The organism is Streptomyces sp. NPDC004610, from assembly GCF_040609715.1.
Lineage (GTDB): Bacteria > Actinomycetota > Actinomycetes > Streptomycetales > Streptomycetaceae > Streptomyces.
In genome coordinates this window covers 57,672-114,940 of sequence record NZ_JBEXLA010000024.1, presented here as the reverse complement: position 1 = coordinate 114,940, position 57,269 = coordinate 57,672, and the positions used below count along the sequence as shown (strand labels likewise).

The following is a 57,269-nucleotide window of genomic DNA, read 5'->3' as shown; positions in this document are numbered from 1 at the left end:
CGAGTCCCTGATCGGAGAGTCCTCGTCCGCCTGCGGGCATGAGCTCTCCTTCGAGCGACTGCTCCATGAGGCAGTCCATGGCATCGCCGCCGCGCGCGGCGTCCGCGACACATCCCGCGCCGGTCGGTACCACAACCGCAGATTCCTCGCGATCGCCGAGGAAATGGGTCTGGACCACCCCGAGGAGCCCCATCCCAGCAGCGGATTCTCACTGGTCACGCTGAATCCCGAGGCCAAGCGCCGGTACCGCCCGACCATCGAGCGGCTCCAGCGCGCGCTGAAGGCGCACACCGTGGCGACCGCCTCCGACACCACCCGTTCCTTCCGCGGCCCGGCCGCCCGGCACGGCTCGTCCGGCGGCGGGGTGCGGGTCAAGGCGGTGTGCGACTGCGGGCGCAATGTGCGCGTGGTCCCCTCCGTCCTGGCCCAGGCGCCGATCATGTGCGGCGGCTGCGGGAAGCCGTTCCGGATCCCCGAGGTGGTGGGCGCGGGCGCGGCGGGCTAGCTCCCGGCATTTCGTGGATGCCGGGCGCCTGCCGCCGTGTACCGCACCCCCGAGGGGCGCGAGGAGTACCCGACCCGTATGGGTCGCCCCCTCCGCCCCGGCGGGGTCCCGCGCGGCCGGGGTGGGCGCGGGGTGCCGATCGGCGCCCGGCGCCCCTCAGCCATGCCCCGCCGTGGCCCGGGCCCGACCGCCGGTCGGGCCGGTCGGAGCCGTGTGGCACAATGGCTAGCTGTACTCGACAGTCGCACAGGACCCCTCTCTCCTCCGGCTGACGCGTCCATCGGGCACTCGGGTACCGCAACCCCACGCGGCAATTCTCGCCGTGCCCCATCACGTCAAATCCAGGAGAACCCACTCCCGTGGCAGTCAAGATCAAGCTGAAGCGTCTGGGCAAGATCCGTTCGCCTCACTACCGCATCGTCGTCGCCGACTCCCGCACCCGCCGTGACGGCCGTGCGATCGAGGAGATCGGCAAGTACCACCCGACGTACCACCCGTCGGTCATCGAGGTCGACGCCGACCGTGTGGCGTACTGGCTCGGTGTCGGTGCCCAGCCGACCGAGCCCGTGCTCGCCATCCTGAAGAAGACCGGCGACTGGCAGAAGTTCAAGGGCGAGCCCGCCCCGGCGCCGCTGCTGGTCGCCGAGCCCAAGTCGACCCGCCCGTCGTTCGAGGCGCTCGGCGGCGAGGACGAGGGCAAGGGTGAGGCGATCACCCAGAAGAAGAAGGCGGAGAAGAAGGACGAGGCCGCCGCCGAGTCCGAGTCGGCCGGGGCCTGAGCAGCATGCTCGAAGAGGCGCTTGAGCACCTCGTGAAGGGCATCGTCGACAACCCCGACGATGTGCAGGTCGCCTCGCGCAACCTGCGCCGCGGGCGTGTGCTGGAGGTCCGGGTCCACCCCGACGACCTCGGCAAGGTGATCGGCCGCAACGGCCGCACCGCGCGCGCTCTGCGTACCGTCGTGGGCGCCATCGGCGGACGCGGTGTCCGGGTCGACCTCGTCGACGTGGACCACATCCGCTGACGTCAGTGAGCTGACGCCGAGTTCGCTGCGTTCGCCGAAGAAACACCGGCTCGGGCCGGGGAGGGCCGTCCGGCCGTCCCCGGCCCGTAGTCGTGGAGCAGCCGGACAGACGGAACGGCCGGCGCAGCAGGAATCCAGGAACGTGACAGGAGATCCAGCACCGTGCAGCTCGTAGTCGCCCGGATCGGCCGCGCCCATGGCATCAAGGGCGAGGTCACCGTGGAGGTACGCACCGACGAACCGGAACTGCGGCTCGCGCCCGGTGCCGTACTGGCCACCGACCCGGCCGCCACCGGACCGCTGACCATCGAGACCGGCCGGGTGCACAGCGGCCGGCTGCTGCTGCGCTTCGAGGGCGTCCGCGACCGCACCGGCGCCGAGGCCCTGCGCAACACCCTGCTCATCGCCGAGATCGACCCGGAGCAGCTGCCCGAGGACGAGGACGAGTACTACGACCACCAGCTGATGGACCTGGATGTGGTCACCGCCGACGGCACCCCGGTCGGCCGGATCACCGAGATCTCCCATCTGCCGTCCCAGGACCTGTTCATCGTGGAGCGCCCGGACGGCACCGAGGTGATGATCCCGTTCGTCACGGAGATCGTCACCGAGATCGACCTGGAGGAGCAGCGGGCCGTCATCGACCCGCCGCCGGGGCTGATCGACGACCGCGCGGAGACCGCCTCCACCCGGGACGACCAGCCGGACGGCGAGCGCGACGGCGGCGACGCCTGATGCGGCTCGACGTCGTCACGATCTTCCCCGAGTACCTGGAACCGCTGAACGTCTCCCTGATGGGCAAGGCCCGCGCGCGGGGGCGCCTCGACGTCCGGGTGCACGATCTGCGGACCTGGGCCCACGACCGGCACAACACCGTCGACGACACGCCCTACGGCGGCGGTCCCGGCATGGTGATGAAGACCGGGCCCTGGGGCGACGCCCTCGACACGGTCCTCGCCGACGGCTACGAGACCGGCTCGGGCGCGCCCGCGCTGATCGTGCCCACGCCCAGCGGACGCCCCTTCACCCAGGAACTCGCCGTCGAACTCTCCGAGCGGCCCTGGCTGATCTTCACCCCGGCCCGCTACGAGGGCATCGACCGGCGTGTCGTGGACGAGTACGCGACCCGGATGCCGGTCTACGAGGTGTCCATCGGCGACTACGTCCTGGCCGGCGGGGAGGCCGCCGTACTCGTCGTCACGGAGGCCGTGGCGCGGCTGCTGCCCGGGGTGCTCGGCAACGCCGAGTCGCACCGGGACGACTCCTTCGCGCCCGGCGCCATGGCGAACCTGCTGGAAGGGCCCGTCTACACCAAGCCGCCCGAGTGGCGCGGCCGGGACATCCCCGAGGTGCTGCTCAGCGGGCACCACGGCCGGATCGCCCGCTGGCGCCGGGACGAGGCGCTGCGCCGGACCACGGCCCACCGGCCCGATCTGATCGAGCGCTGCGACCCGAAGGCGTTCGACAAGAAGGACCGCGAGATGCTCTCCATCCTGGGCTGGTCACCCGACCCGGAGGGCGAGCCCCACGGCCGATTTTGGCGCAGGACCGACGGCGTGGAAGAATAGGCGGCTGTTGTGCGCCCGTCCGGCGTGCGCCCCTGCCGCAGGGGGACACGACGCCCGCCCCGACCCGCACGGCCTCCTCAGGAAAACCCTAGTTTCCGTTGATGACCTGTGGCATCAGCGAGGAAAGCAGACGAACATGTCTCACCTGCTCGACTCCGTCGACTCCGCGTCGCTGCGCAGCGACGTCCCCGCCTTCCGTCCGGGCGACACGGTCAACGTGCACGTCCGCGTCATCGAGGGCAACCGCTCCCGTGTGCAGCAGTTCAAGGGCGTCGTGATCCGCCGCCAGGGTTCGGGCGTGCGCGAGACCTTCACGGTCCGCAAGGTCTCCTTCTCCGTCGGCGTCGAGCGCACCTTCCCGGTGCACACCCCGATCGTGGAGAAGATCGAGCTGGTCACCCGTGGTGACGTTCGCCGCGCCAAGCTGTACTACCTGCGGGATCTGCGCGGCAAGGCCGCCAAGATCAAGGAGAAGCGCGAGAACTGAGCGCGCCGAGGCGTCCACGGCCGGGCCGGATAGCATCTGGCCCCGATGGACACCGAAGCACAGCACACGGAGCGCGACCGCTCCTCCCGCCCCTCCGACTCCGGGACCACCACCCCGGACACCGAGGGACCGGAGGAACGGTCGCGTTTCGCGTTGCCCGCCCGCCGACGCCGGACCCCCGCCCCCGAGGGCCCCCTCCGCCCCGTCCACACCGGTCTGTCGTACTGGCTGCCCGGCGGCCGGATCAGCCTCACCCTGCTGATCTGCCTGGTGTTCCTGCTGCTCCTGAACACGTTCGTGGTACGGCCGTTCGAAATTCCCAGCGGATCCATGACGCAGGGATTGAGGATCGGCGACCGCGTTCTCGTAAACAAGTTGGCGTACCGTTTCGGTGCCGGGCCGGAGCGCGGGGACATCGTCGTGTTCGACGGCACGGAGTACTTCGGGGACGCGGACTACATCAAGCGCGTCGTGGGCGTGGGCGGGGACCGCGTGGTCTGCTGCGACACGGAGGGGAGGATCGAGGTGAACGGCCGGCCGGTCGACGAGTCCGGGTTCCTGCACCCCGGTGACAGCGCCTCCTCGGTGCCCTTCGACGTGGTCGTGCCCGGCGGACGGCTGTTCCTCCTCGGCGACCACCGCAGCGCCTCCAGCGACTCCCGGGACCGGCTGGGCTCGCCGGGCGGCGGCATGGTGCCCGTGGACCGGGTCATCGGCCGGGCCGACTGGATCGCCTGGCCCGCCGGCCACTGGACCCGGATCACCCGCCCCGACGCCTACGCGGGCGTACCCGCGCCGGACGGTGCCCATGGGTAACCGCGGCAAACCGCGCGGGGTGCCCAGCGGTCCCGCCGACAATCTGCTGCCCACCGGAACCCGCCGGACCGCCGCCCCGGGTGCCGGGCGGACCCGCGCGGAGCGGCGCAGGCTCCAGCGCAAGGTCAAGCGGCGCCGTCGCCGGTCGGCCATCAAGGAGATCCCGCTCCTCGCCGGGGTCGCCGTGCTGATAGCCCTGGTGCTGAAGACGTTCCTGGTGCAGGCGTTCGTGATCCCGTCCGGCTCCATGGAGCAGACCATCCAGGTCGGCGACCGGGTGCTGGTGGACAAGCTCACCCCCTGGTTCGGCTCCCGGCCGCAGCGCGGGGACGTCGTGGTGTTCAAGGACCCCGGTGGCTGGCTCCAGGAGGAGCAGGCGGCCCAGCCGGAGGACGACCCGATCGTCGTCAAGCAGGTCAAGGACCTCCTCACCTTCATCGGCCTGCTGCCCTCCGACGACGAGAAAGACCTCATCAAACGGGTCGTCGGGGTCGGCGGCGACCAGGTGCGGTGCTGTGACGCGCAGGGCCGGGTCACCGTCAACGGCCTCCCGCTGACCGAGGGCGACTATCTGTTTCCGGGGAACGCACCCTCCGAAACGCAGTTCGACATCACCGTCCCCGAGGGGCGGCTGTGGGTGATGGGCGACCACCGCTCCAACTCCGCCGACTCCCGCGCCCACCAGGACACCGACTACGGCGGCACGGTCTCCGAGGACGAGGTGGTGGGCCGTGCCATGGTCATCGCCTGGCCGTTCAACCACTGGTCGGCCCTGGAGGAACCGAAAACGTACGCATCCTTGACCGACTCCGTACCGGGGACGACCGCCGGTCCACCGCTGTCGCATAGGGTTGCCTCCTACGATCCGAAAGCAATCCAGCTCCCGACCCCTGCGGAACTCCCGCTCGTTATGGGAGTGGTGGGCCTGCGCCGCGCATGGGGCAGGCGGCGGCACAGAGTGAGGAGTTGGCGTGGGGGATGTGGCGGTTGGCGCACGGTCCGGACACGACGGCGAGGAGCACCGCGGACGTCCCGTGGAAGCGTCCGCCCAGGCCGACAGCGGCGCCGTGACCTCCGGGAATGAGGACGGCGCGGGCGCGCAGCAGCCGCCCGGCCCCGCGGGCCCGGAGGGTCCCGCAGGACCCCCGGCCGGCGACCGGGAGGCGGACGGGATGCCCCCGGCACCCCGCAAGCCCCGGTCGTTCTGGAAGGAACTGCCGATCCTGATCGGTATCGCGCTGGTGCTGGCGCTGCTGATCAAGACCTTCCTGGTGCAGGCGTTCTCGATCCCCTCCGACTCGATGCAGAACACCCTCCAGCGGGGTGACCGGGTGCTGGTGGACAAGCTCACCCCCTGGTTCGGCTCCGAGCCGGAGCGCGGCGAGGTCATCGTCTTCCACGACCCGGACAACTGGCTGGCCGGTGAGCCGACCGCCGATCCGAACGCCCTCCAGACCTTCCTCAGCTGGATCGGCCTGATGCCGTCCGCGGAGGAGAAGGACCTCATCAAGCGGGTCATCGGCGTCGGCGGCGACACCGTCTCGTGCCAGGGCACCGGCCCGGTCATGGTCAACGGCAAGGCGCTCGACGAGCCGTATGTGTACCCCGGGAACACCCCGTGCAGCATGGACGACCAGGGCGGCCAGTTCTCGGTCACGGTCCCCGACGGCTTTGTCTGGGTGATGGGCGACCACCGGCAGAACTCCCGGGACTCGCGCTACAACACCGCCGACCAGCACAAGGGCATGGTGCCGGTGGACGAGGTCGTCGGCCGGGCCATCGTCAAGGCGTGGCCCATCAACCGCTGGGGCACCCTGCCGGTTCCGGACACCTTCGACCAGCCGGGCCTCGACGACCGGACGCCCAGCGCCGCCGCCGGCCTGACGGCCGCGCCGGGCGCGCTGGCGCTGGCCGGGGTGGTGCCGGTGGTGTGGTGGCAGCGGCGCCGGCACGCTCCCGAGCCGACGCGCTGACCGCACGCCGATCGCCGCCGCGCCGACTGCGCCCGGCTCGCGCGCTGACCGGACGCTGACGCGCTGACCGTGCACCGCGCACACCGGCTGACCGGCCGCCGTCGACCCGCTGGCGCGGACACCGCGGTTTCGAGCTGTTGGACGGGGCCCTCGTGATCGTACGAGGGCCCCTTCGGTGTGCCGGGGACGGGCTGACCGGGGTCGGTACCGCCGGGTAGGGTGCGGGTCCATGGGTGGCGAGAGCACGACAGGTACGGCCCCGGGAGCGGGCGGGCGGACCGGGCAGGTGCTGTCCGGGCTGGCCGTGGCGCTGGGGCTGGTGCTGTTCCTCGGCGGGTTCGGCTGGGCGGCGGTGGTGTACCGGCCGTACACCGTGCCCACGGGGTCGATGGCACCGACGATCGGTGTCGGGGACCGGGTGCTCGCGGAGCGGGTCGACGGCGATGATGTGCGGCGGGGCGATGTCGTGGTGTTCAGGGACGACACCTGGGCGGACGCGCCGGTGCTCAAGCGGGTGGTGGCGATCGGCGGGGACACGGTGGCCTGCTGCACCGACGGAGAGCTGACCGTGAACGGGACGCGGATCGACGAACCGTATCTGCCCGGGGGCGAGGCCGCCGAGGTGGCGGACTTCCCGACCGTGACCGTGCCCGAGGGGCGGCTGTTCCTGCTCGGTGACGAACGGCACGGCTCGCTGGACTCCACGGCCCATCTGACGGACGCGGCGAGCGGCACGGTGGCCCGGGAGGCGGTGACCGCGCGGGTGGACGCCGTCGTCTGGCCCCTGGACGGGATGCTGGAGCGGCCGTCCGGGTTCGCGGAGCTGGGCGCGCTGTCGGATCCCGGGCCGCTGCGGATGATGGTCTTCCTGGCCGTGGGCGGGGCGGTGCTGGTGCTGGCGGGGGCGGCCTACGGGCCGGTGGCCAAGCGGCTGGCGGGGCGTACCGGGGCGGGGGCCGCGGGTGTCGGGTGAGACGGCTGCCGAGGACACCTACCGGGGTGGTCTGCGCCAGGTGGCGCGGGTGGTGCTGCTGGATCCGCAGGACCGGATCCTGCTGCTGCACGGCCATGAGCCGGACGATCCCGCCGACGACTGGTGGTTCACCCCGGGCGGGGGCGTGGAGGGCGACGAGACCCGGGAGCGGGCCGCGCTGCGGGAACTCGCCGAGGAGACCGGGGTCACGGAGGTCGTACTGGGGCCGGTGCTGTGGCGGCGCCGGTGCTCGTTCCCGTTCGCCGGGCGGCGCTGGGACCAGGACGAGTGGTACTACCTGGCACGGACGGAGCGGGCCGTGGCACCGGCCGGGCGCGAGGGGCTCGCCCTCACCGAGCTGGAGCGGCGCAGTGTGGCGGGGGCGAGGTGGTGGACGTGTCAGGAACTGACCCGCTCGCATGAGACGGTGTACCCGACCAGACTCGCCGGGCTGCTGCGCAGACTGCTCGACGAAGGGCCCCCGCCCAGCCCCGAGATCCTTGACACGGAAATCGTCTAGAGGCTCCCGTGACTGGCGCACAATGGTGGGATCGCACGGCTGAAGGGGAACATGCCATGAGCGCCGAGGACCTCGAAAAGTACGAGACCGAGATGGAGCTGAAGCTCTACCGGGAGTACCGCGATGTCGTCGGTCTGTTCAAATACGTGATCGAGACCGAGCGGCGTTTCTATCTCACCAATGACTACGAGATGCAGGTGCATTCGGTTCAGGGTGAGGTGTTCTTCGAGGTGTCGATGGCGGATGCCTGGGTGTGGGACATGTATCGGCCGGCCCGGTTCGTGAAGCAGGTCCGGGTGCTCACGTTCAAGGACGTGAACATCGAGGAGCTGAACAAGAGCGATCTGGAGCTGCCGGGCGGGTGAGGCGCCGATGTTCTGGCAGACCGTCCAGCCGGTGAGGCTGTCCCGTCGGTGAGGTGGATGTCCCTCGTGTGGGTGGCGGGGATATCCACAACCGGCCGGTAACACACCAAGATCCACTCGCCGGGTGGCGGTGCGTGATCGTTGGCGCCAGGAGGTGCCGACATGAACGCACGAGACGCACTCGGCAAGTACGGCGAGGATCTGGCCGCGCGGCGGCTGACCGAGGCCGGTATGACGGTCCTGGAGCGCAACTGGCGCGGTGGCAGGACCGGAGAGATCGACATCGTGGCGCGGGACGGGGACGTCCTGGTGGTCTGCGAGGTCAAGACCCGCAGGGCGGGTCCCTACGAGCATCCGATGGCGGCGGTCACCCCGGTCAAGGCCCGGCGGCTGCGCGGGCTCGCGGAGCGGTGGACCCAGGAGCACGGGGGAGCGCCGCCCGGCGGTGTCCGGATCGATCTGATCGGCGTGGTCCTGCCCGACCGGGGCGCCCCGGTGGTCGAGCACGCGCGGGGGGTGGCCTGAGATGGGCTTCGCGCGTACCTGCTCGGTGGCCCTGGTGGGGGTGGAGGGCGTCGTCGTCGAGGTCCAGGCGGACCTGGAGCCCGGCGTCGCCGCGTTCACCCTGGTGGGACTGCCCGACAAGAGCCTGACGGAGAGCCGGGACCGGGTCCGGGCGGCGGTGGTGAACTCGGGCGGCGAATGGCCGCAGAAGAAGCTCACCGTCGGACTCAGTCCGGCATCGGTGCCCAAGGCGGGATCGGGCTTCGACCTGGCCGTGGCCTGCGCGGTGCTCGGCGCCGCGGAACGCATCGACCCCCGGGTCCTCGCCGACATCGTGATGATCGGCGAACTGGGCCTCGACGGACGGGTACGGCCCGTGCGGGGCATCCTGCCCGCGGTGCTGGCCGCCGCCGACGCCGGATACGAACAGGTCGTGGTGCCCGAGTGCGCCGCCGCCGAGGCGGCCCTCGTCCCCGGGATCTCCGTGCTCGGGGTGCGGAGCCTGCGGCAGCTCATCGCCGTGCTCGCCGACGAGCCCGTGCCCGAGGAGGACCCCGACCCGCCCGGCCGCCCCGACCCGCTGCGGGCCGGGCTGCGGATGCCGGGGACGGGTGAGGCGACCGGTATGCACAGCGTCGGCGCGGCACAGCACGACGCCGGGTACGACCTGGCCGATGTGGTGGGCCAGATCTCGGCGCGCACGGCGGTGGAGGTCTCCGCGGCCGGGGGCCACCATCTCTTCCTGGAGGGCCCGCCCGGAGCGGGCAAGACCATGCTCGCCGAGCGGCTGCCAGCGATCCTGCCCCCGCTCGACCGGCAGGCATCGCTGGAGGTCACCGCGGTGCACTCGGTGGCGGGACTGCTGCCCACCGGCAAGCCCCTGGTCGACACCGCCCCCTACTGCGCCCCGCACCACTCGGCGACCATGCAGTCCCTCGTCGGCGGCGGACAGGGCGTCGCCCGGCCCGGAGCGGTGTCCCTCTCCCATCGGGGCGTGCTCTTCCTGGACGAGGCTCCCGAGTTCAGCGGGCAGGCGCTCGACGCGCTGCGGCAGCCGCTGGAGGCCGGGCATGTGGTGATCGCGCGCAGCGCCGGGGTGGTGCGCTTCCCGGCGCGGTTCCTGATGGTGCTGGCTGCCAATCCCTGCCCGTGCGGGCGGTTCTCGGTCACGGGTGACCTGTGCGACTGCCCGCCGTCCGCGATCCGCCGCTATCAGGCCCGGCTGTCGGGGCCGCTGCTCGACCGGGTCGACCTGCGCGTCGAGGTCGACCGCGTGACCCGGGCGGAGCTGGTCGACCGGGGTGCGCGGGGCGAGTCCACGGCGACCGTCGCCGACCGGGTCCGCGCAGCCCGCGAGCGGGCCACGCTCCGGCTGGCCGGCACGCCGTGGCGTACCAACAGCGACGTGCCGGGCCGCGAGCTGCGCACCCGCTGGCATGCCGCGCCGGGCGCGATGGACGAGGCCGAGCGCAGCCTGGAACGGGGTTCGCTGACGGCGCGGGGTCTCGACCGGGTGCTACGGGTCGCCTGGACCGTCGCCGACCTGGTCGGCCACGACCGCCCCACCGCGATGGATGTCGCCCTCGCGCTGCAACTGCGGACGGGTGTTCCGCGGGGGGTGCCGATGGCGATCGGGGCGTTGATGTGAAGGGGGTTGAGGTGGAGAGGGGTGACGTGGAGGGGGTTGATGTGGAGAGGCGTGATGCGGAGGGGGCTGAAGTGGAGGGGGCTGACGTGGAGGGGAAGAGTGGGGGTGCGGCCTTTGCGGGGGGTGTCGGTGGGGGCGGTTGGGGCGGTGAAGAGTCGGTGTCCGGTGTTGCCGGGGGTTCGGGTGCGGGCGTTGGCGAAGGGTCGTTCCCTGGTGTTGCCGGGGGTCCGGGTGTCGGCGTTGGTGAAGGGTCGTTCCCCGGTGTCACCGGAGGTCCGGGGGCGGGCGTCGGTGAAGGGGCGCGCGGCGGTATCGCCGAGGATCCGCCCCCTGGCCGTACCGACCGCCCCACCCGCACCGCCCCCGAGGCCGACCCCGGGCTTCTCGACCGGGTGTTTCTCACTCGCGTCGTCGAGCCCGGGGACGAGGTCGCCGGGCGGTGGGTGCGGGAGTTCGGGGTGCGGGAGGTGGCGCGGCGGCTGCGGAGCGGTAGGGCGTTGCCGGGGGTGAGCGCGCGGCGGTGGAGCGGGTTGCGGGCGCGGGCCGGGCACGCCGAGCCGGAGCGGGATCTGGCGGTGGCGCGGGCCGCCGGGGTGCGGTTCGTGAGCCCGGGGGAGGGCGAGTGGCCGGGGCAGCTGGACGATCTCGGCGACGCCCGGCCGCTGGGTCTGTGGGTGAGGGGACGGGCGAGTCTGCGGATATGGGCGCTGAAGTCCGTCGCGCTGGTCGGCGCCCGCGCCTGCACCGAGTACGGGGCGCACATGGCCGTCACCCTCGCCTCCGGGCTCGCCGAACGCGGCTGGGTCGTGGTCTCCGGCGGGGCCTACGGGGTCGACGGTGCTGCCCACCGGGGCGCGCTCGGCGCGGGCGGGGCCACCGTCGCCGTCCTCGCCTGCGGGGTCGACCGGCCCTATCCGCGAGGGCACACCGAGTTGATCACGCGGATCGCGGAACAGGGGCTGGTGGTGGGGGAGTTGCCGCCGGGCGACCATCCGACGCCGAGCCGGTTCATCCTGCGCAACCGGGTGATCGCGGCCCTCACCCGGGGCACGGTCGTGGTGGAGGCGGCGTACCGGAGCGGGTCGCTGGTGACCGCGCGGGCCGCGGGCCGGCTGGGGCGGCACGTCATGGGGGTCCCCGGCCCGGCCACCAGCGCGCTGTCCGCCGGAGTGCACGAGCTGCTGCGCGGCGGCGCGGAACTGGTGACCGATGCCGCCGAGGTCGTCGAACTGGTCGGCGACATGGGCGAGCTGGCCCCCGAGCGGCGCGGACCGGTGCTGCCGCGCGATCTGCTGGCGCCCGCCACCCGCCAGGTCCTCGCGGCGCTGCCCGCCCGCCGGGCGGCCCCGGCCGGGGAGATCGCACGCGACGCGCAGACCACGCCGGACGACACGATCGCGAGACTGTACGAACTCAAAGCGCTCGGTTTTGTCGAACGACACGGCGACGGCTGGAAGTTGACACGCCAGGCGGTGATGTCCGTCCGTGACGGTTCACACCCCGAGTGAGCGGAGGTGTTCGGCCGTCCGGGGGAAGGTGGAATTCCTTGGGAAAAGGCGCAGTTGACCGGATTTCATGATCGCGGTGAGTGATCGTCATGACCCGCTGGAGCGCCAAACGGAACGTATCTGCGCACCGCGCGGGCCCCGCCCTTCGCGCACCGCGACACTCCAGTCACGCTACGCTCACAAGGATCCGGTGCGTACCGGCCACCGACCGACATGATCCACAGCCACCCCAGGGACCCCAGGCACCCTCCGTACGAGCTTCACGGCAGAACGGCACAAGGCGACGAATGCCCCAGCACACCTCCGGGTCCGACCGGGCGGCGATCCCCCCAGCCGCCCGTGAGGGTGGCGGTACGCGACCGCCCGCGCCCTCGACGCTCGACGAGCTGTGGCGCTCGTACAAGACCACCGGTGACGAGCGGCTGCGGGAGCAGCTGATCCTGCACTACTCGCCGCTGGTGAAGTACGTGGCGGGCCGGGTGAGCGTGGGGCTGCCGCCCAATGTGGAGCAGGCGGACTTCGTGTCGTCCGGGGTGTTCGGGCTGATCGACGCGATCGAGAAGTTCGACATCGACCGGGAGATCAAGTTCGAGACGTACGCCATCACCCGGATCCGGGGCGCGATGATCGACGAGCTGCGGGCGCTGGACTGGATCCCGCGGTCCGTGCGGCAGAAGGCGCGCAATGTGGAGCGGGCGTACGCCACGCTGGAGGCGCGGCTGCGGCGCACCCCCAGTGAGGTGGAGGTCGCGGCGGAGCTGGGCATCGCGGTCGATGAACTGCACGCGGTGTTCAGCCAGTTGTCGCTGGCCAATGTGGTGGCGCTGGAGGAGCTGCTGCATGTCGGCGGCGAGGGCGGCGGCGACCGGCTGAGCCTGATGGACACCCTGGAGGACACGGCCGCCGACAACCCGGTGGAGGTGGCGGAGGACCGGGAGCTGCGGCGGTTCCTGGCGCGGGCGATCAACACCCTGCCCGAGCGGGAGAAGACGGTGGTGATGCTCTACTACTACGAGGGGCTGACCCTCGCCGAGATCGGCAATGTGCTCGGTGTCACCGAGAGCCGGGTCAGTCAGATCCACACCAAGTCCGTGTTGCAGCTGCGGGCGAAGCTGGCCGGATTCGGGCGCTGAGCCTGGCCGGGAACGGGTCGGCAGGGGCGGGGGCAGGCTTCCGGGCGGGGTGAGTGCGCCGGTCAAGCCACCGGAGGGTGGGGTGAGCCACTCCCGAACCGGGGGGTCCGTCCGTAAAGTGGATGCCGTGCCAAGGATTCGAGCGGCCTCCGTGGCCGAGCACCGGTCGATGCAACGAGCCGCCCTGCTGGACGCGGCCCGCTCCCTGCTGTCCGAGGGCGGTACGGAGGCGCTGACCTTCCCGGCCCTCGCCGAGCGGACGGGGCTGGCGCGGTCGTCCGTGTACGAGTACTTCCGGTCGCGGGCGGCGGTGGTCGAGGAACTGTGCGCGGTCGACTTCCCCGTCTGGGCGGCGGAGGTCGAGGCCGCGATGGCGGAGGCGGACGGGGCCGGGGCGAAGGTCGAGGCGTATGTCCGCAAGCAGCTGGAACTGGTGGGGGACCGGCGGCACCGCGCCGTGGTCGCCATCTCGGCGAGCGAGCTGGACGCGGGGGCCCGGGAGAAGATCCGCGCGGCCCACGGCGGCCTGATCGCGATGATCGTCGAGGCCCTGGCCACCCTGGGCCACACCGAGCCCCGCCTCGCCGCGATGCTGCTCCAGGGCGTGGTCGACGCGGCGGTCCGCCGGATCGAACTGGGCGCGGCGGAGGAACCGGACGTGATCACGGAGGCGGCGGTGGGGATGGTGTTGCGGGGGGTGGTGGGGGGCTGATTTGGTCTGGTCCGGTCTGGTCCGGTCTGGGGTGGGGTGGGGTGGGGTGATGTTGGCTGGGTCGTGCGGTGCCGGGTGCCGGTATGCCGGGTGCGGGGGCCGAGGCCCCGAGCCCCAGGTTCCGGGCGGCTGGCCCGAGCCCTGGGGCGCCTGCCCCCCCGGCCGGGTCGTGCTGGTCCCCGGGTGCCGGGGGCCGAGGCGCCCGAGCCTCAGGTTCCGGGTGCCTGGCCCGAGCCCTGGGGCGCCTGCCTTGACCCGAGGGCGCCGGGGCCCAGGCCCCCTGCCTTGAGCTCTGGGTCCCAAGCCCCGGGCCCCTTCTGGGCCCCGGCCCTCGGCCCCGCGCTCCGGGCCACAAGTCCCGGGCTTGAAGCTCCGGGTTCCAGGCCCCAAGTACCGGGACCCGGGCGCCCGGCCCCGAGCCCCAGGGTGCTGGGGTCCCTGCTCCGAGCTCTGGATCTCAAGCCCCGGGCCCCCTCGGTGCCTTCGGCCCCGCGCTCCAGGCCCCAAGTGCCGGGGTCGAAGCTGCGGGGTTCCAGGCCCCGGGCCGCTGGCTCCGGCCCCTGGCCCCCGGCTCCGAGGTCCGGCCTTGGGTCCCAAGCCTTGGGCCGCGAGCCGCGAGCCCTGAGCCCCGGGCTTGAAGCTCCAGCCTCCAAGCCTCAAGTCCCGGGCTCCAGACCCCAGGTCCCGGCTCTGGCCTCCGAGCCTTTGGCTCCGATCCAAGCACCGGGCCCTGAGCCCTGAGCCGCAGCCCCCGAGGCACCGCAGCCCCCCCCGCTCCCACCCCTCGATCCGCCTCCCCCCGCCTCCGATCCGATCCATCACCGGCCTCGAACAACCCCGCGACGCCGTGTCCGGCGGAGCCAGCCCGCGCGGCGCCGCCAAGAACCCGCGCGCCACCCCGACCGCGCCACCCATCCCGCCCCCAACCCCACATCACCCGCTCCCGGGCCACGTCCGCCCCGCACACACCCTCCCGGGCCGAGCCCGCCCCGCATCACCCGCCCCCGATACGCACCTGCCCTCGGTACGCACCCGCCCCCCGGCACCCCCCGGTACGCATCCCCCGGTACGCACCCGCCCCGCATCACCCCCTCCCAGTCCGCGCCGCAGGCGCCCAGCCCCCTCCCCCAGCCCTCTCCCCCTCCAGCCCCCGCCGCAAGCGCCCGCCCCCCTCCCAAGCCCCGCCGCAGGCGCCCGGCGCTGGATCGCCTCCTGGCACAGGCATACTCGATCCCCGGCGGGCGCACCGGCGTCGGCATGGTCCGGAGGTACGTGATGACACAGTCGGGGGCGCAGGCCCGCAGGGTGACGATCGACGATGTCGCCCGGCACGCGGGAGTGTCCCGGCAGACGGTCTCCCGCGCGCTGAACGACAAGGGCGAGATCGGGCACGCGACCAAGCAGCGCGTGCTGGACTCGGCTCAGGAACTGGGCTACCGGCCCAGCCGCTTCGCACGCGGCCTGGTGCGGCAGGACACCACCAGCATCGGACTGGTCATCCCGGATCTGCGCAACCCGTTCTTCACCGAGGTCGCCGCCGCCGCGCTGGAAGCGGCCCGCACCCGTGGCTGGCATGTCGTCGTCTACGACACCGCCGACAGCCCCGACGAGGAGCGCGGGACGCTGGAGGTGATCGGGTCGCAGGTCGACGCGGTCGTCGGGTACTTCAGCCGGCCCGAGGACGACATCGACCGGCTGGTGCGAGGGGTGCCGGTGGTGCTGATCGGGCGGGAGGCGCCCGCCGCGCGGTTCAGTTCGATCGTCGTGGACGGCAGCGCGGGCGTCGAACGGGCCGTGGGCCATCTGGTGCGCGCCGGGCACCGCCGGATCGGCATGCTCGACCACGCCGGGCGGGCCGAGCCGAGCATCCGGCACACCTGGTACGAGGCCGCGCTCGCCGCGCACGGCCTGGAACCGGGGCCGGTACGGCGGGCCGCGCAGAGCGTGGCGGGCGGGGAGCAGGCGCTGGAGGAACTGCTCGCCGGGCATCCGGACGTCACCGCCGTGTTCACCTTCAACGACATCATCGCCATCGGCGCGCTCAGGGCCGGGCGGCGACTCGGGCTGCGAATCCCGCAGGACCTCGCGGTGATCGGCTTCGACGGGCTCCAACTTGGCGCCCTGGTCGAACCCGCGCTCACCAGCGTCGCCCTTGACGCCCACCGCCTCGGCACGCTCGCCGTCGAACAGGCGGCCCGGCTGCTCACCGCGACCGGCCCGCTCGACCCGGAGTCGGAGATCGTCCGGGCGGAACTGTGCGTGCGGGACTCGGCGTAGGGGTTGGGCGAGGCCCTTTGCACTGACACCACCCCCCACCTCCCATCCCCAACCCCACCCCCCACCTCCCGTGCTGGACCCCCACCCCCCACCTATGAATCCAACCCCCCACCCTTGACACACCGCCATGGCCGGAAACAGACTCCAACGCAATTCGTGAGCGCTCACGGGAGCGCTCACGACTTTCGGAAGGGTCCCGATGACGCTGACTCGACGAAGGCTGCTGGCCGGCGCGGGCGCCCTGGGCGCCACCGCGTTCGGGGCCAGTGGCTGCGTAAGCCCGGCCACGGCCAAGCCGGGGCACATCACGCTCTGGTACACCTACAACGGCCTGTCCGACCAGGTGCTCACCACCGCCACGGAGCGCTTCGCCGCCGACCGGTTCACCCTCTCGCAGGTGAGCGGCGACCTCACCCAGCGGCTGCTGGCCGCGCTGGCCGGCAACGCCTACGTGCCCGACATCACCATGATCGGCGACAACATCTCCCGCTACTTCGCCGACAGCGACCGCTTCGTCGATCTCAACGGGCTCGGCGCGCGGGACCTCGCCGACCGCTATCTGCCCTGGAAATGGCAGGCCGGAGCCACCCCGGACGGCTTCCAGCTCGGTTTCCCCATCGACATCGGGCCCGCCGCGCTCTACTACCGCGAGGATGTCTTCGCCCAGGCCGGGCTGCCGAGCAGTCCGGAGGAGGTGGCCGCGGCGGCGTCCACCTGGGAGGCGTACTTCACCCTCGCCGACGAGCTGAAGCGGCGGCTTCCCGGGCGGTATGTCATCACCGACACCAAGATGGTGTTCACGTACTGGATGGCGCAGCAGGCGCGGAAGTACTTCGACCCCGAGAACCACTACCTCGACGACCAGTCGCATGTCCGACAGGCGTGGGACCGGTCGGTGGAGGCGTACCGGCGGCGGCTGACCGCCGGGTTCGCCGGGTCGCAGAGTGTCAACGGGCAGTCCGTGGACCGGCACGCGGCCTGGGTCGGCGGTCAGGAGGCCGGTTTCGTCAACGCCTCCTGGATCACCGGGGAGCTGAAGCAGTCCGCGCCGGACACCGCCGGGAACTGGCGGGTGTGCGCACCGCCGGGCGGACCCGGCAACCAGGGCGGTTCGTTCCTCGCGATCACCAGCGCCTGTCCCGATCCGGGGGCCGCCTTCGCCATCCTGAGCTGGCTCCAGAACCCGGCCAACCAGACCACCAACTACCTCGACATCGGGCTGTTCCCGTCCAGCCCCGAGGCGATCGAGGACCCGAGGATCACCTCCGGCGACCCGTTCTTCGGCGGGCAGTCCGCGGTCCAGGTGTTCGCCGGTATCGCCGACCAGGTGCGGTACGCGTACTTCAGCCCCTGGGACATCACCCTCAGCGACACCTACACCGATGAGCTGACCAATGTGGAGCTGGGCGGCAAGGACCCGGAGCAGGGCTGGAACGACGCCCGGACCCGGATCGAACGGCTGCTCAGGCGGCAGGGGGTGCTGTCATGACAGCGTTGTCCAAGCCGGACCCGACCGTCCCCGAGCCGGACCCGACCGTCCCCGAGCCGGACCCGGCCGTCCCCGAGCCGGACCCGGCCGTCTCCGAGCCGGACCCGGCCGTCTCCGAGCCGGACCCGGCCGTCTCCGAGCCGGACCCGGCCGTCCCCGAGCCGGACCCGGCCGTCCCCGAGCCGGACCCGGCCGTCCCCGAGCCGGACCCGGCCGTCCCCGAGCCGGACACGCCCCTCTCCGAACCAGACCCGACCATCGCCGGCCGGGGCGCCCCCGCCAAGAACGCCCCGAGCGCCACGGCCACCCCGAACGCCCCAAACACCACCACCGCCGCCGCCCGCCAACGCCGCCGCCGCTATCTACCGCAGTACCTCGCCGTCTCCCCGTTCTTCCTGCTCTTCGCCGCCTTCGGGCTCTACCCGGTGCTCTACTCGCTCTTCCTCGCCTTCCAGCGGTGGGACGGGGTCGGGCCGATGGAGTACGTGGGGGTGGAGAACTTCCGGTTTCTGCTCACCGACGACCTGTTCTGGACGTCGATCGGCAACACCTTGATCATCTGGGTGATGTCGACGGTCCCGATGACCGTCCTCGCCCTGCTGATCGCGCTCGGGCTGAACTCCTCCGTCCGCTTCAAGGGCGCCCTGCGCATCGCGTACTTCATGCCCAATGTCACCTCGATCGTGGCGATGTCCCTGGTGTTCGGGTCGGTCTTCAGCGGGCAGTTCGGCGTGCTGAACTGGTTCCTCGGGCTGTTCGGCATCGACGGGGTGCCCTGGCTGACCGACCCCTGGGCGATCCGCTGCGCCGTCGCGCTGATGATCGTCTGGCGCTGGACCGGCTACAACGCGATCATCTTCCTCGCCGGACTCCAGTCCCTGCCCGGTGAGGTGTACGAGGCGGCGAAGATCGACGGGGCCGGGCCGGTCCGGACGTTCTTCGCCATCACGCTGCCGCTGCTCCGGCCCGTACTGCTGTTCTCGCTGGTCATGTCGGCGATCGGCGGGATGCAGACCTTCGCCGAGGCACAGGTGCTGCTCGGCGACCGCGGCGGCCCCGGCTCCGCCGGGCTGACCATGGTCCTCTACTTCTACGGCACCGCCTTCGCCGACAGCGACTTCGGCTACGGCGCCGCCATCGCCTGGGGCATCTTCGTGGTCGTCGTCCTCTTCTCGATCCTCAACTGGCGCCTGGTGGGCCGGACCGAGCGCGGGCAGGTCACCCTCGAGGAGGGCGGCCGATGACCACCCGCGGACGGATCCTGACGTACGCCGCCCTGCTGACCGGCGCGCTGATCACCCTCTTCCCCTACTACTGGATGGCCGTCATGGCCTCCAACACCACCGGGGACATCTACTCCGCACCGCCCCGGCTGATCCCCGGTGACCGGCTCTTCCACAACGTGGGCGAGGTGTTCTCGCGGATCGACTTCTTCGGCTCGCTGCTGAACACCCTGATCGTGGCGATCGCGACCACCCTCGCCGTGCTGTTCTTCGACTCGCTCGCCGCGTTCACCTTCGCCAAGTACACCTTCCCCGGCAGCAAGGTGCTCTTCGGGCTGCTGCTGGCCACCTTCGTGGTGCCGACCCAGCTCGCCGCCATCCCGCAGTTCTCGCTGATGGCCGAACTGGGCTGGGTCGGCAGCCTCAAGGCGCTCATCGTGCCCGCCGCGGCCAACGCCTTCGGCATCTTCTGAATGCGCCAGTACATCAGCGCCGCCCTGCCCGACGAGATCCTGGAGGCCGCCCGGATCGACGGCTGCGGCTTCTTCCGCACCTACTGGTCCGTCGCCCTGCCGATGCTCCGCCCCGCCCTCGCCTTCCTCGGCATCTTCACCTTCGTGAACGCCTGGAACGACTTCCTGTGGCCGCTGGTCGTCCTGATCGACTCGCAGCACATCACGCTCCAGCTCGCGCTGGCGCAGCTCAACGGCCTGTACGTGACCGACTACAGCGTCGTCATGGCAGGCACCCTCGTGGCCGTCGTGCCGCTGCTGATCGTCTTCCTCTTCGGCGCCCGGCACTTCGTCCGGAACATCGCCGCGGGCGCCCTGAAGGGCTGAAGGGAATCCTGTGCCGCCGCCCCTGTTCTCCCCGTCCGGTTCCTCTCCCGCCCCCGGTGGGACACCTGTCGGCGCCGAGCCCTCGTACCTCCACGACCCCGCGCCCGGACGGGGTGCGCTGCCGCCACGCGCCGCCTTCCGCTCCGACGCCGCCGCGCTCAGCCTCAACGGCCCCTGGCGCTTCCGGCTCTCCCCGTCCGCCGCTGCGGCACCCGACGGCATCGAGCACGACTCCTACGACGACTCCGGCTGGCACCCCATGCCGGTCCCCGGCCACTGGCAGCTCAACGGCCACGGCCGCCCCGCCTACACCAACATCCGCTACCCCTTCCCCGTCACCCCGCCCGCCCCGCCCTCCGACAACCCCACCGGCGACCACCGCCTCACCTTCGACCTCCCGGACGACTGGCCCACCGGCCCCGCCGTACTGCGCTTCGACGGCATCGACTCCTGCGGCCGGATCTGGCTCAACGGCACCGAACTCGGCATCACCACGGGCAGCCGCCTGCCCTCCGAGTTCGCCGTCGGCCCGCTGCTGCGCCCACGCGGCAATGTGCTCGCCGTCCGCGTCCACCAGTGGTCCGCCGGAAGCTATCTGGAGGACCAGGACATGTGGTGGCTGTCCGGGATCTTCCGGGACGTCACCCTGCTGGCCCGCCCCGAGGGCGGCGTCCGCGACTACACCCTGCACGCCGGCTACGACCACACCACCGGCCGGGGCACCCTCCGCCTCGACGCCGACCCCGGCGTCCGGATCAGCGTCCCCGCACTCGGCATCGACGCCCTGCCCGCCGGGCAGCCTGCCGAGGTGCCCGTACAGCCCTGGAGCGCGGAGAGCCCCCGGCTCTACGACGGCGAGGTCCACACCGCCGCCGAACGCGTCCCGGTGCGCGTCGGCTTCCGTACCGTCGCCATCGAGGACGGAGTGCTCAGGGTCAACGGACGGCGGATCGTCTTCCGGGGCGTCAACCGGCACGAGTTCCACCCCGACCTCGGCCGGGCGCTGCCCCAGGCATGGGCAGTCGCCGACATCGAGCTGATGAAACGGCACAACGTCAACGCCGTCCGCACCAGCCACTACCCGCCCGACCCCGGGTTCCTCGGCCTGTGCGACCGGTACGGGCTGTGGGTGATCGACGAATGCGATCTGGAGACCCACGGCTTCTCCGAACTCGGCTGGCGCGACAACCCCAGCGACGACCCGCGCTGGGCCGCCGCCTACCTCGACCGCATGGCCCGAACCGTCGAACGCGACAAGAACCACCCCTCGGTCATCATGTGGTCGCTCGGCAACGAGGCCCACACCGGCCGCAATCTCGCCGCCACCGCCGCCTGGACCCGCCGCCGCGACCCCGGCCGCCCCCTGCACTACGAGGGCGACGCGGAGTGCGCGTACGTCGATGTGCACAGCCGGATGTACGCCCCGCACGAGGACGTCGACCGGATCGGACGCGGCGAGCTGGGCTCCCCGCGCAGCCGTCGGCTCCCCTTCATCCTCTGCGAGTTCGCCCACGCCATGGGGACCGGGCCCGGCGGCCTGGTCGAGTACCGCGAACTCTTCGAACGGCACGAGCGCTGCCAGGGCGGGTTCGTCTGGGAGTGGCTCGACCACGGCATCACCCGCCACGACGACCGGGGCCGCCCCTACTTCGCCTACGGCGGCGACTTCGGCGAACCGCTGCACGACGGCAACTTCGTCATCGACGGCATGCTCCACCCCGACCGCACCCCCTCACCCGCGCTCATCGAGTTCGCCAAGGTCTTCGAACCGGTCCGCATCACCGGCACCCGCGGCGGACTGCGCATCACCAACCTCCACGACTGCGTCCCCCTGGACCACCTCACCTTCGGCTGGACCCTGGAGGAGGAGGGCACCGCGATCGCCGAAGGCACCCTCGACGTCCCCGCGCTCGCCCCCGGCGGCAGCGCCGACCTGCCCCTGCCCCCGCTCCCGGCCACCACCGCCGAGAGCTGGCTCACCGTCCGCGCCCGGCTCACCGACGACACCCCCTGGGCGGCGGCCGGACATGTCGTCGCCTGGGGCCAGCTCCCCATCACCCCCGCCCCGCCCCCGCCCCCACCCGCCTCCGGCACCCCCGTCCGCACCGACGGCCCCGCCCTGCGCCTCGGCCCCGGCCGCTTCGACGCCCGCACCGGCCACCTCACCGCCCTCGCCCACCTCACCGCCGACGGGCCCCGCCTCGATCTGTGGCGGGCCCCCATCGACAACGACCGGGCCGCCGACGCCCCCGAGGAGCAGAGCTGGCGGGCCGCCGGACTCCACCGGCTCCAGCACCGCCTCCTCGACCTCGACACCGACGGCGCCACCCTCGTCGTCCGCACCCGCGTCGCCCCCGCCGGACTCGCCTTCGGGATGCGCGCCGACTACCACTGGAGCGCCGACGCCCACCGGCTCCGGCTGCGCCTCGACGTCGAACCCGAGGGCGACTGGCCCTGCACCCTGCCCCGGCTGGGCCTCAGAATGGCGCTGCCCGGCGCCCTCGGCACCGCCGAATGGTTCGGCCGCGGCCCCGGCGAGGCGTACGCCGACTTCCGGCAGGCCGCCCGCGTCGGCCGCTTCACCGCCACCGTCGACGCCCTCCAGACACCCAATGTCTTCCCCCAGGAGAACGGCAACCGGCTCAACGTCCGCCGGCTGCTCCTCACCGGCGCCGACGGCACCGGGCTGCGGATCGACGGCGAACCCCACTTCGCCTTCACCGCCCGCCGCTGGACCTCCGAAGACCTCGACGCCGCCCGCCACACCACCGACCTGGTCCCCTCCGACCGCCTCCACCTCAACCTCGACCTCGCCCAGCACGGCCTCGGCACCGCCGCCTGCGGCCCCGGCGTCCTGCCCCACCACCGCCTCCACCCGCACCGGGCGAGCCTCGTCCTCACCTTCACCCCCCTCCACGAGCCCCCCGACCAGCGCCTCACCCCGCTCGACCAGCCCCACCCCACGGACCACGACAGCGAGGCCCCCGCGCGATGACCGACACCCCCGACATCCGCCTCGTCCCCCAAACCCACTGGGACCGCGAGTGGTACGAGCCCTTCCAGCGGTTCCGGCTGCGCCTGGTCGACCTCCTGGACGAGGTCCTCGACCGCGCCGAGGCCGACGACCGCTTCCGCTTCACCCTCGACGGCCAGATGGCCGCCGTCGACGACTATCTGGAGGTCCGCGGCGAACACCGCGACCGGATCGCCGCACTGGTCCGCGCGGGCCGCCTCGCCGTCGGCCCCTGGCAGATCCTGCTGGACGAGTTCCTCTGCTCCGGCGAGAACATCGTCCGCAACCTGGAACTGGGCCTCAGCCGCGCCGACGCCCTCGGCGGCGCCATGGCCGTCGGCTACCTCCCCGACATGTTCGGGCACTGCGCCCAGATGCCGCAGATCCTCGCCGCCGCCGGATTCGACCACGCCTGCCTCTGGCGTGGGGTGCCCGACGGGGTGCCCGGCCACGCCTTCCGCTGGCAGGCCCCCGACGGCAGCTCGGTCCGCACCGAGTACCTCGCCGGGGGCTACGGCAACGCCGCCTATGTCTTCTCCGACCCCGGGCACTTCGCCGCGCGCATGGCCGCCCTCGGCCGCCGCCTCAAGCCGTCCTTCGGCACCGACCCCGTGCTCGCCCTGTACGGCACCGACCACTCCGCGCCGGTCGGCTCCCTGGTCGACCTGGTCGCCGGACTCGACCCCGCCGAGGCCGACGTACGGATCGTCACCCTGGACGACTACCTCCGGGGCCGCGACCCGCACGACCGGACGCTCCCGGTCATCGAGGGCGAGCTGCGCAGCCACGCCCGCGCCAACATCCTCCCCGGTGTCCTCTCCGTGCGCCCCCACCTCAAGCAGGCCATGGGCCGCGCCGAACGGCTGGTCGAGCGGTACGCCGAGCCGTTCGCCGCGCTCTTCTCGCACGAGTGGCCCGAGCGCTTCCTCGACCTCGCCTGGTGGCGGCTGATCGACGCCTCGGGGCACGACTCCGTCACCGGCTGCGGCGTCGACGAGACCGCCGTCCAGGTCCACGCCCGGATCAGCGAGGCCGAGCACCTCGGACAGGCCGTCCGCGACCGGGTCGCCGCGGGCCTGGCCCGCCGGGTCTCCCGCGAGGCCGTCCTCGTCCTCAACCCCACCCCGGCCGCCCGCGAGGACCTGATCACCGTCGATGTCGAGGTCCCCGACGACTGGGACCGGATCGGTGTCGAACTCGCCGACGGCACCCGGCTGCCCGCCCAGACCGAGCGCCGCCCCCCGCTCGTCCTGCTGACCGAGCGCCGCGCGGGCGCCGACCTCCGCGCCTTCCTCCCGCGCATCCACGGCCGGGAACTCTTCGGCGCCGAGATCACCCACTGGACCTGCGACCCCGACCGCCGCGTCCTCGAATTCACCGTCGCCCGGCACAGCGGCGACACCCCCTTCGACGTGGCCGCCGTCCGCGCCGCCGTCACCGGCGCCGACGGCGAGTGGACCGTCCGCATCCTGCGCGCCGCCCACCGCACCCTGACCTGCGCCGCCCGCGTCCCCGCGCTCGGCTGGACCTCCCTGCGGGTGGTCCCGGGAGAGGTCCCGGTCCCCGCCCCCGTCCACCGCGACGGCCGCACCCTCAGCAACGGCCTGGTCACCGTCACCGTCCGCGACGACGGCACCCTGCGGGTGGTCTCCCGCGACGGCACCGTCCTGGACGGCGTCGGCCGCATCACCGACGGCGGCGACCGCGGCGACACCTACAACTACGCCCCGCCCGCCACCGACACCCTGATCGACACCCCCCGCTCGGTCCGCGTCACCCCGCCCACCGCCGAGGGCCCGCTGCGCACCGCGCTCACCGTCGAACGCCGCTACGACTGGCCCGCCGCCGTCGACCGCGACGCCGACCGGCGCACCGCCGACACCCGCCCCGGCACCGTCCGCATGGACGTCGAACTCCGGGCCGGTGAGCCCTTCGTCCGGCTCGGCCTCACCCTCGACAACGCCTCCCTCGACCACCGGGTCCGGCTCCACGTCCCGCTGGCCCGCCCCGCCGCCACGTCCAGCGCGGAGGGGCAGTTCGCGGTCGTGGAACGCGGGCGGACCGCCGAGGGCGGCTTCAGCGAACGCCCGCTGCCGACCTTCCCGGCGCACGGCTTCGTCGCCGCGGGCGGTGCGGGCCTGCTGCTCACCCAGCCTTCCGAGTACGAACTGCTCGACCGGGAACTCGCCCTCACCGTGCTCCGCGCCACCGGCTGGCTCAGCCGGAACGTCCACCCCTACCGCGAGGAGCCCGCGGGCCCGCAGATCGCCACCCCGGCCGCCCAGCTGCCCGGCGTCACCACCGTCTCCCTCGCCGTCCTCCCGCACGCGGGCGACTGGCGGTCGGCCGGTCTGCCCGGCGCCGCGGAGCGCTTCCGCCACCCGCTGCACGCCACCCCGGGCACCGGTGACCCCTCCGCGCCGCCCGCCCGCGCGGAGGGCCTCACCGTCGAGGGCGCCACCCTCACCGCCCTGCGCCGCCGGGGCGACGACATCGAGGCCCGGTTCGTCGCCCTGGACCCGGAGCCGGGGCGCGCGCTGCTGCGGGGCCCCTTCACCGGCGCACACCGGGTCGACCTCCTGGGCCGCGACACCGGCCCGGTCCCGGGCACGCGGGCGGGGTCGGCGGAGCTGGAGCTGCGGCCGTGGGAGATCGCGACGGTCCGGTTGACGGGGGTGACCACGGTCCGGGTGTGAGCGTCCTGCGCGGGGGCTCGCCCCTGACGGGGGGCCGCTGGGGACCCCGGCCCCGTCCGCCGCTCGGCGGCGCCCCCGTCGCCCCCGGCCCACGACCGCCCCCGGCGCCGAGGGCACCGGCACCCCGTGCACCGGCAGCAGCCGTGGCCGGATTCCGCCCGTGAGACCGGCCGGCAACAGCGACAGGGGGTTCAGATAGCTGTCCGCGCGGCGCAGGCCCCAGTGCAGACAGCGGGCCGCGCAGTGGGAGGGGCCGGTGGCCTCCAGCGTGCCCAGGAGGGTACCGACGGTCACCGTGTCGCCCGCGCGGAGCGTCGCCCGGACCGGTTCGAACGTCGTCCGTAGGGGTGGGGTGCCCGTGTCCGGGAGTTCCACCGTGATCACGCCCTTGCCGCCGACCCGCCCGGCGAAGGCGACCCGGCCCGGGACCGGGGAGCGCACCGGAGTACCGGCGGGTGCCCCCAGATCGACCCCGCGGTGGCCGCCGCCGTACCGCGTCAAGGGGGGATCCCAGCCACGCAGGACCCGGGGCGGGTCGCCCACCGGCCAGTCGGCCGCGCGCGCCGGAACCGGCGGCGGCGGGCTCGCCCCGGCCGTGCCGGGCAGCACCATCAGAGTCAGGGCCAGCACCGCCAGGATCAGGGCCGGCACCTTCAGGATCAGGGGCGGCAACATCAGCGGTAGCGGCAGCGCCGGCGGTGGGGCGCCGGTCGGGCGCCGGGAGGCGGTCATGGCTCCACGCTCGCCGATCCCCGGGATCCCGGCCGGGACCTGTGCACAACTCCGGGGTTGTGGACAACGGCGTCACCCGGTGCCTCGCGGGTCCCGTACACTTCTGGTGGCGACCCGGGCCACCGGGTCGACTTCGCACGCCCCGGCACGGCGACCGGAAACGGTCCCGGTCAGCGCCCCTCGGTCCCTTGTGGCACGGCGCGTCAGTGGGCGTCAGGCGCGGAAGCCGTCCGGCATCCGCGGCACAACCGAGAAATCAAGGAGAACACGGCCATGGCCGTCGTCACGATGCGGGAGCTGCTGGAAAGCGGCGTCCACTTCGGTCACCAGACCCGCCGTTGGAACCCGAAGATGAAGCGCTTCATCTTCACGGAGCGCAACGGCATCTACATCATCGACCTGCTCCAGTCGCTGTCGTACATCGACCGCGCCTACGAGTTCGTCAAGGAGACCGTCGCCCATGGCGGCACGGTCATGTTCGTCGGTACGAAGAAGCAGGCGCAGGAGGCCATCGCCGAGCAGGCCACCCGCGTCGGCATGCCCTTCGTCAACCAGCGTTGGCTGGGCGGCATGCTCACCAACTTCTCCACCGTCTACAAGCGCCTCCAGCGCCTCAAGGAGCTGGAGCAGATCGACTTCGAGGACGTCGCCTCCTCCGGTCTGACCAAGAAGGAGCTTCTCGTGCTCTCGCGCGAGAAGGCCAAGCTGGAGAAGACCCTCGGCGGTATCCGCGAGATGTCCAAGGTGCCCAGCGCCGTCTGGATCGTGGACACCAAGAAGGAGCACATCGCGGTCGGCGAGGCCCGGAAGCTGAACATCCCGGTCGTCGCGATCCTCGACACCAACTGCGACCCCGACGAGGTCGACTACAAGATCCCGGGCAACGACGACGCGATCCGCTCCGTCACCCTGCTCACCCGGGTGATCGCCGACGCCGTCGCCGAGGGCCTCATCTCCCGTTCCGGTGTCGCCACCGGTGACAAGGGCGAGAAGGCCGCCGGTGAGCCGCTCGCCGCGTGGGAGCGTGAGCTGCTGGAGGGCGAGAAGAAGGCCGAGGAGGCCGCCCCGGCCGCCGACGCCGCGCCCGCCACCGAGGCCCCTGAGGCCACCGAGGCCGCCCCCGAGGCCGAGGCTGTCGAGGCCGCCCCGGCCGAGGCCGCCGCCGAGGAGACCCCCGCAGAGGAGGCGCCCGCCGCCGCCGAGGCCCCGGCCGCCGAGGCCACCGAGGCTCCGGCCGCGGACGCCGAGCAGGGCTGATCCCACAGCCACGTCGACGGTGGGGGCGGTGCTCATGAAGTCCGCCCCCGCCGTTCACCCGTAGGTCGGCACACCGTTCGCGGGCCCCTGCACACAGGGGACCGGTCCCCGGCACACAGGGACCCGCGACCGTGCGGACCTTCGATCTTCCAGACGTTCGAGAAGATCTCCCAGACTTCGAGAAAGACTCACAGACTCATGGCGAACTACACCGCCGCCGACGTCAAGAAGCTCCGTGAGCTGACCGGCGCCGGCATGATGGACTGCAAGAAGGCCCTCGACGAGGCCGACGGCGATGTCGACAAGGCCGTGGAGGCCCTGCGCATCAAGGGCCAGAAGGGCGTCGCCAAGCGCGAGGGCCGCTCCGCCGAGAACGGCGCCGTGGTCTCGATCATCGCCGACGACAACTCCTCCGGTGTCCTGGTCGAGCTGAAGTGCGAGACGGACTTCGTCGCCAAGGGCGAGAAGTTCCAGGCCGTCGCCCAGACCATCGCCGAGCACGTCGCCAAGACCTCCCCGGCCGACCTGGCCGCCCTGCTCGCCTCCGAGATCGAGGCCGGCAAGACCGTCCAGGCGTATGTCGACGAGGCCAACGCCAACCTCGGCGAGAAGATCGTCCTGGACCGCTTCGCGCAGTTCTCGGACGGTTTCGTCGCCGCCTACATGCACCGCACCATGCCCGACCTGCCCCCGCAGATCGGTGTCCTGGTCGAGCTGGACAAGCCGGACGCCGACACCGCCAGGGGCGTCGCCCAGCACATCGCCGCCTTCGCGCCGCAGTACCTCTCCAAGGACGACATCCCCGCCGATGTGGTGGCGAACGAGCGCCGTATCGCCGAGGAGACCACCCGCGCCGAGGGCAAGCCCGAGGCCGCGATCGCCAAGATCGTCGAGGGTCGTGTCAACGGCTTCTTCAAGGACGCCACCCTGCTCGGCCAGGCGTACGCGCTCGACCCCAAGAAGTCCGTCCAGAAGGTCCTGGACGAGGCCGGTGTCACCCTGAAGCGCTTCACGCGCATCAAGGTCGGCATCTGAGTCCGACCGCGTCCGTAACCGCGATCGACGCGCGATCCAGGGCGGAATCCCGCTAGGGTCGACCGCAGTCGTCCGCGCCACCCGCGCACTGCGTCCCGCACGCGCGCGAAGCGGACGACGGCAGATCTGACGAGGAGGCCATTGCCGCGCATGGGAGCCACCACCCCCCACCGGCAATGGCCTTCTTGGTATGTGCACCATGTGAAAGAGGCGGGATGACGATGACCACCAAGGCCCAGAAGAGCGACGACGGCAAAGTACGCGGCCGGTTTCTGCTGAAACTCTCCGGAGAGGCATTCGCCGGTGGCGGGGGCCTGGGGGTCGACCCGGACGTGGTGCACAAGATCGCCCGCGAGATCGCCGCGGTCGTCCGGGACGGCGCCCAGATCGCCGTCGTCATCGGCGGCGGCAACTTCTTCCGCGGTGCCGAACTCCAGCAGCGCGGCATGGACCGGGCCCGCTCCGACTACATGGGCATGCTGGGCACGGTGATGAACTGCCTCGCCCTCCAGGACTTCCTGGAGAAGGAGGGCATCCAGTCCCGGGTGCAGACCGCCATCACCATGGGCCAGGTCGCCGAGCCCTACATCCCGCTGCGGGCCGTGCGCCATCTGGAGAAGGGCCGGGTCGTGATCTTCGGCGCCGGTATGGGCATGCCGTACTTCTCCACCGACACCACCGCCGCCCAGCGCGCCCTGGAGATCGACGCCGAGGCCCTGCTGATGGGCAAGAACGGGGTGGACGGGGTCTACGACTCCGACCCGAAGACCAACCCGGACGCGGTCAAGTTCGACGCGCTCGGCTACGGCGAGGTCATCACCCGCGACCTCAAGGTCGCCGATGCCACCGCCGTCACCCTGTGCCGTGACAACAAGCTGCCGATCCTGGTCTTCGAGCTGCTGACCGAGGGCAATATCGCGCGGGCCGTCAAGGGTGAGAAGATCGGCACGCTGGTGGGCGACCAGGACAGCCGGGCCTGACCGGGGGACGACCCCGCCGGGCACGGACCCCGACCGGAGGATGGACAATGACCGGACGCTCGGGAACCGTGCAGGAACAAGACGCGACGCAGCCGGCCGCCCCCCACGCGCGGACGCGGCCGGGCCGACTCTCAACACGCAGGAGCAAGTGGTGATCGAAGAGACCCTCCTCGAAGCCGAGGAGAAGATGGAGAAGGCCGTCGTGGTCGCCAAGGAGGACTTCGCCGCGATCCGCACCGGCCGGGCCCACCCCGCGATGTTCAACAAGATCGTGGCCGACTACTACGGGGCACCCACCCCGATCAACCAGCTGGCCTCGTTCTCCGTGCCGGAGCCGCGGATGGCCGTCGTCACCCCGTTCGACAAGACCGCCCTGCGCAATATCGAGCAGGCGATCCGCGACTCCGACCTCGGGGTCAACCCCAGCAACGACGGCAACATCATCCGGGTGGTGTTCCCCGAGCTGACCGAAGAGCGCCGCCGCGAGTACATCAAGGTCGCCAAGGGCAAGGGCGAGGACGCCAAGGTGTCCATCCGCTCGGTGCGCCGCAAGGCCAAGGACGCCATCGACAAGCTGATCAAGGACGGCGAGGTCGGCGAGGACGAGGGCCGCCGCGCGGAGAAGGAACTCGACGACACCACCGCCAAGTACGTCGCCCAGGTGGACGAGCTCCTCAAGCACAAGGAAGCGGAGCTGCTCGAAGTCTGATGAACGACTCTTCCTGGGGGGTGCCGACCGGGGCCGGGCAGACCGGGTACTGGGGGCCCACCGAGCACGGACCTGTCCAGGGGGCTGCCCCGGCGGGTCCCGCGTACGATGCGCAGCAGGCGCAGCACACTCGCCCCATGCCCATCGTGCCCGACCTGCCCGCGTACGGCGGTGACCAGGATGAGGACCGGGGGACCGCTCGGCTGGGCGGCCCCCTGTTCCGTGACCAGACGTTCCGCGACGAGACCCCGTCGGCGCAGCCCCCTGCGGCGGTGCCGCAGAATCCGGAGCCCATGCCCGACGTCCCGCAGCCGGCGCCCACACCGCAGAAGAAGAACGCGGGCCGGGATCTGGGTGCGGCCATAGGGGTCGGGGTCGGGCTCGGTGCGGTCATCCTCGCCTCGCTGTTCTTCGTCAAGGCCGTGTTCATCGGGGTGATAGCGGTCGCCGTGGTGGTCGGGCTGTGGGAGCTGACCCGGCGCCTGGAGGAGCGCAAGGGCATCAGGGCCCCGCTGGTGCCGCTGGCGGTGGGCGGCGCGGCCATGGTCGTCGCCGGATATGTCCGGGGGGCCGAGGGCGCCTGGGTCGCGATGGCGCTGACCGCGCTCGCGGTGCTGGTCTGGCGGATGACCGAACCGCCGGAGGGCTATCTCAAGGACGTCACGGCGGGCGTCTTCGCCGCGTTCTACGTCCCGTTCCTGGCCACCTTCGTGGCGATGCTGCTGACCGCCGACGACGGCGCGCAGCGGGTGCTGACGTTTCTGCTGCTCACCGTCGTCAGCGACACCGGGGCGTATGCGATCGGCTGGCGCTTCGGCAAGCACAAGCTCGCCCCGCGGATCAGCCCCGGCAAGACCCGCGAGGGGCTGCTCGGGGCGGTCGCCTTCGCGATGGTGGCGGGCGCGCTGTGCATGGAGTTCCTGATCGACGGCGGCGCCTGGTGGCAGGGTCTGCTGCTCGGGCTCGCGGTCGCGGCCAGCGCCACCCTCGGTGACCTGGGCGAGTCCATGATCAAGCGGGACCTCGGCATCAAGGACATGGGCACGCTGCTGCCGGGCCACGGCGGGATCATGGACCGGCTGGACTCGCTGCTGCCGACGGCTCCGGTGGTGTGGCTGCTGATGGTGGTGTTCGTCGGCTCCGGCTGACGCGCGCCGACGCCCTGAGTGAACGTTTGCTCCACCCCTCCCGCTCCTCTCTATGATCGCCGCGACACGACGCGGGGCGTTCAGGGGGAACGGGAGGGGTGGAGCCGTATGTGGGCCAGACGGCGGGCCGCGCGGCAGGAGCGGCTGGAGCGGGTGGCGGCCGAGGCGGTCGAGGAGTTCGAGCACAGTCTCCGTACGACCCTGTCCTCCGCCGACGAGGCCCACCAGGGCCTGCTGGAACTGCGGGAGCAGCTCGCCCGCGAGGTGGCGGAGACCAGGGCGATGCTGGGCCGCGACGACGGGATGCCGGCGGAGCTGGTGCGGGTCAGGCTGGAGGCGGGCGACGAGGCCCTCGCCTCGCTGGACGAGGTGTCCGCGCAGTACACGGGCATCCGGGTCCAGGTGGTCGGCAAGGGCGTGGACGACCGGCACACGCTCGTCCCGCTGATGGAGGAACTGGTCGACTTCGTGGAGACCATGCCCGGGATCGGCGAACAGGTGCTCGGTGCCGCCGAGGCGGTGATCGTGCTGCGCGAGCGGCTGACGGAGACCCGGGCGGACCTGGCGCCGCTACGGGCCCGCATCCACCCCGCGCACCGGGCCGCCGCGGACGAACTGGCGGCGACCCGGGGCACCCCTGGCTGGCATGTCCGCGAGGTCGCCCTCGCGACGCTGGGCGACCGCCTCACGGCACTGGAACAGGGCCGGGTCTGGCCGGCGGAGAACGAGACGGTCACCGACCACTACCGCCGACTCGAACGCGATCTGGCGGTACTGCGGGACGAGATCGCGGAGGGGGGCGGGCGGGGGGCCGGCTGATTACCGGGGCCTCCTGGCGCCGGCTGAGCCGGGGTCTCCCGGCGTCGGCTGAGCCGGGGTCTCCTGGCTGGTCCGGGTGGTGGCGGTCTTGCGGGTTGCGGGGGGCTTCTCGGTTGGGTGGCGGGTGCTGGGTGCTGGGTACCGAGTGGCGGGTGCCGGGTGCCGGGTGCCGGGTGCCGGGTGCCGGGTGGCGCTGGCTCTGGGTCCCTTCTGGACTGTGGCCGTCTCGTGGTCTCCGGGGGCTTTTCCGGTCGGTGGTGGTCCGGTGGGTTCGGGCCCCAGCCGCCGCCGCTGGATCGAGATCGCCTGGGCCAACCCGGCGCGGATGTTCGGCCTCTACCCCAAGAAGGGCACCATCGCGCCCGGCGCCGACGCCGACCTCGTGATCTACGACCCGCACGCCGAGCAGGTGCTGTCGGTGGAGACCCAGCACCCCTCCGCGATCTGTGGCGGCCTCGGAGGCTGCGGGCATCTCCGAGCCGGTGGCGGCCCCGGAGTCTTCGGGCGCCTCTCAGCCGGTGGCGGCCCGGAATCTCGGGGCGCCTCTCAGCTGGGTGGCGGTCTCGCGGTCTCCGGGGAGCTTCCCGACAGGTGGCGGTGTCGATGTCTCTGGGCCACCGATCTCTGGCGGCGTCGCAGTCTTCGGTGAGCTTCCCGGCCTGTCCCGGTCTCGTGGTCTCCCGCCCCCCCGGATCTGTGGTGGCGTCGCGGTCTCCGGGGATCTTCCCGACCCATGGCGACCTCGCAGTCTCCGGAAACCCTCCCGCCCCCCGGCGACACCGCACTCTCCGGCCCCCCCTCCCGACCCGTGGTGACGCCGCACCTCCGGGAACCCCCTCCCAACCCCGCACCCCCCGGCGACCTCCCCGCCCCCGGGCGACGACGCCCCACCCTCCCCACACCCCCCTGACCTGCAACAATGTCGCCCGACCAAGGTTATCCACAGGTCGGCTGGCGTGGTCCGGGAGTCTGCGACACTGGTAGGGCCATGCCTAAGCCCGGAGAACTCACCTTTGTCGCGCCGCGCGGAGCCAAGAAGCCGCCGCGGCATCTCGCCGATCTCTCGCCCGCCGAGCGCAAGGAGGCGGTGGCGCAGATCGGGGAGAAGCCCTTTCGCGCCAAGCAGCTCTCGCAGCACTACTTCGCGCGGTACGCGCACGAACCCGAGCAGTGGACGGACATCCCCGCCGGGTCCCGTGACCGGCTGCGCGAGGCGTTGCTGCCGGAGCTGATGACCGTCGTCCGGCATCTGTCGACGGACGAGGGGACGACCCGCAAGACGCTGTGGCGGCTGTTCGACGGGACGCTGGTGGAGTCGGTGCTGATGCGGTACCCGGACCGGGTGACCATGTGCATCAGCTCGCAGGCCGGATGCGGGATGAACTGCCCGTTCTGCGCCACCGGACAGGCCGGGCTGGACCGGAACCTGTCGACCGCCGAGATCGTGCACCAGATCGTCGACGGAATGCGCGCGCTGCGGGACGGGGACGTGCCGGGCGGGCCCGCGCGGCTGTCCAACATCGTCTTCATGGGGATGGGGGAGCCGCTCGCCAACTACAAGCGGGTCGTCGGGGCCATCCGGGCGCTGACCGATCCGGCGCCGGACGGCGTGGGGCTGTCCCAGCGCGGGATCACCGTGTCGACGGTCGGGCTGGTGCCCGCCATCCACCGGTTCGCCGACGAGGGCTTCAAGTGCCGGCTCGCCATCTCGCTGCACGCGCCCGATGACGAACTGCGCGACACCCTGGTGCCGGTGAACACCCGCTGGAAGGTCCGCGAGGTGCTGGACGCCGGGTTCGAGTACGCGGAGCGGTCCGGGCGGCGGCTGTCCATCGAGTACGCGCTGATCCGGGACATCAACGACCAGGCGTGGCGCGGTGACCGGCTCGGGCGGCTGCTCAAGGGGCGGCCCGTGCATGTGAACCTGATCCCGCTGAACCCGACACCCGGGTCCAAGTGGACCGCGTCCCGGCCCGAGGACGAGAAGGCGTTCGTGGAGGCCATCGCCGCCCATGGGGTACCGGTGACCGTCCGGGACACCCGGGGCCAGGAGATCGACGGGGCGTGTGGTCAGCTCGCGGCCACCGAGCGGTAGAGTCAGACGTCGTACATCCGTACATATCTTCATACTCGTAATCCGGCAGGGGAGCGCCACAGCGCTGAGAGTGCGGCAGCCGTCAGGACACGGTGGGCCGCAGACCCTCTGAACCTCGCCCAGGTCATTCTGGGTAGGGAGATCGGTCGTCACTCATGCTGTTGCGCCCTGCCCGGGAACCCGTCTCGACGGTCCCGGGCAGGGCCGCGTCTCTTCCTGGTCACCCAGGAGGACAATCAGTGAGCATCAATCGTCAGATGAGCAGCAAGGTCAGAAAGATATCCGCCGTCGGGGTCGGGCTCGGGATGGTCACGCTGGCCGCCTGCGGTTCGGGGGCGTCCGACTCCGGGTCCGGGTCGGGGGGCGGGTCGAAGACCGTCACCCTGGTCAGCCATGACTCCTGGGCCGTGTCCAAGGAGGTCCTCGCCGACTTCCAGGAGCGGTCCGGGTACACGGTCAAGGTCCTGGAGGACGGGGACGCCGGTACGGCCGTCAACAAGGCGATCCTCACCAAGGACAACCCGCAGGGCGATGTCTTCTTCGGCGTCGACAACACCCTGCTCTCCCGGGCCCTGGACAACGGCCTCTTCCAGCCGTACGAGGCCAAGGGCGCCGACACCGTCGAGCCCGCCTTCCGCGCCGACGGCACCGGCCACCGGGTCACCCCCGTCGACACCGGCGACATCTGCGTCAACTACGACAAGGCGTACTTCGCCGAGCGCGATCTCGACCCGCCCCGTACCTTCGACGATCTGGTGAAGCCGGAGTACAAGGACCTGCTGGTCACCGAGAACGCGTCCACCTCCTCGCCCGGCCTCGGCTTTCTGCTCGGCACGGCCGCCAAGTACGGCGACGACGGCTGGCAGGGGTACTGGCAGAAGCTGACGGACAACGGCGTCAAGGTCGTCGACGGCTGGGAGACCGCCTACAACCAGGAGTTCTCCGGCTCGGCCGGTGGCAAGGAGGCGGGGGGCGACCGGCCGCTGGTGGTGTCCTACGCCTCCTCGCCGCCCGTTGAGGTGGTGTACGCCGACCCGCAGCCGAAGGACGCGCCCACCGGTGTCGCCGACGGCACCTGCTTCCGGCAGATCGAGTACGCGGGGCTGCTGAGCAACGCGAAGAACGCGGAGGGCGGCAAGGCGCTGCTGGACTTCCTGATCAGCAAGGAGTTCCAGCAGGACATGCCGCTGAACATGTTCGTGTACCCGGTGGTGGAGGGCGCCGCGGTGCCCGAGGTGTTCAGCACGCACGGGCCGCGGGCCGCCGACCCCGAGACCATGGACGCGGCGAAGATCGCCGACCATCGTGACGACTGGGTCAAGGCATGGACGTCGCTGGTACTGAAGTAGCCCCCACGCGGCGGGACCGGCGGGGGCTCGTGCGGCTCGCGCTGCTGGTGGTGCCCGTCGGGTTCTTCGGGATCTTCTTCGCCTACCCCGTCGCCGCGATCCTCACCCGGGGGCTGCGGAGCGACGGGGCCTGGCAGCTGGGGCGGCTCTGGGAGGTGCTGGGGGATTCGGGCGTCCGGCAGGTGCTGTGGTTCACCACCTGGCAGGCGCTCGCCTCCACCGCGCTGACCCTGCTGATCGCCCTGCCCGGCGCCTATGTCTTCGCCCGCCTCGACTTCCCCGGCAAGCAGGTGCTGCGGGCGGTGGTGACCGTGCCGTTCGTGCTGCCCACGGTGGTGGTGGGGACGGCGTTCCTGGCGCTGCTCGGGCGCGGCGGGCTGCTGGACGAGTGGTGGGGCGTACGGCTGGACACCACCGTGTGGGCGATCCTGCTGGCGCATGTCTTCTTCAACTACGCGGTCGTCGTCCGGACCGTGGGCGGGCTGTGGGCGCAGCTCGATCCCCGGCAGGAGGAGGCGGCGCGGATGCTCGGCGCGTCGCCGCTGGCCGCCTGGCGGAAGGTCACCCTTCCGGCGCTGGGACCGGCGGTGGCCGCCGCCGCGCTGATGGTCTTCCTCTTCACCTTCACCTCGTTCGGGGTGGTGCAGATCCTCGGCGGGCCCACCTTCGCCACCCTTGAGGTGGAGATCTACCGGCAGACCTCGCAGATCTTCGATCTGCCGACGGCCGCCGTGCTGACGCTCGTCCAGTTCGCGGCGGTGGGCGGGATCCTCGCCGTGCACGCCTGGACGGTGCGGCGGCGGGAGAGCGCGCTGCGGCTGGTCGACCCGGCCGGGACCGCCCGGCGTCCGCGCGGTGCCGGGCAGTGGGCGCTGCTCGCCGGGGTGCTGGGCGTCGTCGGCGCCCTGATCCTGCTGCCGCTCGGGGTGCTGGTGCGGCGCTCGCTGGCCGGGTCCGGGTTCTCCTACTACCGGGCGCTGGCCTCGGCGGAGTCCGAGGTGTTCCTCGTCCCGCCGATCGACGCGATCGGCAACTCGCTGGCGTACGCCGTCGTCGCCACCGCGCTCGCGCTGCTGGTCGGCGGGCTCGCCGCGGCGGCGCTGGCGCGGCGGGACGCGGGGCGGCTGGTGCGCGGGTTCGACGCGCTGCTGATGCTGCCGCTCGGGGTGTCCGCGGTGACCGTCGGCTTCGGGTTCCTGATCGCGCTGGATGAACCGCCGCTGGATCTGCGGGCCACCTGGATCCTGGTGCCGCTCGCCCAGGCCCTGGTCGGGGTGCCCTTCGTCGTGCGGATCATGCTGCCGGTGCTGCGGGCGGTGGACGGACGGCTGCGGGAGGCGGCGGCGGTGCTCGGGGCGTCGCCCTGGCGGGTCTGGCGGGAGGTGGATCTGCCGCTGGTGCGGCGGGCGGTGCTGGTCGCGGCCGGGTTCGCGTTCGCGGTGTCGCTGGGGGAGTACGGGGCGACGGTGTTCATCGCGCGGCCCGACAACCCGACGCTGCCGGTGGCGGTCGCCAAGCTGGTGGCCCGGCCCGGCGAGCTGAACTACGGCCAGGCGATGGCCCTTTCGACGATTCTGATGGTGGTGTGCGCGGTGGCCCTGGTGGTGCTGGAGCGGCTGCGGACCGACCGGAGCGGGGAGTTCCTGTGACGTCGACGTCGGCACCGAAGCGGGCGGCGGCGCCGCTGCTCGGCGTGGAAGGCGTGACCGTGCGGCTCGGTGGGCGGGTCGTGCTGGACGCGGTGGATCTGGCGGTCGCCGCACATGAGGTGGTGTGTGTGCTCGGGCCGAGCGGGAGCGGGAAGTCGACGCTGCTGCGGGCGGTCGCCGGGCTCCAGCCGATGGCTTCCGGACGGGTGCGGCTGGAGGGGCGCGATCAGTCGGGGGTGCCCGCGCACCGGCGGGAGATCGGGCTGATGTTCCAGGATCATCAGCTGTTCCCGCAGCGGGACGTGGGCGGCAATGTGGCGTTCGGGCCGCGGATGCGGGGCGCCTCGCGGGACGAGCAGCGGGCGCGGGTGGCCCGGTTGCTGGAGCTGGTCGGGCTGCCGGGGGCCGCCGGTCGGGCCGTCGCCGAGCTGTCCGGGGGCGAGCAGCAGCGGGTCGCGCTGGCGCGGGCGCTGGCGCCGGACCCCCGGCTGCTGATGCTGGACGAGCCGCTGGGCCAGCTCGACCGGTCCTTGCGGGAGCGGCTGGTGGTGGAGTTGCGGGAGCTGTTCGGGCGGCTGGGGACGACGGTGCTGGCCGTCACCCACGACCAGGGCGAGGCGTTCGCGCTGGCCGACCGGGTGGTGGTGATGCGGGACGGGCGGATCGCCCAGTCGGGGACGCCGCTAGAGGTGTGGCAGCGGCCCGCCGACGCCTTTGTGGCCCGCTTCCTCGGCTTCGAGAACGTGGTGGCGGGGAGCGTGAGCGGGGAGGTCGCGGCCACGCCGTGGGGGAAGCTGCCGGTGGGCGCGGGGGCGACCCAGGGGGAGCGGGATGTGCTGGTGCGGCCGGGGGGTGTGCGGCTGGTGGCCGCCGGGGACGGCGGGCTGCGGTGCGCGGTGGTGGCCCGGACCTTCCGCGGCACCCATGTCGCCGTACGGCTGCGGCCGGAGGCGGTGGACGCGCCGGTACTGGAGGCGGCGTGCGCGCTGCGAGACGCGCCTGGGGTGGGGGACGCGGTGGGGGTGGAGTTCGACCCGGCGGACGTTGTGGTGTTGGGGTGAGGTGCTTGGCGGGTGTCGTGGTGCCTGGGTGGGGCGTCGGGCGGGTGTCGTGGTGTTGGGGTGAGGTGCTTGGCGGGCGTCGGGGTGCCTGGGTGGGGCGTCGGGCGGGTGTCGTGGTGTTGGGGTGAGGTGCCTGACACGCATCGTGGTGCCTGGGTGAGACGTCGGGCGGGCGTCGTGGCGCTGGAGCGAGGCGCCCGGTCGAAATCGTGGTGCTCGGTCGGCCTGCCCGGTCATAGGGTGCCCGCATGACGCTTCTCGCCTTTGACCGGTATTGCGATGAGATCGCCCTCCAGGTGGCGCGGTTCGGGGAGTTGGTGACCGCGCCCGGCACGGATCTCACGGCCACCGTGCCGACCTGCCCCGACTGGACCGTGGAGGATCTGACCCGGCACATGGGCGAGGCCCTGCGCTGGGTGGAGGTGACCGTACGGACCCGGGCGGAGCGGGAGGTGGAGCCGGAGGAGGTGCCGGACGGGGCCGGGCCCGAGGCGCGGGGGGACGCGGCGGCGCTCGGGGCGTGGTTCGCCGAGGGCGGTGAGCTGGCCGTACGGACGCTGCGCGAGGCGGGGCCGGACGCGGTGGTGTGGGGGTGGGCCGGGGTGCACACGGCGGCGTTCTGGGCGCGGCGGATGACCCATGAGATCACCGTGCACCGGGCCGACGCGGCGCTGGCCGTGGGGGCGCCCTACGAGGTCGCCGGTGAGGTGGCGGCGGACGCGATCGACGAGTGGCTGGAGATCGTGACGTTCGTGCAGCGCACCGATCCGCATGACGCGGCCCGGGAGTTGCGCGACGCGGGCCCGGACGGGGCGCGGTCGATCCATCTGCACGCCACGGACGCGCCGGGCCTGGACGCGGAGTGGCTGATCGAGCTGGGCGCGGACGGTGTCGAGTGGCGGCGCGGCCACGAGAAGGCGTCGGTGGCCGTGCGGGGCCCGCTGACGGCGGTGCTGCTGGCGTTCTACCGGCGGGAGCCGCTGGTCGGGGGCGGTGTCGAGGTGCTGGGGGAGCGGGAGGTGCTGGACTTCTGGTTGGAGCGGGCCACTTTCGGATGAGGGCGTCCCGGGAGAGGATCTTCGACCATGGGTCTGGACGCATGGCACACGGCTGACGGTATTCATCACTTCCTGGCGCGGACGGGGGAGTTCCTGCGCTCCCGCCCCGGGCTGCACACCACGGCGCTCACGGTCACCGAGAAGCTGCGGGTCGAGGGCGACGAGGGCGCCACCCTGGGCTGGCTGGAGACGGACGGCGAGGTCCGCGGAATCTACTGTCGGGTGTCCCCCGAGCGCGGCGTCAGCCTCACCCCCCTGGCCCCCGAGGACACCGAGGGCCTCGCCGAGCACCTCCTCGGCCTCGGCCGGACCCTCCCGTATGTCACCGCCGAGCGGGGCACCGCCCGTTCCTTCGCGACGGCGTGGGGGCGGCGGACCGGGGCCTCGGCGGACATCCGGGTCGAACTCGGGCTGTACCGGCTCGGCACGCTCACCCTGCCCGACCCGTTCCCCGAGGGGAGCGCCCGGCCGGCCGGGGACGCCGATCACGAGCACATCATGCAGTGGTGCCGGGAGCTGGCCGCGTACTTCGGCGAGGAGGTCACCATCGACGCCGAGACCTGGGCGAGCACCCGCTTCGGCGAGAAGACCTACACCTACTGGGAGAACCCGGACGGCGTCCCCGTCGCCATGGCCGGTGCCAATCCCCTGATCGGGGGCCAGGTCCGGATCGACCCCGTCTACACGCCGGAGCAGCTGCGCGGCCGGAGCTACGGCGGGGCCGCGACGGTGGCGGTGAGCCGGGCCGCGCTGGACGCCGGTGCCGAGGAGGTCGTGCTCTACACCAATCTGGCCAACCCGACGAGCAACGCGCTCTACCAGCGGCTCGGTTACCGGTCGATCGCCGAGTTCGCGGTGTACGACTTCGCGTAGGCGGGCGACACAGGGCGCGGCCCGTTCCCCGGTGGCTCCGGGGAACGGGCCGCGCCCGTGCAGCAACTGCGGATCAGCGGCTGTCGCTCGCTCCCCGGCGGCGGAAGCCGAAGAAGACCGCGCCACCGCCGACGACGACCAGCGCCGCGGCGATACCGGCGATCATCCCGGTGTTGGAGTCGGCGCCGGTCTCGGCGAGGTTGGACTGACCGGCGGCCGGGGACGGCGCGTTGCTCACCGACTCACCCGGCGCGGGGGCGCTGCTGCTCTCCTCGGGGGCGGACGGCGTCGGCGCGGGCGTCTCGGACTCCGCGGGCGCAGTGGACTCCGGCACCGACTCCGACGGGGTCGGCGTGGGCGTCGGGGTCGCGGTGCCGTCCGTTGTGCAGGCGGTGGACGGGGTGACCAGGTTCGGCTTGATGTCCTCGTCGACCTGGTCGCCGGCCTTGACGTGGATGCGGTACTCCGCGTTGGGCTTCCAGTCCTCCTCGAAGGTGATGGTCACGCCCTCGCGGGAGCCCTTCACCTCCTGGCTGCCGATCAGCTTCTCATCGGCGCCGTTGTTCTCCAGATAGACGGTGACCAGGGCGGGCACACCGGTCGGGTCCTTGTCGGTGACGGTGATGACACCCTTGGTGCCGTCGCAGATCGCGGCGGCGGAGAACTCACTGATGTCGCAGGCGAGTGCGGTGCCCGCGGCGCTGAGCGCGAGTGCGGCCGAGGCGGCGGCTACACCGAGGGCACGCACGGAACGCCGTGCGGTGCGGCGGGATATGGACACGTTTGTCCTTAAGGGCTCTGTAAATGCGGGGGGTTGAGGGAGCTGCCGTGAAGGCTGCGCCCCCATCAGGCTCATAGAGTTATAAGCGTCCCTTAAGGAGCGTCAATCCCCGTGTCCGTTTGATCCGGCCACTTTTCGATGTCTTTACAGAGTCCAAGGTTTGCGGAGGCGTCAGCTGCCGCCTCCCGCGCCCCGGGTGCTCAGCCCTGCACCGCCGCCGGGTCCATCCAGACGATCTCCCAGGTGTGGCCGTCGAGATCGTCGAAGGCGCGGCCGTACATGAAGCCGTGGTCCTGGGTCTCGCCGGTGGCCGTGCCGCCCGCCGCCAGGGCCTTGCCGACCAGCTCGTCGACCTTCTCGCGGCTCTCGGCGCTGAGCGCGATCAGCACCTCGCTGGTCCGGGTGGCGTCCGCGATCTCCTTCTTGGTGAAGATCCCGTACTTCTCCGGGGTGTGCAGCATCGCCACGATGGTGTCGCTGATCACCACGGACGCCGTGCTGTCGTCACTGAACTGGGCGTTGATCGCATAGCCCAGCTCGGTGAAGAACGTCTTCGACGCGGCGAGGTCGCGCACGGGCAGGTTCACGAAAATCATCTGCTGGTACATCCGGATCTCTCCCATCGGGGGGCACTGTGCCGTTCGGTGGGGTAGACCCGGGGGCGCCGGGAAACTCATCGGCCACCGGGGGGGCGGTGACCGTATCGCGGTCAGCGCAGCAGGGGCTGGGCCGCCAGTTGGGCCACCAGCAGGGTCAGCGGACCGAACAGCGCCAGCAGCGCGCCCGCGCGCAGGGCCGCCGCGCCGCGCAGGGTGGTGGCCGGGGCGCCGAGCCTGAGCAGCGCGGCGGTGGTGTCGGCGCGGGCGTGCCGGGCCTCGACGGCGGCGGTCGCCAGGGTGGCCAGCGCGCAGCCCGCCACCAGCAGCGCCCCGAGCGTGGTGAGCGGGCCGAAGACCGGCTCGTCCGCGCCCCCGGGATCGTGCAGCGCGGCCGTCGCGAACGCCGCCGACCCCACCGCGCAGACCACGCCCAGCGGGCGCCCGATCCGCCCGGACTCGGCCATCAGCACCCGCCCCGCCAGCAGCCGCAGCGCACCCGGCCGTACGGTCTGGAGCAGCCGTCCGCACAGATGGGTCAGCCCCGGTCCGGCGAGCGCCAGGCCCACCGCGGTGAGCGTCCAGCCGATCAGCACGCTGACCGGTCCCGCGCGCAGCCCGCCCGGCAGGGTGGCCGTCGCGCTGCCGGGGGCGACCCGGGTGGCGTACGCCTCCACCGCGAGGCCCGCCGCCAGCACCGCGACGCCCCAGGGCAGCCCGGTGGGGACGGGCGGCTCGGCGGCGGGGGGCGCCGCCACCGCCGCCGCGGCGCGCTCGGGGGCCGCCTCGGCCGCCTCCGTCCGCCCGGCCGTCGCTGTCCGCTCCTGCGTCCGCTCTTCCGTCCGCTCCGCTGCCCGCCGGGCCCGCCAGCGGGCGAGGGCCGCCCGGCCGACGGCGCCGCGTTCACGGGGGCGCAGCACCAGGGCGGTGACCAGGGACGCGGTGCACGGGACGACGGCGAGCAGGGTGAGGGCGGCCGGCAGCGGCAGGGGCAGTCCGGCGGCGAGGGTGTCGGCGGCGGCGCCGTCGAACGGCATACCGCTCAGGTCGCCGCGCAGATGCAGGAAGAACAGCAGCGCCAGCATCGAGCCCAGGGTGGTGGCGAGGGCGGTGGTGGTCGCCGAGATCGCCATCAGCCGGGCCGGGCCGAGCCCGATCGCGGAGAGCCCGGGACGGGGCAGGGTGCCGGGGTCCGTACGGGCCACCGCCACCGCGAACTGCACGGTCGCGGCGACCGGCACCAGGCACCAGGCCAGCCGCAGCGCCGAACCGCTCGCGTCACCGGGGTGGCCCAGGGCGTGGCCGAGGGTGCACAGCAGCAGAAAACCGGTGCCCCCGGCCGCCGCCGCGACCAGCAGCCTGCGCAACTGGACGGCGGGGCGGCCGGCCCGGCTCAGACGGACAGCGAGCACTCGGCCCGGCCCTCCTCCGACTCGTCCGGCGCGTCCGCCGTGTCCGCCGGGTCCACCCCGTCGTCCGGCGGCAGCTGGACGGTGTGCACCCGCCGCCCGTCCAGCAGCGCGACCGTGCGGTCGGCGAGCGCGGCGGTCTCGGCGTCATGGGTGGCCAGCAGCACCGTGATCCCGTGCGAGCGGGCCGCCGTGGTGAGGGTGCGCAGCACATGGGCGCGGTCGGCGCGGTGCAGGGGCGCGGTCGGTTCGTCGGCGAACAGCACCGAGGGGGCCGGGGCCAGGGCGCGGGCGATACAGGCGCGCTGCCGCTCGGCCTGCTGGAGCTGGTGGGGATAGCGGCGGGCCCGGTCGCCGATGTCGAGCCGCTCCAGCCACTCCAGGGCGGCGGTCCTGGCCCGGCGCCTGCTGGTGCCGCGCAGCATCAGCGGCAGCGCCGCGTTCTCCCAGACGGTCAGCTCCGGGACGAGGACGGGGGCCGGGTCGATCCAGCCGAACCGGTCGCGGCGCAGCCGTTCCCGGGCCAGCGGGCCCATGGTGTGCACCGGGACGCTGTTGAACCAGACCTCGCCCCGCCGGGGCCGGGCCAGTCCGGACAGACAGCGCAGCAGGGATGTCTTGCCGCTGCCGCGCGGGCCGCCGACGGCGAGGATCTCGCCCTCCCGGACGCCGAGCGAGACCCCGCTCAGCGCCGGGGAGCCGTCGTCGTGGGTGAAGTGCAGGGAGCGTGCCCACAGCACGTCGTTGTCCGGCGGGGCCTCCATGGGCGTACACCTCTGTTCGGCTGGTCTGTGAATCCCTGGTTCCCCCGTGCCGTCTCCCCCGGGCGGGGGAACGAAGGCTGGGCCGATCGGTCACTGGGCACGCTAGGGACTCGCCCTGCCGGGGCCGGACAGCACGCGGCCCCGGGCCGCCGTTTCTCACTCGAACGGACGGCACCGGGGCCGGGATGATCATCCAGACGGAAGATCACAAACCATGCGGGGCGGGGATCAGAGCTTGGTCCACGCCTCCGTCAGGGTCGCGCGCAGGATCTGCTCGATCTCGTCGAAGGTCGACTGGTCTGAGATCAGCGGCGGGGCGAGCTGGACGACCGGGTCGCCGCGGTCGTCGGCCCGGCAGTACAGGCCGTTGTCGTAGAGCGCCTTCGAGAGGAAGCCGTACAGGACGCGCTCGGTCTCCTCGTCGTTGAACGTCTCCTTGGTGGCCTTGTCCTTCACCAGCTCGATGCCGTAGAAGAAGCCGTTGCCGCGGACGTCGCCGACGATCGGGAGGTCGTGCAGCTTCTGGAGGGTGGAGAGGAAGGCGCCCTCGTTGTCCAGCACGTGCTGGGTGAGGTTCTCGCGCTCGAACAGGTCGAGGTTGGCGAGGCCGACCGCCGCGGAGACCGGGTGGCCGCCGAAGGTGTAGCCGTGCAGGAAGGTGTTGTCGCCCTGGTAGAACGGCTCGGCGACCCGGTCGGAGACGATGCAGGCGCCGATCGGGGAGTAGCCCGAGGTCATGCCCTTGGCGCAGGTGATCATGTCCGGTACGTAGTCGAACTTGTCGCAGGCGAAGATCGTGCCGAGGCGGCCGAAGGCGCAGATGACCTCGTCCGAGACCAGCAGTACGTCGTACTGGTCGCAGATCTCGCGGACCCGCTGGAAGTAGCCGGGCGGGGGCGGGAAGCAGCCGCCCGCGTTCTGCACCGGCTCCAGGAAGACCGCGGCGACCGTCTCCGGGCCCTCGAACAGGATCTCCTGCTCGATCTGGTCGGCGGCCCAGCGGCCGAACGCCTCGGGGTCGTCGCCGTGGATCGGGGCGCGGTAGATGTTGGTGTTCGGGACCTTGTGGGCGCCCGGGACCAGCGGCTCGAAGGGGGCCTTCAGCGCCGGGAGGCCGGTGATGGACAGGGCGCCCTGCGGGGTGCCGTGGTAGGCGACCGCACGCGAGATGACCTTGTACTTCGTCGGCTTGCCCTGGAGCTTGAAGTACTGCTTGGCCAGCTTCCAGGCGGTCTCGACGGCCTCGCCGCCACCGGTGGTGAAGAAGACCTTGTTGAGGTCGCCGGGCGCGTGGTGCGCGAGACGCTCGGCCAGCTCGACTGCCTTCGGGTGGGCGTAGGACCACACCGGGAAGAACGCCAGCTCCTGCGCCTGCTTGGCGGCGGCCTCGGCCAGCTCGACCCGGCCGTGACCGGCCTGGACGACGAAGAGACCGGCGAGCCCGTCGAGGTAGCGCTTGCCCTTGTCGTCGTAGATGTAGGTGCCCTCACCCCGCACGATCGTGGGGACGGGGGAGTTCTCGTACGACGACATGCGGGTGAAGTGCATCCACAGGTGGTCGTAGGCGCTCTGGCTGAGGTCCTTGGTGCTCACGGTTATCGGGTCCTCACGGGTTATCGGGTTCCCCACATATAGGTCTGCTTCTTGAGCTTCAGATAGACGAAACTCTCGGTGGAGCGCACTCCGGGCATGGCCCGGATGCGTCGGTTGATGACATCGAGCAGATGGTCGTCGTCCTCGCAGACGATCTCCACCATCAGATCGAACGAGCCCGCGGTCATCACCACGTACTCGCACTCGGACATGGCCGTCAGCGCCTCGGCCGCGGCCTCCACGTCACCCTCGACGTTGATGCCGACCATCGCCTGCCGGCGGAAGCCCACGGTGAGCGGGTCCGTGACAGCGACGATCTGCATCACACCCTGATCGAGCAGCTTCTGGACGCGCTGGCGCACCGCCGCCTCCGACAGGCCGACGGCCTTGCCGATCGCGGCGTACGGCCTGCGGCCGTCCTCCTGGAGTTGCTCGATGATGGCGAGGGAGACATCGTCCAGGGTGGGACTGCCGTTCCCGGTCCTGGACTGACTGGAGCCCCTGGGCTCTGCGCTTCGACTGGCCACGAAGCTCACTGTGCCCGAGGTCTCGACCGTTTCGCAAGAGCTGAGCGATGAATTTCGTTGTTCATGGGGCCTGAGTGTGCGGATTTCGCAGGTTCGGCGCGGCGGGGGGTGTTGAAACCGTGGGGCTACCGATTACGCTGGGTGTCTCAGGTACTGGACACCCACACGGGTACACACACTTGGAGGGCCGGAAGTGAGCACCGAGCTGCGTCGTCTGCGCAACTACATCGACGGAGAGTTCCGGGACGCCGCCGACGGACGCACCACCGAGGTGGTGAACCCGGCGACCGGCGAGGCGTACGCCACCGCGCCGCTGTCCGGGGAGTCCGACGTCGACGCCGCCATGGCCGCCGCCGCGGCGGCGTTCCCGGCGTGGCGGGACAGCACCCCGGCGGAGCGCCAGAAGGCCCTCCTGAAGATCGCCGACCTCTTCGAGGAGCGCGCCGAGGAACTCATCGCGGCCGAGGTGGAGAACACGGGCAAGCCCATCGGGCTCACCCGCACCGAGGAGATCCCGCCGATGGTCGACCAGATCCGCTTCTTCGCGGGGGCGGCCCGGATGCTGGAGGGCCGCTCGGCCGGTGAGTACATGGAGGGCCTCACCTCCATCGTCCGCCGCGAGCCGGTCGGTGTCTGCGCGCAGGTCGCGCCCTGGAACTACCCGATGATGATGGCCGTGTGGAAGTTCGCCCCGGCGCTCGCCGCGGGCAACACGGTGGTGCTGAAGCCGTCCGACACCACCCCGGCGTCGACCGTGCTGATCGCCGAGATCATCGGCTCCGTCGTCCCCAAGGGTGTCTTCAACGTCATCTGCGGCGACCGCGACACCGGGCGGCTGATGGTCGAGCACCCCACCCCGGCGATGGCCTCCATCACCGGGTCGGTACGGGCCGGCATCTCGGTCGCCGAGTCCGCCGCGAAGGATGTCAAGCGGGTCCATCTGGAGCTGGGCGGCAAGGCGCCGGTCGTCGTCTTCGAGGACGTCGACATCGCCAAGGCCGTCGAGGACATCTCCACGGCGGGCTTCTTCAACGCCGGTCAGGACTGTACGGCCGCCACGCGCGTGCTGGTCCAGGAGTCCATCCACGACGAGTTCGTCGCCGCGCTCGCGGCTGTCGCCGCGGGCACGAAGACCGGGCAGCCGGACGACGAGGACGTGCTGTACGGGCCGCTGAACAACCCGAACCAGCTCGCCCAGGTCTCCGGGTTCATCGACCGCCTCCCGGCCCACGCCAAGGTGCAGGCCGGTGGCCACCGGGTGGGTGAGACCGGGTACTTCTACGCGCCGACCGTGGTGTCGGGGCTCCAGCAGGACGACGAGATCATCCAGAACGAGGTGTTCGGGCCGGTCATCACGGTCCAGTCGTTCACGGACGAGGCGCAGGCCGTGCGGTGGGCCAACGGTGTGGAGTACGCGCTGGCGTCGTCGGTGTGGACGAAGGACCATGGGCGGGCGATGCGGATGTCCAAGGTGCTGGACTTCGGGTGCGTGTGGATCAACACGCATATTCCTCTCGTGGCGGAGATGCCCCATGGGGGGTTCAAGAAGTCGGGGTACGGCAAGGACCTTTCCGGTTACGGGTTTGATGACTACACGCGGATCAAGCATGTGATGACCTCCCTGGACTGACATTCGGTCCGGGGTGGTGAGTGGTTTTTCTTCGTGGGGGACTGCGGGCCGGTTGTGGCTGGTCGCGCAGTTCCTCCCCCAGAGGGGGTACCCCCAGCGCCCCTTTGCGGCGTCTTCGACAAGGTGTCTTTGACGGTGCCGTTTGCTTGACGTTGCGTCTGTTGTCCGGGGTTCGGGGGGCGGCGCATGCTGCGGGGATGGTGGTTATGAACTCTTTCGGGGTGTCCCGTCGGGCCTTGTTGCGTGGGCTCGGTGGGGGTGCTGTGCTCGGGGCGCTCGCGGGGTGCGGGGTGCCCGCTGCCTATGTGGCGCCGGGGGACCGGGCCGGGGCCGACCGGTCCGCGCGGGATCAGCGGCTGGTGTTCGCCAACTGGCCGCTCTACATCGACACCGACGACGAGAACACCACCCGCCGGCCCACCCTCGACGCGTTCGAGAAGCGGACCGGGATCTCCGTCGACTATGTCGAGGAGATCAACGACAACGACGAGTTCTTCGGCAAGATCAGCCCCTCGCTGATGAACCATCAGGCCACCGACCGCGATCTCATCGTCATCAGCGACTGGATGTGCGCCCGGTTCGTGCGGCTCGGCTGGGTGCAGGAGATGGACCGCGCCCGGCAGCCCAATGTCACCCGGTATCTGGATCCGCTGCTGCGCTCGCCCGCCTTCGACCCCGGCCGCAAGTACACCGTGCCCTGGCAGTCCGGGATCACCGGCATCGCCTACAACCGGCGGCGGCTCGGCCGGGAGATCCGGAACGTGTCGGATCTGTGGGCGAAGGATCTGAAGGGGCGGGTCACCCTGCTGTCCGGGCTGGACGAGGCGTTCGCGCTGCTGATGCTGGGCAACGGCGTCGACATCACCCGCTGGACCGCCCGCGACTTCCACCAGGTCTGCGACCAGGTGGACCGGCAGGTGCGCAGCGGCCAGATCCGCCGCTTCACCGGCAACGACTACATCAAGGACCTCTCCAGCGGGGATGTCCTCGCCTGCCAGGCGTACTCCGGCGATGTGATCCAGCTCCAGGCCGACGACCCCGACATCGAGTTCGTCGTCCCCGAGGAGGGCGCCGAGCTGTGGGCCGAGTCGCTGATGATCCCCAACCTCGCCGCCCACAAGGCCAACGCCGAGCGGCTGATCGACTACTACTACGAGCCCGAGGTCGCCGCGGAACTGGCCGCGTGGGTCAACTATGTGTGTCCTGTGCCCGCCGCCCGTGATGTCCTCGCCTCCTCGAAGGACGGGGAGCTGGCCGCCCTCGCCGAGGATCCGCTGATCTTCCCCGACGACGGGATGCGGGAGCGGCTGTCCATCGCGCGGGACATCACCGCCGAGGAGCGGATGGAGTTCGGCAAGCGGTGGAACGCCATCGCCGGGTTGTGAATCGGGGGCTGTGCCGTTACGAGCCCGCCGTCTGGGCCGTCGCCGTCAGCAGCAGGGCCACCAGGCGTTCCAGGCGCGGGGCGAACTCCACCGGGGTGTGCGCAAAGGCCGGGTCCTCGGCGTAGAGGCGGGCCAGGGTGTCCGGGGGGTTGGCGGTCTGCCAGAGGGAGGCCGCCAGCCCTGTCACCCCGGCGATCACATCTACGGCCCCGGGCCGGGTGACGCCCGGCAGGGCGGTGGTGAGGGTCTCGACCAGGCGGTCGACGGCCTTGAAGACGGTCACCTTGAAGGCGCGGACCTCCTGCTGCGACACCCCCCGCTCCAGATGGAGCGGGGCGTGGGCGAGCAGATCGCAGAACAGGGGGCGGTCGGCGAGGGTGCCGGCCAGGGCGGCGGCGATCTCGCGCGGGTCGGCCGGGCCGGTCAGCCGGTCTTCGACCGCGCCCGCCCAGTCCTGCCAGGACTGGGCCGTGAGCAGCAGGAACACCGCCTCGCGCGACTCGAAGTAGCGCAGTACGGCCGACTTGTGCACCCCCGCCTCGGCCGCGAGGTCGGTGAGGGTCACGGCCCGTACCCCGTCGCGGCGCCCCAGGGTGGCGGCGGCGTCCAGGATGTCCTGGCGGCGCCGCTCCTTGTGCTCGGGGCGCCGGGCCCGCTGGAACGAGGTGGTCATCCGGGTAGTTTAGCGCAACGAGGTTGCGTTGCGCGGTTCTCCCAGCCCCGGTCCCGGTCCCGGCCCCGGTCCCGGTCCCGGCCCCGGTCCCGGCCCCGGTCCCGGCCCCGGCCCCGGTCGCTCCGCCGGGTCGGTGCGGAGCCATTCCTGCGCCGGATCAGCGCGGAGCCATCCGCAGGGCGCCGTCCATGCGGATGGTCTCGCCGTTGAGGTAGTCGTGCTCGATGATCGCGAGGGCGAGTTGCGCGTACTCGTCGGGGCGGCCCAGGCGCTGCGGGAAGGGCACCCCGGCGGCGAGCGAGGCGCGGAACTCCTCGGAGATCGTGGCCAGCATCGGCGTCTCCACGATGCCGGGGGCGATGGTGCACACCCGGATGCCGTACTGGGCGAGGTCACGGGCGGCCGGCAGGGTCAGTCCGACGACCCCGCCCTTGGAGGAGGCGTAGGCGGCCTGCCCGACCTGGCCCTCGTACGCGGCGACCGAGGCGGTGTTGACGATGACGCCGCGCTGGCCGTGCTCGTCGGCCTCGGTCCGGGCGATGGCCTCACCGGCCAGTGCCAGGACGTTGAAGGTGCCGATCAGATTGACCTGGATGACCTTGGCGTACAGGGCGAGGTCGTGCACGCCCTTCTTGCCGAGGATCCGCATCGAGGGCGCGATACCGGCGCAGTTGACCGCCGTCCGCAGCGGGGCGCCGCTCCCGGCGGCCGTGGCGACGGCCTCCCGGACGGCCTCCGGGTCGGTGATGTCGGTCGTCAGATAGGTGATGCTGCCGGGGCCGGTGTCGCCCGCGTCGCCCGCCGTGAGGTCCAGGACGAAGACCTGGGCCCCCTGCTTGGCGAGGGCCGCGGCGGTCGCGGCCCCCAGCCCGGACGCTCCGCCGGTCACGATCGCGGCGGTCTGGTCGATGCGCATCAGTTCTCCTGGTTCCGGACCCGCAGGTCGCCTCGGTCGTCGTGCTTCAGTCCGCGGCCGATGATCAGCCGCTGGATCTGGTTGGTGCCTTCGAAGATCTGCATGACCTTGGCCTCGCGCATATAGCGCTCGACCGGGAAGTCACGGGTGTATCCGTAGCCTCCCAGCACCTGGACCGCGTCCGTTGTGACCTTCATCGCGTTGTCGGTGGCGACGAGTTTGGCCACCGCCGCCTCGGTGCCGAACGGCAGCCCCTGGTCCCGCAGCCGGGCCGCGGCGAGGGTGGTGGCGCGGGCGGACTGGACGGCGGCGGCCATGTCCGCGAGGACGAAGGCCAGGCCCTGGTGGTCGATGATGGCCTGCCCGAACGTCTCCCGCTCACGGGCGTAGCGCACCGCGTGGTCCAGCGCGCCCTGGGCGAGTCCGACCCCGACGGAGGCGATGCCGAGCCGCCCGGAGTCCAGTCCGGCGAACGCGATGCGCAGGCCCTGGCCCTCCGCGCCGATCCGGCGCCGGGCCGGGACCCGGACGTCCTCCAGCCGGATGGTGGCGGTGGCGGAGCCGGTGAGGCCCATCTTCCGCTCGGGCGGGTCGGCGATCAGACCGGGGGTGGCGGCCGGGACCAGGAAGCAGGAGATGCCGTGCGAACGGTCGTCGGAGGTACGGGCCATGACGGTGTAGAAGTCGGCGTGCCCGCCGTGGGTGATCCAGGCCTTGGCGCCGTTCAGCACATAGTCGCCGCCGTCGCGGACGGCCCGGGTGCGCATCGCGCCGGGGTCGGAGCCCGCGTGCGCCTCGGACAGCGCGTACGCGCCGAGCAGTTCGCCGCCCAGCATGTCCGGCAGCCACTCCTCGCGCTGCTCCTCGGTGCCGAAGGCGGCCAGCGCGTAGCAGGACAGCGCGTGCACGGAGACGCCGACCGCGACGCTGGACCACACCGACGCGATCTCCTCCAGGACCTGGAGATAGATCTCGTAGGGCTGGTCGCCGCCGCCGTACTCCTCCGGGTAGGGCAGGCTCAGCAGCCCGGCGCGGCCGAGGGTGCGGAAGACCTCGCGGGGGAACCGCTCCTCGGCCTCGGCCTCCGCGACCCGCGGCGCGAGTTCCTTCGCGGCCAGCTCACGGGTCAGCCCGATCAGGTCGACGGCTTCCGGCGTGGGGAGTGTACGGGTGGCGGGCATGAGGTCCCCCGGTCCTGGCACTGGGTCGGTTGATGATCAGCGATCACGGTCATTTGGTTACTGGTTATTGGTCACCGGTCACCGGTCGCGCGGTCATCGGCTGCCGGTAGCCGTTCATCGGTCACCGATGACCGTCGTGAGTGGCGCTCGGTGGCGGTGTGGTTCGCGTGATTATTGATACGGCTAGCGATACAACAGTATCGCCTGAGGTACGGTAATGCCATGTTTCCCAGAGACGGGTCCACGGGTCCCCTCGCCGGACTGCGCGTTCTTGAGCTGGCGGGACTCGGGCCCGCTCCCCATGCCGCGATGGTGCTGGCGGACCTCGGCGCCGATGTCGTCCGGGTGGAACGGCCCGCCGGGCGGGCACTGCGGCTCGGCCCGGACGGGGCCACCGACATCGTGCTGCGCGGCCGGCGCTCGCTCTTCGCCGATCTCAAGCGGACGGAGGACCGGGAGCAGGTGCTGGCCCTCGCCGAGCGCGCCGACGTCCTGATCGAGGGGCTGCGCCCCGGGGTCGCCGAGCGGCTCGGCGTCGGACCCGGCGACTGCTCCGCCCGCAACCCGGCCCTGGTCTACGCCCGGATCACCGGCTGGGGCCAGGACGGTCCGCTCGCCCAGGCACCCGGCCACGACCTCAACTACATCGGCCTGACCGGCGTCCTGAACGCCATGGGCCGCCCCGACGGTCCGCCGCCCCCGCCGCTCAATCTGGTCGGCGACTTCGGCGGCGGCTCCCTGCTGCTGGTCGTCGGCATCCTCGCGGCGCTCCTCGAACGCGCCCGCTCCGGCGCCGGGCAGACCGTGGACGCCGCCATGGTCGACGGCGCCGCCCTGCTCGCCCAGATGACCTTCGCCCTGCGCGGCATGGGTGTCTGGTCCGACGACCGGGGCGCCAACGTCTTCGACGGCGCCGCCCCCTACTACGACACCTACACCTGCGCCGACGGCGGTTTCGTCGCCGTGGCCGCCCTCGAACCGCACTTCTACGCCGCGCTGCTGACCGGCCTCGGCCTGGACCCGGCCGCCCTCCCGGCCCAGGAGGACCGTTCCGGCTGGCCCGCCCTGCGCGCCCGCTTCACCGGATGTTTCCTCAGCCGCACCCGCGACGACTGGGCGGCCCACTTCGCCGGTACGGACGCCTGTGTGACCCCGGTCCTCACCTTCGCCGAGGCCGCCGCCCACCCCCATATGGCGGCCCGCCGCACCCTGGTCGAGACCGGCGGCATCCTCCAGGCGGCCCCGGCCCCCCGCTTCTCCCGCACCCCGAACGCCGAGCCCGAGCCGCCGGGGGCGCGGGGGGTGCCGGATGTGGCGGAGCTGCTCAGGGAGTGGGGCGCGCGGCTCTGACGGGGGCCGGAGACCGGTTCAGGGGGCCGGAGACCGGCTCAGACGGGAGCCGGGGACCGGTTCTCAGGGGGAGACGGCGTGCACGATCAGTGACGCCAGCTCCGCGTACGCCTCCGAGTCGGTCAGCCCGGTGCGGGTGGCGATCTCGCCGCGCTGGATCTCCTGCATCGTCGCGGCGACCACCTCGCCCACGAAGGCCGCGTGCACATCGCGGAAGGCCCCCGCCGCCACACCCTCGGTGATCAGCTGCCGCAGGCGCTCCGCCGCGATCCGGGTGTTGGCCTCGTAGACCTCGCGGGCCGGTTCGAAGGCGGCCATGTCGTCCAGGAACCGCCGGGACAGCGGCTTGAGCTGCTCGGCGACCGCGTTCAGATAGACCACGACCCGCTCCGAGGGCGCCGAGGCGTCCGCCACCTGCTGCTCGATGACCTTGGTGGCCTCGCGGAAGTAGTGCTTGACCGCCTCGCGGACGAGTTCCTGCTTGCTGCCGGCCAGCTGGTACAGCGTGGTCTTGGAGCAGCGCAGCCGCTCGGTCAGCTCGTCCAGGGTGAACGAGGCGAAACCCTCCGCCGCCAGCAGCGCCACCAGCCGTTCCAGCAGATCGGTCTGGCGTGCGGTACGGCGTCTTGACGGCATGCGCTCAGCGTAACCGCTGCCCAGGGACGCGAAAGGATCCGAGAGGGCCGGGGTCGTCGCCGGGTCGACGGCGGCATGTTCCGGTGAACCGGGCGGCGGTGGTCCTCACCGGGTCCCGGTCAGCACCGGGGCGTAGAGGCCGCCGTCGCCCGCCGCGAACCCGGTGAGGAGGGCGGTCGCGGTGGCCCGGTCCCGCTCGTCGGGCTCGTCCGCGGCGAGGTCGTTCTCCAGGGCCCAGATCTCCAGCAGGACGGCGTACCCGAGGAGCACGTCGGGGCCGCCGGCCGCGTCGAGTTCGGCGGCGGCGATCCGGGCGACCGTCTCGCGCGGGGCGCCCCGGCCGTCGTCGGCGCCGGGGGCGAAGGCCGTCTTGACCAGCTCGTTGAGGTCGACCGCGAGCGGGGCGACGACGGCGAACTCGAAGTCGAGCAGGGCGGTGACCCGGCCCTCGTGCCACAGGGTGTTCGGCAGACAGAAGTCGCCGTGGTTCAGCACCTCGGGCGCACCGGGCAGCGCGGCCCAGAACCGGTCCAGCACCGGGCCGAGCCCCTGAGCCACCGGCGCGGGGAGCGCGCCCGCGCCCACCAGCCGTGCCAGCGCCGCCGTCGCCTCCGCCGGGCTCCCGGCGAAGAACGGCGAGCGGTCCCGCACGTACGGTGCCACGCTCCGCACCTCGACCCGGTGGACCTCCCGCGCGCGTTCCCACATCTGCTCGACGGCCCGGGACCGGGCGGCGAGGTCCAGCGACGGCCAGACCTCCTCCAGACTCCGGCCCGGCACCCGGCGGGTCAGCACCCACTCGTGCCCGTCCCGCACCCCCGAGTCGAGCACGGGCGGGCACCCGGCCCCGGGCGGCAGCAGCCGCAGCAGCCGTTCCTCGCGCAGCAGCTCCGCGGGCCCCGCGTGCCGGGCGACCCGGACCACCAGCTCCCCGGCGAGCCAGGTGATGTTGGTCCAACCCCGCCCGGCCTCGGCCGCCCGCGGATCGGCCCCGTGATCCCGCAGCACGGCGGCGGCGACGCGGTGGGGGAGGGGGGTGCCGGGACCTTCAGGGATGCCGGGACCTTCAGGGATGGTGGGGGTGGTGGGGGTGGTGGGGACATCGGGGGTAGCGGGAGTGCCGGGAGTACCGGGAGTACCGGGAATCTCAGGGACATCAGGGGTGTCGGAGGTACCGGGAGTACCGAAAACACCGGGAGTACTGGGAGTGCCGGGCGTATCAGGAGTATCAGCGCCGTCGGAGATCACTCCCGCACGCTAACAACGCCGCCGAGCCCCGCCCCAGCCGTTTTCCGCCCCGGCCGCCCGCTCAACGTCCCGCTCAACGCCCTGCTCGGCGCCGCCGCTTCCGTACCCGGCGACACCACCCCACCCCCCCGTCAGGCAGGCACCCGTCCCTCCGGTGCCGGATACTCCGCCCGCACCAGGTCGATCAGCGCGCGGGCCGCCGCCGACGGGCGTCGACCGGACGCCGTCACCAGCGAGGTGACGAACTGCGGCTGGGGCCGGACCGGGCGCAGCCCCACCCCGCCGCGCGAGCCCGCCGCCAGGGTCGCGGTGAGGAAGGCGAACCCGAAGCCCGCGCGGACCAGTTCGACCACCGTCGGCACATCGGCCACCTCCACCCCCACCGTCCGGCCGATCCCCGTCCGCCGGAACAGCCGGTCGACGCTGAGCCGGATGCCCCAGCCCTCGGGGAAGTCGACGAAGGGCTGTCCGTCCAGCTCGGCGAGGCCGATGTCGTCGCGGGCGGCGAAGGGGTGGTCCTCCGGGCAGGCCAGCAGCATCGGCTCGGAGGTGAGGTGATGGACGGTCAGCCCCGCCGGGTAGTCACCGGGCAGCCCCGCGAACGCCAGATCCAGGCTGCCGTCGAGGACCTGGGACACCAGCTGCGCCGAACCGCCCTGCGCCGCGCCCGGCACGATCCGTACTCGGGGGTGATCCCGGTGGTAGCGGGTCAGCAGCCCGGCGAAGTCGATCATCGTCATCGCGTGCATGATCCCGACCCGCACCGAGCCCCGTACCCCGCCCTGGACGGCGGCCACCGCGTCGCGGGCCGACTCGGCGGCCAGCAGGACCGCCCGCGCCTCCGGCAGCAGCGCCTGACCGGCGTCGGTCAGCCGCACATGGTGGGTCGAGCGGTCGAACAGCCGGCTGTCCAGCTCGCGCTCCAGCGACCGCACCGACACCGACAGCGCCGACTGCCCCAGATACAGCCGCGCCGCGGCCCGGGTGAAGCTGCGCTCCTCCGCGACCGCCACGAAGTGCTCCAGATGCCGAAGCTCCACGGTTCCCTCCGCTCCCGCACCAGCCACTGTCATGCATGACATCAATGACAGCGATACGATCTTTTCGTTGGACAGCATAACCATGCCGGAGCACTCTGAGGATGCAGGCCGTGACGACGACGCGCGGCATTCACCCCGCCACACACAAGGGCATCCCTCATGGCTTCCGTCAGCAGCGCGAGCGACACCCGCACCGCCTCCCCCGAGGATTCCGCCACCCCCTCCGCCGACCGCCGGACCGGCAGCCGGCACCACTCCTTCGGCTTCTGGGCGGCCACCGCGGCCTTCCTCGTCACCATGGGCTTCTCGGCCGTCCCCACCCCGCTGTACGTGCTCTACCAGCGGCGCGACGGCTTCTCCACCCTCACCATCACCCTCGTCTTCGCGGTCTACGCGGTCGGTGTCATCGCCAGCCTCTTCCTGGCCGGGCATCTCTCCGACCGCTTCGGCCGCAAGCGGGTCCTCGTGCCCGCGCTGCTGCTCGGCACGGCCGCCGCGCTGATCTTCCTGTTCGAGCCCGGCCTCACCGGCCTGATCGTCGCCCGGATCATCAGCGGTGTCGCCATCGGCCTGACCACCGCGACCGCCACCGCCTATCTCGCCGAACTGCATCTGCGCGCCCGCCCGGACGCCTCCCCGCACCGGGCCCAGGTCGTCGCCACCGCCGCCAACCTCGGCGGGATCGGCGTCGGCCCGCTGGTCGCCGGGTTCCTCGCCCAGTACGCCCCCGCTCCGCTGAAGCTGCCGTATCTGGTCTTCGCCGTGGCGCTGCTGCTGCTGGCCGTGCTGATCGCGGTGGCGCCCGAGACCGTCGACCGGCCCCGCCCCGCGCCCCGTTACCGGCCGCAGCGCATCGCCGTCCCGGCCTCCGCGCGCGGGCTGTTCCTCGCCGCCACCGCCACCGCGCTGGCCGCCTTCTCCGTCTTCGGTGTCTTCACCTCACTGGCCCCGAGCTTCCTGGCCGCGACCCTGCACCAGGACTCGCACGCGGTCGCCGGAGCGGTCGCCTTCGCCGCGTTCGCCGCGGGCGCCGCCGCCCAGGTCGCGCTGAGCCGCGCCGAACTGGCCACCACCTTGCGCACCGGCCCGTTCCTGTTGCTGCCCGGACTCGTCCTGCTGGTCACCGGCATGTGGCTGCCCAGCCTCGCGGTCTTCGTGATCGGCGGGGTGCTCACCGGGGCGGGCAGCGGGCTGGCCTTCCGGGGCGCGATGGGCGCCGCCGGTTCCGCCGCCCCGCCCGAGTCCCGGGCCGAGGTCCTCTCCGGCTTCTTCCTGGGCGCCTACATCGGACTGTCGGTACCGGTGGTGGGCCTGGGCCTGGTCACCCAGTTCGTTCCGGCCAGGGTGGTCATGCTGGGCTTCGTGGTCCTGGTCGCCGCCGCCACCCTGCTGTCCACCCGGACGGTCCTGTCCCATCACCGCCCCGACGGCCCGACGGGGGCCCGTACGGCTTCGGCGCACCGCCGCCCCGAGGGCACGACGGGGGCGGCCCGCACGTTCCT

At 72.3% G+C, this 57,269-nt stretch carries 52 protein-coding genes, 2 pseudogenes and 1 riboswitch (2 of these 55 cut by a window edge); of the genes and pseudogenes, 41 read left to right on the top strand and 13 right to left on the bottom strand.

What is annotated here, in order from left to right; translation table 11 throughout:
• From ABZX40_RS25650 to ABZX40_RS25535, 24 genes are all read left to right on the top strand, one after another.
• On the top strand, positions 1-505 hold the 3' portion of the coding sequence (locus tag ABZX40_RS25650; RefSeq protein WP_355742446.1) for a hypothetical protein. 95 nt of this gene lie to the left of the window's left edge; only the last 505 of its 600 coding nucleotides appear in the window; its start codon lies beyond the left edge, outside the window; it ends in the stop codon at positions 503-505.
• Positions 506-864: 359 nt separating this feature from the next.
• Positions 865-1,284, top strand: coding sequence for a 30S ribosomal protein S16 (rpsP, locus tag ABZX40_RS25645; protein ID WP_355742449.1), 420 nt, complete (start codon positions 865-867; stop codon positions 1,282-1,284).
• Between the two features lie 5 nt (positions 1,285-1,289).
• The gene (locus tag ABZX40_RS25640; protein ID WP_189926610.1) at positions 1,290-1,529 is read left to right on the top strand and encodes an RNA-binding protein; all 240 of its coding nucleotides are present in this window, start codon (positions 1,290-1,292) and stop codon (positions 1,527-1,529) included.
• A 162-nt stretch (positions 1,530-1,691) separates the two neighbouring features.
• On the top strand, positions 1,692-2,264 hold the full coding sequence (rimM, locus tag ABZX40_RS25635) for a ribosome maturation factor RimM (protein ID WP_355742452.1): 573 nt from the start codon (positions 1,692-1,694) through the stop codon (positions 2,262-2,264).
• Positions 2,264-3,097, top strand: coding sequence for a tRNA (guanosine(37)-N1)-methyltransferase TrmD (trmD, locus tag ABZX40_RS25630; RefSeq protein ID WP_355742454.1), 834 nt, complete (start codon positions 2,264-2,266; stop codon positions 3,095-3,097). Before rimM ends, trmD begins: the two co-directional genes overlap by 1 nt.
• A 136-nt stretch (positions 3,098-3,233) precedes the next feature.
• Entirely contained in the window at positions 3,234-3,584 is a 351-nt protein-coding gene (gene rplS, locus ABZX40_RS25625) for a 50S ribosomal protein L19 (RefSeq protein ID WP_128380949.1), read from the top strand.
• A 45-nt stretch (positions 3,585-3,629) separates the two neighbouring features.
• Positions 3,630-4,400, top strand: a complete 771-nt coding sequence (gene lepB, locus ABZX40_RS25620; RefSeq protein ID WP_355742456.1) for a signal peptidase I — start codon at positions 3,630-3,632, stop codon at positions 4,398-4,400.
• Entirely contained in the window at positions 4,393-5,484 is a 1,092-nt protein-coding gene (lepB, locus tag ABZX40_RS25615) for a signal peptidase I (protein ID WP_355742458.1), read from the top strand. Before lepB (ABZX40_RS25620) ends, lepB (ABZX40_RS25615) begins: the two co-directional genes overlap by 8 nt.
• Positions 5,372-6,373 (top strand): signal peptidase I, encoded by a 1,002-nt coding sequence (lepB, locus tag ABZX40_RS25610; RefSeq protein WP_355742460.1) that lies wholly within the window; start codon positions 5,372-5,374, stop codon positions 6,371-6,373. The genes lepB (ABZX40_RS25615) and lepB (ABZX40_RS25610) overlap by 113 nt, the downstream gene beginning before the upstream one ends.
• Before the next feature lie 229 nt (positions 6,374-6,602).
• Positions 6,603-7,346, top strand: coding sequence for a signal peptidase I (gene lepB, locus ABZX40_RS25605; protein WP_355742462.1), 744 nt, complete (start codon positions 6,603-6,605; stop codon positions 7,344-7,346).
• Entirely contained in the window at positions 7,336-7,866 is a 531-nt protein-coding gene (locus ABZX40_RS25600) for an NUDIX hydrolase (protein ID WP_355742465.1), read from the top strand. Before lepB (ABZX40_RS25605) ends, ABZX40_RS25600 begins: the two co-directional genes overlap by 11 nt.
• Before the next feature lie 56 nt (positions 7,867-7,922).
• Complete coding sequence (locus ABZX40_RS25595) at positions 7,923-8,231, top strand: DUF2469 domain-containing protein (protein ID WP_003965949.1); 309 nt, start codon at positions 7,923-7,925, stop codon at positions 8,229-8,231.
• A gap of 162 nt (positions 8,232-8,393) precedes the next feature.
• Positions 8,394-8,756: a YraN family protein gene (locus tag ABZX40_RS25590; RefSeq protein ID WP_355742468.1), complete on the top strand. Its 363-nt coding sequence runs from the start codon at positions 8,394-8,396 to the stop codon at positions 8,754-8,756.
• Between the two features lies 1 nt (position 8,757).
• Positions 8,758-10,383 (top strand): YifB family Mg chelatase-like AAA ATPase, encoded by a 1,626-nt coding sequence (locus ABZX40_RS25585; protein WP_355742470.1) that lies wholly within the window; start codon positions 8,758-8,760, stop codon positions 10,381-10,383.
• Between the two features lie 392 nt (positions 10,384-10,775).
• On the top strand, positions 10,776-11,891 hold the full coding sequence (gene dprA / locus ABZX40_RS25580) for a DNA-processing protein DprA (protein ID WP_355742473.1): 1,116 nt from the start codon (positions 10,776-10,778) through the stop codon (positions 11,889-11,891).
• 287 nt (positions 11,892-12,178) lie between these two features.
• On the top strand, positions 12,179-13,024 hold the full coding sequence (gene whiG, locus ABZX40_RS25575) for an RNA polymerase sigma factor WhiG (RefSeq protein WP_355742476.1): 846 nt from the start codon (positions 12,179-12,181) through the stop codon (positions 13,022-13,024).
• A gap of 151 nt (positions 13,025-13,175) precedes the next feature.
• Positions 13,176-13,736 (top strand): helix-turn-helix domain-containing protein, encoded by a 561-nt coding sequence (locus tag ABZX40_RS25570; RefSeq protein ID WP_355742698.1) that lies wholly within the window; start codon positions 13,176-13,178, stop codon positions 13,734-13,736.
• A gap of 1,275 nt (positions 13,737-15,011) precedes the next feature.
• A complete protein-coding gene (locus ABZX40_RS25565; RefSeq protein ID WP_355742479.1) occupies positions 15,012-16,013 on the top strand; it encodes a LacI family DNA-binding transcriptional regulator in 1,002 nt (333 codons plus the stop codon).
• 199 nt (positions 16,014-16,212) lie between these two features.
• Positions 16,213-17,502, top strand: a complete 1,290-nt coding sequence (locus tag ABZX40_RS25560) for an extracellular solute-binding protein (protein ID WP_355742482.1) — start codon at positions 16,213-16,215, stop codon at positions 17,500-17,502.
• Complete coding sequence (locus tag ABZX40_RS25555) at positions 17,499-18,746, top strand: ABC transporter permease subunit (RefSeq protein ID WP_355742485.1); 1,248 nt, start codon at positions 17,499-17,501, stop codon at positions 18,744-18,746. The genes ABZX40_RS25560 and ABZX40_RS25555 overlap by 4 nt, the downstream gene beginning before the upstream one ends.
• Complete coding sequence (locus tag ABZX40_RS25550; protein ID WP_355742488.1) at positions 18,743-19,198, top strand: hypothetical protein; 456 nt, start codon at positions 18,743-18,745, stop codon at positions 19,196-19,198. The genes ABZX40_RS25555 and ABZX40_RS25550 overlap by 4 nt, the downstream gene beginning before the upstream one ends.
• Positions 19,199-19,564 (top strand): carbohydrate ABC transporter permease, encoded by a 366-nt coding sequence (locus ABZX40_RS25545; protein WP_355742491.1) that lies wholly within the window; start codon positions 19,199-19,201, stop codon positions 19,562-19,564.
• 118 nt (positions 19,565-19,682) lie between these two features.
• Positions 19,683-22,559 (top strand): glycoside hydrolase family 2 TIM barrel-domain containing protein, encoded by a 2,877-nt coding sequence (locus ABZX40_RS25540; protein ID WP_355742701.1) that lies wholly within the window; start codon positions 19,683-19,685, stop codon positions 22,557-22,559.
• Entirely contained in the window at positions 22,556-25,273 is a 2,718-nt protein-coding gene (locus tag ABZX40_RS25535; protein WP_355742494.1) for an alpha-mannosidase, read from the top strand. The genes ABZX40_RS25540 and ABZX40_RS25535 overlap by 4 nt, the downstream gene beginning before the upstream one ends.
• A 246-nt stretch (positions 25,274-25,519) precedes the next feature.
• Here ABZX40_RS25535 and ABZX40_RS25530 read toward each other — a convergent pair.
• Positions 25,520-25,885: pseudogene (locus tag ABZX40_RS25530) on the bottom strand (M23 family metallopeptidase); the annotation flags it as partial.
• 393 nt (positions 25,886-26,278) lie between these two features.
• On the opposite strand from ABZX40_RS25530, the gene rpsB reads away from it, so the two are divergent.
• The 13 genes and pseudogenes from rpsB to ABZX40_RS25465 all read left to right on the top strand — a co-directional run bounded on the left by rpsB (position 26,279) and on the right by ABZX40_RS25465 (position 40,038).
• Positions 26,279-27,262 carry a 30S ribosomal protein S2 gene (gene rpsB / locus ABZX40_RS25525; protein ID WP_355742497.1) on the top strand — a complete coding sequence of 328 codons (984 nt, stop codon included), beginning with the start codon at positions 26,279-26,281 and terminating at the stop codon, positions 27,260-27,262.
• Positions 27,263-27,460: 198 nt separating this feature from the next.
• On the top strand, positions 27,461-28,297 hold the full coding sequence (gene tsf, locus ABZX40_RS25520; RefSeq protein WP_355742500.1) for a translation elongation factor Ts: 837 nt from the start codon (positions 27,461-27,463) through the stop codon (positions 28,295-28,297).
• Positions 28,298-28,518: 221 nt separating this feature from the next.
• Positions 28,519-29,277, top strand: coding sequence for a UMP kinase (gene pyrH, locus ABZX40_RS25515; RefSeq protein WP_355742704.1), 759 nt, complete (start codon positions 28,519-28,521; stop codon positions 29,275-29,277).
• 151 nt (positions 29,278-29,428) lie between these two features.
• Positions 29,429-29,986, top strand: coding sequence for a ribosome recycling factor (frr, locus tag ABZX40_RS25510; protein ID WP_064537659.1), 558 nt, complete (start codon positions 29,429-29,431; stop codon positions 29,984-29,986).
• Positions 29,986-31,134 (top strand): phosphatidate cytidylyltransferase, encoded by a 1,149-nt coding sequence (locus ABZX40_RS25505; protein WP_355742504.1) that lies wholly within the window; start codon positions 29,986-29,988, stop codon positions 31,132-31,134. Before frr ends, ABZX40_RS25505 begins: the two co-directional genes overlap by 1 nt.
• A gap of 108 nt (positions 31,135-31,242) precedes the next feature.
• Positions 31,243-31,953 (top strand): hypothetical protein, encoded by a 711-nt coding sequence (locus ABZX40_RS25500; protein ID WP_355742507.1) that lies wholly within the window; start codon positions 31,243-31,245, stop codon positions 31,951-31,953.
• A gap of 280 nt (positions 31,954-32,233) precedes the next feature.
• Positions 32,234-32,386: pseudogene (locus tag ABZX40_RS25495) on the top strand (amidohydrolase family protein); the annotation flags it as partial.
• A 555-nt stretch (positions 32,387-32,941) separates the two neighbouring features.
• Entirely contained in the window at positions 32,942-34,048 is a 1,107-nt protein-coding gene (rlmN, locus tag ABZX40_RS25490; protein WP_355742510.1) for a 23S rRNA (adenine(2503)-C(2))-methyltransferase RlmN, read from the top strand.
• 37 nt (positions 34,049-34,085) lie between these two features.
• A riboswitch (TPP riboswitch) is annotated at positions 34,086-34,206 on the top strand.
• Between the two features lie 99 nt (positions 34,207-34,305).
• On the top strand, positions 34,306-35,397 hold the full coding sequence (locus tag ABZX40_RS25485; protein ID WP_355742513.1) for a thiamine ABC transporter substrate-binding protein: 1,092 nt from the start codon (positions 34,306-34,308) through the stop codon (positions 35,395-35,397).
• Complete coding sequence (locus tag ABZX40_RS25480; protein ID WP_355742516.1) at positions 35,373-37,046, top strand: iron ABC transporter permease; 1,674 nt, start codon at positions 35,373-35,375, stop codon at positions 37,044-37,046. The genes ABZX40_RS25485 and ABZX40_RS25480 overlap by 25 nt, the downstream gene beginning before the upstream one ends.
• Complete coding sequence (locus ABZX40_RS25475; protein WP_355742519.1) at positions 37,043-38,107, top strand: ABC transporter ATP-binding protein; 1,065 nt, start codon at positions 37,043-37,045, stop codon at positions 38,105-38,107. Before ABZX40_RS25480 ends, ABZX40_RS25475 begins: the two co-directional genes overlap by 4 nt.
• A 248-nt stretch (positions 38,108-38,355) precedes the next feature.
• On the top strand, positions 38,356-39,165 hold the full coding sequence (locus ABZX40_RS25470) for a maleylpyruvate isomerase family mycothiol-dependent enzyme (protein WP_355742522.1): 810 nt from the start codon (positions 38,356-38,358) through the stop codon (positions 39,163-39,165).
• A 27-nt stretch (positions 39,166-39,192) separates the two neighbouring features.
• On the top strand, positions 39,193-40,038 hold the full coding sequence (locus tag ABZX40_RS25465; RefSeq protein WP_355742525.1) for a GNAT family N-acetyltransferase: 846 nt from the start codon (positions 39,193-39,195) through the stop codon (positions 40,036-40,038).
• A gap of 73 nt (positions 40,039-40,111) precedes the next feature.
• Here the strand turns inward: ABZX40_RS25465 and ABZX40_RS25460 are convergent, their stop codons facing one another.
• From ABZX40_RS25460 to ABZX40_RS25435, 6 genes are all read right to left on the bottom strand, one after another.
• Complete coding sequence (locus ABZX40_RS25460) at positions 40,112-40,819, bottom strand: LAETG motif-containing sortase-dependent surface protein (RefSeq protein WP_355742528.1); 708 nt, start codon at positions 40,817-40,819, stop codon at positions 40,112-40,114.
• A 200-nt stretch (positions 40,820-41,019) separates the two neighbouring features.
• Positions 41,020-41,427, bottom strand: coding sequence for a VOC family protein (locus ABZX40_RS25455; protein ID WP_355742707.1), 408 nt, complete (start codon positions 41,425-41,427; stop codon positions 41,020-41,022).
• Positions 41,428-41,528: 101 nt separating this feature from the next.
• Positions 41,529-42,827 carry a hypothetical protein gene (locus ABZX40_RS25450; protein WP_355742530.1) on the bottom strand — a complete coding sequence of 433 codons (1,299 nt, stop codon included), beginning with the start codon at positions 42,825-42,827 and terminating at the stop codon, positions 41,529-41,531.
• Complete coding sequence (locus ABZX40_RS25445) at positions 42,809-43,588, bottom strand: ATP-binding cassette domain-containing protein (RefSeq protein WP_355742533.1); 780 nt, start codon at positions 43,586-43,588, stop codon at positions 42,809-42,811. Before ABZX40_RS25445 ends, ABZX40_RS25450 begins: the two co-directional genes overlap by 19 nt.
• A gap of 228 nt (positions 43,589-43,816) precedes the next feature.
• Complete coding sequence (locus tag ABZX40_RS25440; protein ID WP_355742536.1) at positions 43,817-45,181, bottom strand: aspartate aminotransferase family protein; 1,365 nt, start codon at positions 45,179-45,181, stop codon at positions 43,817-43,819.
• A 20-nt stretch (positions 45,182-45,201) separates the two neighbouring features.
• A complete protein-coding gene (locus ABZX40_RS25435; protein WP_355742539.1) occupies positions 45,202-45,708 on the bottom strand; it encodes an Lrp/AsnC family transcriptional regulator in 507 nt (168 codons plus the stop codon).
• Positions 45,709-45,901: 193 nt separating this feature from the next.
• Between ABZX40_RS25435 and ABZX40_RS25430 the strand changes: the two genes are divergently transcribed.
• Positions 45,902-47,338 carry a gamma-aminobutyraldehyde dehydrogenase gene (locus ABZX40_RS25430; RefSeq protein ID WP_355742542.1) on the top strand — a complete coding sequence of 479 codons (1,437 nt, stop codon included), beginning with the start codon at positions 45,902-45,904 and terminating at the stop codon, positions 47,336-47,338.
• A gap of 197 nt (positions 47,339-47,535) precedes the next feature.
• Positions 47,536-48,723, top strand: a complete 1,188-nt coding sequence (locus ABZX40_RS25425; protein WP_355742545.1) for a spermidine/putrescine ABC transporter substrate-binding protein — start codon at positions 47,536-47,538, stop codon at positions 48,721-48,723.
• A gap of 16 nt (positions 48,724-48,739) precedes the next feature.
• Here the strand turns inward: ABZX40_RS25425 and ABZX40_RS25420 are convergent, their stop codons facing one another.
• The 3 genes from ABZX40_RS25420 to ABZX40_RS25410 all read right to left on the bottom strand — a co-directional run bounded on the left by ABZX40_RS25420 (position 48,740) and on the right by ABZX40_RS25410 (position 51,493).
• A complete protein-coding gene (locus tag ABZX40_RS25420; protein ID WP_355742548.1) occupies positions 48,740-49,396 on the bottom strand; it encodes a TetR family transcriptional regulator in 657 nt (218 codons plus the stop codon).
• 157 nt (positions 49,397-49,553) lie between these two features.
• Complete coding sequence (locus ABZX40_RS25415) at positions 49,554-50,312, bottom strand: SDR family NAD(P)-dependent oxidoreductase (RefSeq protein WP_355742550.1); 759 nt, start codon at positions 50,310-50,312, stop codon at positions 49,554-49,556.
• Positions 50,312-51,493 carry an acyl-CoA dehydrogenase family protein gene (locus ABZX40_RS25410; protein WP_355742553.1) on the bottom strand — a complete coding sequence of 394 codons (1,182 nt, stop codon included), beginning with the start codon at positions 51,491-51,493 and terminating at the stop codon, positions 50,312-50,314. The genes ABZX40_RS25415 and ABZX40_RS25410 overlap by 1 nt, the downstream gene beginning before the upstream one ends.
• 222 nt (positions 51,494-51,715) lie before the next feature.
• Here ABZX40_RS25410 and ABZX40_RS25405 point away from each other — a divergent pair, with 222 nt between their 5' ends.
• Positions 51,716-52,843, top strand: a complete 1,128-nt coding sequence (locus tag ABZX40_RS25405; RefSeq protein WP_355742556.1) for a CaiB/BaiF CoA-transferase family protein — start codon at positions 51,716-51,718, stop codon at positions 52,841-52,843.
• Between the two features lie 63 nt (positions 52,844-52,906).
• Here ABZX40_RS25405 and ABZX40_RS25400 read toward each other — a convergent pair whose 3' ends face one another.
• The 3 genes from ABZX40_RS25400 to ABZX40_RS25390 form a co-directional block, all read right to left on the bottom strand.
• The gene (locus ABZX40_RS25400; protein ID WP_355742559.1) at positions 52,907-53,479 is read right to left on the bottom strand and encodes a TetR/AcrR family transcriptional regulator; all 573 of its coding nucleotides are present in this window, start codon (positions 53,477-53,479) and stop codon (positions 52,907-52,909) included.
• 105 nt (positions 53,480-53,584) lie between these two features.
• On the bottom strand, positions 53,585-54,487 hold the full coding sequence (locus tag ABZX40_RS25395) for a phosphotransferase (protein ID WP_355742562.1): 903 nt from the start codon (positions 54,485-54,487) through the stop codon (positions 53,585-53,587).
• Between the two features lie 371 nt (positions 54,488-54,858).
• Positions 54,859-55,767, bottom strand: a complete 909-nt coding sequence (locus ABZX40_RS25390; protein ID WP_355742565.1) for a LysR family transcriptional regulator — start codon at positions 55,765-55,767, stop codon at positions 54,859-54,861.
• A 159-nt stretch (positions 55,768-55,926) separates the two neighbouring features.
• On the opposite strand from ABZX40_RS25390, the gene ABZX40_RS25385 reads away from it, so the two are divergent.
• On the top strand, positions 55,927-57,269 hold the 5' portion of the coding sequence (locus tag ABZX40_RS25385; RefSeq protein ID WP_355742568.1) for an MFS transporter. 310 nt of this gene lie beyond the right edge of the window; 1,343 of the gene's 1,653 nt are visible here — the first part of the coding sequence; it begins with the start codon at positions 55,927-55,929; its stop codon lies beyond the right edge, outside the window.

Excerpts from the sequence above, each read along its gene's own strand:
- ABZX40_RS25640 (WP_189926610.1), top strand. The coding sequence starts at position 1,290 with ATGCTCGAAGAGGCGCTTGAGCACCTCGTGAAGGGCATCGTCGACAAC.
- trmD (WP_355742454.1), top strand. The coding sequence starts at position 2,264 with ATGCGGCTCGACGTCGTCACGATCTTCCCCGAGTACCTGGAACCGCTG.
- rplS (WP_128380949.1), top strand. The coding sequence starts at position 3,234 with ATGTCTCACCTGCTCGACTCCGTCGACTCCGCGTCGCTGCGCAGCGAC.
- lepB (WP_355742456.1), top strand. The coding sequence starts at position 3,630 with ATGGACACCGAAGCACAGCACACGGAGCGCGACCGCTCCTCCCGCCCC.
- lepB (WP_355742458.1), top strand. The coding sequence starts at position 4,393 with ATGGGTAACCGCGGCAAACCGCGCGGGGTGCCCAGCGGTCCCGCCGAC.
- lepB (WP_355742462.1), top strand. The coding sequence starts at position 6,603 with ATGGGTGGCGAGAGCACGACAGGTACGGCCCCGGGAGCGGGCGGGCGG.
- ABZX40_RS25595 (WP_003965949.1), top strand. The coding sequence starts at position 7,923 with ATGAGCGCCGAGGACCTCGAAAAGTACGAGACCGAGATGGAGCTGAAG.
- ABZX40_RS25590 (WP_355742468.1), top strand. The coding sequence starts at position 8,394 with ATGAACGCACGAGACGCACTCGGCAAGTACGGCGAGGATCTGGCCGCG.
- ABZX40_RS25585 (WP_355742470.1), top strand. The coding sequence starts at position 8,758 with ATGGGCTTCGCGCGTACCTGCTCGGTGGCCCTGGTGGGGGTGGAGGGC.
- whiG (WP_355742476.1), top strand. The coding sequence starts at position 12,179 with ATGCCCCAGCACACCTCCGGGTCCGACCGGGCGGCGATCCCCCCAGCC.
- ABZX40_RS25565 (WP_355742479.1), top strand. The coding sequence starts at position 15,012 with ATGACACAGTCGGGGGCGCAGGCCCGCAGGGTGACGATCGACGATGTC.
- ABZX40_RS25560 (WP_355742482.1), top strand. The coding sequence starts at position 16,213 with ATGACGCTGACTCGACGAAGGCTGCTGGCCGGCGCGGGCGCCCTGGGC.
- ABZX40_RS25555 (WP_355742485.1), top strand. The coding sequence starts at position 17,499 with ATGACAGCGTTGTCCAAGCCGGACCCGACCGTCCCCGAGCCGGACCCG.
- ABZX40_RS25550 (WP_355742488.1), top strand. The coding sequence starts at position 18,743 with ATGACCACCCGCGGACGGATCCTGACGTACGCCGCCCTGCTGACCGGC.
- ABZX40_RS25545 (WP_355742491.1), top strand. The coding sequence starts at position 19,199 with ATGCGCCAGTACATCAGCGCCGCCCTGCCCGACGAGATCCTGGAGGCC.
- ABZX40_RS25535 (WP_355742494.1), top strand. The coding sequence starts at position 22,556 with ATGACCGACACCCCCGACATCCGCCTCGTCCCCCAAACCCACTGGGAC.
- rpsB (WP_355742497.1), top strand. The coding sequence starts at position 26,279 with ATGGCCGTCGTCACGATGCGGGAGCTGCTGGAAAGCGGCGTCCACTTC.
- tsf (WP_355742500.1), top strand. The coding sequence starts at position 27,461 with ATGGCGAACTACACCGCCGCCGACGTCAAGAAGCTCCGTGAGCTGACC.
- pyrH (WP_355742704.1), top strand. The coding sequence starts at position 28,519 with ATGACCACCAAGGCCCAGAAGAGCGACGACGGCAAAGTACGCGGCCGG.
- ABZX40_RS25505 (WP_355742504.1), top strand. The coding sequence starts at position 29,986 with ATGAACGACTCTTCCTGGGGGGTGCCGACCGGGGCCGGGCAGACCGGG.
- ABZX40_RS25500 (WP_355742507.1), top strand. The coding sequence starts at position 31,243 with ATGTGGGCCAGACGGCGGGCCGCGCGGCAGGAGCGGCTGGAGCGGGTG.
- rlmN (WP_355742510.1), top strand. The coding sequence starts at position 32,942 with ATGCCTAAGCCCGGAGAACTCACCTTTGTCGCGCCGCGCGGAGCCAAG.
- ABZX40_RS25485 (WP_355742513.1), top strand. The coding sequence starts at position 34,306 with ATGAGCAGCAAGGTCAGAAAGATATCCGCCGTCGGGGTCGGGCTCGGG.
- ABZX40_RS25480 (WP_355742516.1), top strand. The coding sequence starts at position 35,373 with ATGGACGTCGCTGGTACTGAAGTAGCCCCCACGCGGCGGGACCGGCGG.
- ABZX40_RS25470 (WP_355742522.1), top strand. The coding sequence starts at position 38,356 with ATGACGCTTCTCGCCTTTGACCGGTATTGCGATGAGATCGCCCTCCAG.
- ABZX40_RS25465 (WP_355742525.1), top strand. The coding sequence starts at position 39,193 with ATGGGTCTGGACGCATGGCACACGGCTGACGGTATTCATCACTTCCTG.
- ABZX40_RS25455 (WP_355742707.1), bottom strand. The coding sequence starts at position 41,427 with ATGTACCAGCAGATGATTTTCGTGAACCTGCCCGTGCGCGACCTCGCC.
- ABZX40_RS25445 (WP_355742533.1), bottom strand. The coding sequence starts at position 43,588 with ATGGAGGCCCCGCCGGACAACGACGTGCTGTGGGCACGCTCCCTGCAC.
- ABZX40_RS25425 (WP_355742545.1), top strand. The coding sequence starts at position 47,536 with ATGGTGGTTATGAACTCTTTCGGGGTGTCCCGTCGGGCCTTGTTGCGT.
- ABZX40_RS25420 (WP_355742548.1), bottom strand. The coding sequence starts at position 49,396 with ATGACCACCTCGTTCCAGCGGGCCCGGCGCCCCGAGCACAAGGAGCGG.
- ABZX40_RS25415 (WP_355742550.1), bottom strand. The coding sequence starts at position 50,312 with ATGCGCATCGACCAGACCGCCGCGATCGTGACCGGCGGAGCGTCCGGG.
- ABZX40_RS25410 (WP_355742553.1), bottom strand. The coding sequence starts at position 51,493 with ATGCCCGCCACCCGTACACTCCCCACGCCGGAAGCCGTCGACCTGATC.
- ABZX40_RS25405 (WP_355742556.1), top strand. The coding sequence starts at position 51,716 with ATGTTTCCCAGAGACGGGTCCACGGGTCCCCTCGCCGGACTGCGCGTT.
- ABZX40_RS25400 (WP_355742559.1), bottom strand. The coding sequence starts at position 53,479 with ATGCCGTCAAGACGCCGTACCGCACGCCAGACCGATCTGCTGGAACGG.